Source organism: Streptacidiphilus sp. MAP5-3, assembly GCF_041262505.1.
In the GTDB taxonomy this organism is placed as follows: Bacteria; Actinomycetota; Actinomycetes; order Streptomycetales; family Streptomycetaceae; genus Streptacidiphilus.
The window spans coordinates 575,752-633,422 of sequence record NZ_JBGCCL010000001.1 but is presented as its reverse complement, the minus strand read 5'-3'; the positions used below and the strand labels follow the sequence as shown (position 1 = coordinate 633,422).

Below are 57,671 nucleotides of genomic sequence, written 5' to 3'. Positions count from 1 at the left end.
CAGGGCCCGCACGTCGAGCTGCTCGGCCAGCTTGGTGCGCGCCTCGTCGCGGCTGGCACCGATGGTCAACGCGCGGAAGTCCGGCGGCAGCTCGAGCTCGACTTCGATGTCGACGGTGTCGGTCATGGGTGTCTTTCCTCGTCGGGATAGGTGATGGTGTCCGGCGGCGGAGGCGGTGGCGGTGCAGGCGGCAGGTTCGGATCAGGGCGACGTGTCGAGCGGCTCCAGCCCCCGAACCGCTCGTGGAGTTGTTGCCTGTACACCTCCTCGTTGTAGATGAGGGAGCGTTCAACGTCTGGGGTGATCACCAACCGCGCGGCAGGGTGCCAGCCGGGCGGGTTGAATCCGAAGCCGCCGTTCAATTGCCAGGTCACAGGTGGCGGGTAGGTCGGATCCCCGGCCGGGTTGCGCATCCATTCGGCTCGGCGTCGTGCGCCCGGCTCGTCGATGCGCGTGTAGTCCACGTCGAGCCAGATGTCGCTACCGTAACGCTGACTCCAGTCGTCCTGGCGGACACGGATGTCACAGCCGTAGAGCCTGCAGATCCAGACTGCCAGGGCATAGTCATGGCGGTTACCCCGCCATGGGCGAGTGAAGCTCGGCGTCAGGCGCAGCAACTCAGTTGCGAGCTCTTCCAGATTCATGTCGTCCTTGGCCCGTCTGGACAGGCGATGGTGTCAGGGTGCGCTGGTGAGAGTGGACCGCTGGGTCGGAGCGAGGTGGGATGCCATCCGAGGGATGGCCCGTTGGATCCCTGCCGATATATGTCGCCACGGGTGTACTTACCGGCAGGCGGGCGGCAAACTCTTCGTGGGTGTCGACGTGCATCAGCCTGTGCCGTGCGCTGCGTGGTTTTTGGCGGGGCGGGCTCGCCAGGTTTCATCGAACCCACCAGCGGTGCAGGCCCTCTGGGCGGCCTGGCTCAGGATGAGCCTTGAAAGGGGTAGCCTGCTGAACCCGATTCTCATCTCCGAGCCCATCATCGCCGTCCTCCCGAACCCGCTGGGCGTTGTAGTGTACACAACGTGACCTTGCATCGGTTGGTGGAGGGAGCGCAAGCACCGGGGAAGCAAGGCAGGACTCGGCTTCGAGTCTGTGATGTGAGCATCAGCCACCTGATGTCCCGTCGGCCACGCAGTGTAGAGTCCCTTGCCAAGCTAGATCCGTGGGGACGGCGCCGGGACACCTGCCCGAACTGTGCCGTGCGACGCAGCTTTGCGCCGTAGAGCCACAGATGTTGACAGCAACGGGGGAACGTTGTGGTGGGTGCCCATGAGGGCTTTGCGAGCCGTGCTCAGTTGGAGAGCCCAATGGGCGGTCCTGGCGCAGGCGACGACACACATCTAGCGCTTCCTGGCGTGCAGTTGAGCGGTCTGACTGTGTGCGGATGATGCCGCATAGGCAGGGTTAGCCGAGGCGGACTGCGCATCCGTGAGGCTGCGCACGGATCTCGCGCGCACGAGGAGTCGGCCAGACGGTTGTCCCAGTGTCAATTGTCCTGGAGCCCTTTGCCAAGGGCTTCTCGGCACTCAGAGGCCGTGAATGCAGTCCGTACGAATCGACCACAACTTGGGGAGAACGTGCAGCATCTGATCGAGCAGTTGTCGCGAACACAAGGACGCCTGGCCCAGCTGATGGATGTGACCAAACGGGCCAGCGAAGTATCAGTTGGCTCCTTCGAGGCAGAGGACCAGTCGGGATCAATACGCATCCGCCTGGCAGAGGATGGCCTCCCAGAGAGCATTCGGCTCCTGCCGGGCTGGCGCAACAAATGTGGCGCTACGAGGCTTTCCGCTGCCGTCATCGCGGCTGCACAAGAAGCGACAGGAAAGCGTATGACCGCATGGGGGCAGGCACTCGATGCCGAGGGTGTCACGGCCATGATGTCAGACCTTGAAGGGCTAGGGGACGACCGAGCTGCTAGTACGGATTGGCGTGACGTCTACCTCAAGAATGTGCAGATCGCTTCGGATCCGCCGCGCGAACTATCGGTGATAGCCGAGGACGTGCTGTCCCTTCTAGATAGTTTTGACCAAACAGGTCAGGGTGATTCTATCGCTGGAAGCGCACCTGATAGGGGACCGCAAAGGAGCGTGTCCATAATCTTGACCGAGCATGCCATGCAAAGCTGCACAATTGATCCCCGGTGGGCAGAACACGAAGATGACTATCGGATCGAGGCCGCCATCCGTTCGGCGCTTCAAGAGGCGCGACAGGATTCGGTTATGCGAGGGGCGGGGTTTCGCGATAGGAGCACTGCATTGGTGACAGAATTGATGGCTCAGATGGCTAATGGGCTGAGCATGGTTCAACGGGCTTCGAGCGGCGGGGGGATTCACTGATGAGTTCCTCAGGCTACTCCGTCACCGCGGATGCCCTCCTCCGGGCTGCCAATGAGTGGGACGGTGAGGGAGAAAGGCTCTCGAGCATCAGTGCCGAAGTTCGAACTCTTGCCATGGGCGGTATAACTGCCGGAATATTCCTTCCTATCACCTCTGGGCTGGATGCGGTGGTAGGGGCTGTGCAGGCTCGCGCAATGCAGGGTTGCGAGGAAATGCAGAACATTGCGAAAGCTCTGCGTACTTCGGCGCACGGCTACGAAGCGCACGAGGCGTCGACGGCGCAGTCGTTCCGAATGCTTCACTCCTGATCAGGGAAATGGAGAATTGAAATGTTCAATGCCTCTCAGTTTGACGAAGTTGTCCAGAGGGTAAATCAAAAAACCCCAGAGGTTGCTCGAAAGGCATCAAAGATTGATGAGGAAGTGTGTCGGATCCTCAATGATTTGCTCCTCCCTCCAGAGGTTGCGAGTATTATCATTTATGCAAAGAATGAGATAATTAAGCTTGCTGAAGAATTTTTGCATATCATGCACGAGGTCATCGAAGGCATTGGGGCTCCCATTAAAATGTGGCAGAACTCCTATAGCTGGGAAACGCTACGCGGAGTAGCGAGTGGCACTGCAGTCGATGTGAATGCGCTGGGTTCGATTGGCAACTGGTCGGGGGGTGCGGCATCGGCCTACAGCACTGCGGTCGGCCCTCAGGCGGGTGCGGCAGCTCAGCTGGCTAGTATTGCTGATTCGGTGTCCAGCTCCCTCACGACGTCTGCCGAAGCTGGTGCTGCCTTCTACCTTGCCGTTGCGGCTAGCCTCGTTCAATTCATCTCGGCAGAGGCCTCAGCTGTTGCTGGGGCCGCTACAGTCGTTGGTACTGCTCCTGGATTGTTGGCAGGCCTGGGTGGAGGCGCCGGGGCGTTGGCCCTCCTTCTTGGTGCTGTCTCCTTGATCGTCAGTTTCATTGCGACGATGGCCACTCAAATGTCGACGCTGCACGGCCTGGCGGTGGATAGTACCGCTTTCCCGTTCGGCCGCTGGCCAGTGGCAGCAAATATCTGAATCTTGCGCCTTGGCGAGGCTGTGATAATTACATTCTTTTGTTGCATCCTGGAGTTCGTCACATGTCAGACCGCACACGACTGACCTTTGCTGCCGCCCTAAGGGGCGTCGTAATCATCCTTCTTCTCTCTGGTGGGGCGCTGGCCTTGCACCAGTGGCCGCCGACGATCTTCCTAGTGGCCATGGTCGCTGTTGTCCCGATTGTGGGTGGTTTCGCCGGCTGCACGTGGTGGTGGTACGGCGATTCTCCGAAGGCCGTTGCTCTGCGCGAGCAGGCCGTGGCGAAGAGGGCTGCGCGCGGCGGACGCTAGTCGCTGTCAACGGAGACTCTCGCGGCGCAGAACCGAGTGCCAATTGCTGACACTAGGTATGGCAAACGCGGTCTCCTTGGTGACCAGTTCAGATTCGCCGCCGGTGGCCAGTCGGTTGGGAACTCGGGCCGTCGTGCCCCCGTTGGTGATCGTATCGCGGTCTGTCTCACGCGCACTCCGACTGACAGACTCTTGGGCCGTGCTGCGCTGTTGGATCGGAGGTAAGTCAGGTCTCGACGCTGCTCGGTCTTGCAGTGGACGGCACTGCCTTTCTATTTGGTCGCTGGCCGGTGGCAGTAAAGATCTGAATTTCGTGTACATATGGATATTTCAGGCCCTGATTTCTTTTTGCTAGACCAGCGTCTTGGAGTTCGCGACATGTCAGACCGTGGAAGACTGACCTTTGCCGCTGCCTGGAGGGGCGTCGTCATCGTAGGCGTCCCCACCGTGTTTGCGTTGGCACTGCGTCAATGGCCCCCTACCGTCTTCAAAGTAGCCGGAGTGGCTGTGGTCTTGGTCTCGGGTGGTCTTGCCAGCTACACCTGGTGGTGGCTCGGCGAATCTCCCAAGGCTGTCTCGAGGCGGGCGAAGGCCGACGCCAAAAAGGCTGCGCGTGTGGGGCGGTAGTTTCTCACTTGGAAATGCGTGGTGACCCGTTAATTGGCGGCGGGTGTTCGGTGCCGGAGCCGTTCGAGGCGACGGTTAGAGATCACCAGGTATCTGGCTGCGGCTCGCAGCACCGTGTTTCGGGCGATGAGCAGCTTTACACGTGCAGCGACGAGAACAGGCGATGCAATCTCTCGACGTCGGTCGGCACTGCGCGCCGCGCACTGCGAACGGCCTCGCTACGGTTGGATCGGCGCATGGACGTGACCGCCGCGACCGCGGCCTCGCTGATCACGACGTTCGACTACGTGTGGGAGCGCTTGACCCGGAGGCTCGTTGGTCTGACGGATGACGACTACTTCTGGGAGCCCGTCGACGGATGCTGGTCGCTGCGCGAGGTCCAGCGCGACGGTGAGGACGGGCGGAGGCGGAGGCGGCGGGCCCGCGCCGGAGCCGGTGCCGGTGCCGGTGACGACCATCGCGTGGCGGCTCGGGTACCTGGGTGGGATGGCGGTCGGCGGGTTCGCCATGCGGCGCTTCGGGGACGGGACGCTGACCACCCGGCACATCAGGTACCCGTCCCGCGCCGCCGACGTGCAGACCTTCCTCGACCAGCACTACCGCGCTTGGTACACCGGGCTCGACGGGCTCGGCCCCAGCGGGTGGGCGGACCCGCCGGGACCGAGCTGGGGATCGTTCGCCAGGGCGAACACCTTCGGCCTGGCGATGCACGCCCTGGACGAGGTCATCCACCACGCCGCCAAAGTCGGCGTCCTCAGGGACCTCTACGCCAACCGGGCCTCACTGTACGGCTGACGCCGTTCCTCCAGAGCAGGGCTACAGCAGCGCGACCCCGCCGAGCACGCCCAGGACGAGCAGGACGAGACCGGGCCCGAACGCCTTCGCCGTCTGCTCCATGCGCGGCAGCTTGACGAGCAGGATCGCTCCCGGCACGAGGAAGACGAGCGACGCGAGGAACAGCAGCACGGAGGCGAACCCGTGCATCGTCGCCGGATGGTTCGGGTTGATCGTGCCCGTGGCGAGCGTCATTACCTGCTGGTGCATCTCTACTTACCGCCCACGGTGAGCTTCGGATCCTGGCCTTCCAGGTTCTGCATGTCGGACTCGATGCCTGAACCGCCGGTGTAGATGGCCGTGTTGAGGCCGGTGCTGAAGCCGTCCTTGAACGCGGCGTCCGCCAGCTTGCCCCGGTCGCTGAGGTTCTCGCCGCCGAGACTGCCGTGGTCCTCCATCGCGCCGAAGATCTTGTCGTTGGCCGCGTTGCCGAGCGCGCCGGTCGCCGCGTTGGTGGCGGCGTCCGCGGCGATCGTGTTGAAGTTGGAGCCGTTGGCCACGTCCATGGTGACGCCACCGACGATGTTGCCGACGGCGCCGTTCACGGTGGTCCCCATGAGGCCGTTGCCGCTGAGCATCTGCCCGATGCGGCCGGTCATCCCGGCACCTTCGGCGATGCCGGCGCCGCGCGCGGTGAACACGGCGGAGCCCGCCGCGTCCCAGGCGCCGCTGGTCGCGTCCGATCCCCACTTGACCTTCTGACCGGTCAGCGCCTGGCTTGCTATCTGGCTGCCGGTGTCGGCGGCGAAGTTCGTGACGAAGCTCTCCAAGCCCGTCTTCATGAAGTTCGCACTGAACTTGGCCACCGTGCCGAGGACCTTGGCCAGCGTCGCCGCGGTCTCCTCGCTCAGTTCGAAGAAGTCCTCCAGCAGCTTGGCGACCTTCTCCGCCGCTGTGGTGAAGAGCTTCACCAGGTCGATGACCTTGGCCACCACCGCCGTGTTGGCGACAAGGTCGGCGATGCCCGCCGTGAAGATGGAGAGGATGGCGCCTCCGACCTCCATCTCGGCGATCTGGACGCAGATGTCGATGATCGACTCGTTGATGCTGTCGATCTCCTGCGCGTAGGCGCGCAGCCCGTCGGCGATCTTGTGGAAGTTGTTCGCCATGTCGTCGATCGACGAGGCCTGGGACTGCCAATGCTGCTCGAACGCCATGCGGGCAGGGCCGGACCAGTCTTGCTGGTCGGTGTCGGCGACGTTGCGGCTGATGGCGGACGTCATGGAGGTGAGGTACTCGCCCATGCTGTCCCAGCCGCTCGCGATGGTGCGGAGCATGGCACCGTCGCCACCGGGGAGCTCGACGCCGCACGCCTGGAGGATTTCCAGGACCTTGCCGTCGATCCAGCTGTTGACGCTCATGCCGGCCCGCCCGTGCCGGTACCCGCGCCAGCGTCCGTACCCACGGAGCGTATGTTCGTGGCGATCTGGCGCTCCGCCTCCGTGTAGACGCACGCGTTGGAGCCCGAGCGCCTTGACCGTGCTGTTGAGCAGCGAGACGTACTTCTGGAGCGCCCCGTCGCGGATGCCGAGCAGCCCGAAGGCCTGCCGGATGGACTCGGCGCTGCCCGCGAAGGACTGGCTCTGCCCGGAGAGCGCGGCCGCCTCGCCGTCGTACATCCCGGCGAGGCCCAGGAGAGCCTCCGGATTCACCTCGTACTGCTGCTGGATGAGCAACTGCGTCTCCCCGTTCTCATTCCCCACGTTCCGCGGTCCGCGGATACCGGCGCGGTTGAGTGCGGAACACGGTGACGGGGAAGTATGACGACCCATCCGCCGCCCCAAAGGCGGCCGACGCCACCGGCTCTGCCCTCGGAAGGGCGTAACTCCTGGGGCCGTGGGCGCCGGCACCGTAGGGACCCGCCATGGCGTGGAGCACCTGTTTGGCTCCCACCGGGTGCCGTCGAGGAGACCCGCGACGGGAGGCCCTCTACGGGAGGGGACTCGGAACGGAGCGACGCTTCTCCGCGCTCCGAGGCAGGTTGAGCGTCCGGATGAGCTGGTCGTCGCTGTTGTGCAGGGATGCCGCCACCTCATGGGTGATGATCAGACGCGCGTTCGGGTCCCAGCCGGGCGGGCAGAAGCCGAAGCCGCCGTTGTGGTGCCAGGCGACGGGTGGCGGGTAGGCGGGGTCGGCGGCGGGGCTGCGCATCCATTCGGCGCGACGGCGGGCGTCGGGACGGTCGTCGCGCGTGAAGACCAACTCGTAGCCGATCACGCTGCTCTCGCGAAGCCCCATGCCCATCACGGGGTTGAAGGTCCCGCTGTAGACGTACCCGTAGAGGTGCCCGAGCCAGACGGCATGCGAGAAGGGCAGAGGCGCCTCGGAGATCCGGGCCCTGTAGCTGACCCGTGGTGCCAAGGCGAGCATGTGCAGGGCCAATTGCTGATGAGTCTGCGCCAGCGGGCTCGCGCTGCTCCCCGGCGTCAGAGCAAGGCCGAGCGCGTTCACCGCCCCCGGGGCGAGGTCGAGCGGTTTGATCAGCTGGACGCCCAACCCGTAGGCCCCGGAGAGGAATCCAGCAGCCAGCAGGAGTGCGAAGAGCGGGCTGCCGTGCGGAGTTGAGAAGTTGGAAAAGCAGAGCGGGATGGTGGCGGCGGCGGGAACCATGATGACCAGCACGGCAGCCCGCCTGACCCGCGGCGAGCACCGTCGGCGCAGCAGCAGGACGACGATGCCGAGCGCCACACCGGCCATTGCCAGCACGAGAGTTCCCGCGATCTGTTCGCCCAGCGGGACGGACGTGAGGTAGAGGACGCCCTGCGGGTACACCCGCTTCTCCGCTGCCTGCGCGCCCGTCTGCTCGTAGAGCAGGGCAGCGGCGAAGCCGAGCCCCGAGACGACGCCCCAGCTCAGCGCGGCAGTCGTATTGCAGATACGTGGGTTCCGCGTTGGTGCCACAGCAATCCCCCGTGATTGACGTGATGTACACCTGTCACTGCTGGCACTCTAGCGTGGAGGATGTGGGGGCTGTCTCAGGTGGTGGCGCTGCGGCGGGCCAGCACGTGCGCGTCGAGGAAACCACGCTCGGAGGCTGGATCGTGGACCAGTCGCTGCGTGCGAACGGGACGAGTCCGGCCCAGGACAGCAGTTCTTTCGGCGAGGTGTGGATCACCGAGTAGTGCGCGAGCGCGCCGTCCTCGATCGGCAGCGCCTTCATCCGCGCCTCGTCGAACCGCAGCGCGGGATGCGCCCTGCGGGCGTGGTTCTGGTGCCCCGTCATAGATGCGGAGGTCAGCAGATGCGAACCCTCGGTCATGCGTGAACGTTCGATGGCCTGGGAGTGCCATTTGCATCTCATTCTGGTGAGAGTCTGGAAAGGAGCCGGGGGATTATCGATATCTGACCTGCAATTGAGCTCCGTTCATCCGAAACCCCGATCACGGAGGTGCCTATCGGGTTGCTGTGCAGAGCGCAGAATGGGCTGTGCGCCGGAACGGTCGGCGCAACTGTGGCCCCTTTCTGGCGGAAGTGAACCTGCATGCCTGACACGACCACCGAGGCACCGGAACTCGCGCAGTTGGCCAACCGCCAACGCCGACCCGTCGGGGTCGAGAGAGTCGGCGGCTCCGGCAGGCTCGGCATGCTCGGCAGGTTCGGGTCGGCGCTCGACCGGCCGGAGGCTCGGCGGCGGCTCTTCTGGGCGGCCATGGTCCTGGCGGTCTACCTCGCCGAGGTCGTTTTCCGGCTGTACCTGGTCAGGGACCAGACGGCGCCGAGCGTGCACCCGGACGAGGAGGCGTACCTGGTCGTCGCCCGCGTGCTGGCGGGCGGGACGGTGACCGCCAGTCCGGCGGGGGTGGTGGTCCCGGGCGGCTATCCCCTGCTCATCACGCCCGCGCTGGCGGTTGCGGGCGGCCCGGTGGCCGCCTACCGGCTGGTGCTGGTCATCAACGCCGTGGTCAGCGCGCTGATCGTGCCGCTCGCCTACGCGGCGCTGCGGCGGATCGGGCGGGAGCGGATCGGACGCCGGTCGGCGCTGGTCGTCGCGGGGACGGTCGGACTGCTCCCGCCGGTGGTCTTCTACTCGCAGTTCGCGATGACCGAGTCGGTCCTGCCGTCGGTCGTGCTGGCCTGGCTGCTGTGCCTGCACGGGTTGTTGACGGGGGGTCAGACCCAACCACGTGCACGGTGCGGCGTGGGCTTCGGGCTCGCGGCGGGCTATGCGATGTCGGTGCACGACCGCGGCGTGGTGCTGGTGGTGGTCAGCATCGGGGTGCTCCTGGTGGCCCTGGTCCGCCGCTGGGTGCCGTGGCTGGCCGCGCTTGCCGCCGGTGCCGCGCTTGCCGTCGGGGTGTTGGGGGCCGAGGTGCTCGCCGCCTACCTGCAGCAACGGTTCTCCGACGCCTCTCCTGCGACCGTGGGCCAGTTCGCGCTGAACGGCCTGCTGAACACCTCGCTGCTGGGCCGGAGCACCGGCCGGGTGCTGGGCCAGATCTGGTACCTCGTCACCTCGACCTGGGGGATCGGCGGCCTGGGCGCCGTGGTGTGCGCGGCCGTGGCAGCGCGCCGCCGGGCAACCCCGGCCGACCGTGCGGTCAGCGCGGTCCTGCTGACCACCGTGGTCCTGGTGGCAGGCGCGGCTGCCACCGCCCTGCCCGAGGACCACCGGCTCGACGACAACGTCTACGCCCGGTACCTCTCGATCTTCGCCCCGGCGCTGTTCGTGGTCGGTATGGCGGCCCTGTACCGTCTCGGGCGCAAGGCGCTGCTCCGGTACGCGGCGGCAACTCTCGCGCTGATCGGGGTGTGCGGTGGAGGCGTGTTCCTGCTGGCTGCGACGCGGCTGCGCCACGACTTGTTCGTGCTGTGGGGCCTGCCGGACTCCTCCTTCCTCGCCGGCGACGACCACGCGTTCCACCTGGCACGGACGACAATCGCCGCAGTCGTGGTGTTCGCTCTCTGTGTGGCGGGCACCTGCCTGCTCGGACGCCGCCGAGGGCTCCGCAGCGCCGTGGTCCTCCTGGTCGGCTTCGCGCTGGTCGCGACCACGGTGATCACCGCGGAGGTCTCCGAGCCGCAGCAGGCGCCGCGCTGGTTGACCACGGGATTTCTCCGCGCGGCGGCCCTGCGCAGCGGCGACCGGGTCGCCATGAGCTACAGCCTGCCGTGGGTTCTGAAGTGTGAGCAGCCGTTCGAGCTCTACCAGGAGCGAATGTGGATCGTCGACTTCGCCCGGGCCCCGGTCCCGCCGACGGCGGACGTCGCCGTGCTGCCGACCCGACGTGGCGCCCCTGCGACGGCGAGCTGGTCCCGCGCACCCCACGGCTGGCATGTCGCCAAGGCGAACCCGGCCCAGGGATTCGTGGTCTGGCGTCGCTGACGCAGACGCTGATGTTCGATCACAAAGTATGCAGAAAACAGTGATTGGTGTCCGTGCGGGGTGGTAGCGTCATTAGTCCACCAACCGAATAGATGACCCCGGCGGTGCGGCTAACACCCCGGGGTCCGGCACAAGGAGCAGGAACTCCCGTGCACGTACATCGTACCCGCTGGAACAGCGGCTATACCGTCCTTCCCAACAGCCTGTTGCAGGACCGCAGGATGTCGTACAACGCCAAGGGCCTGTTGGTCGACATGCTCTCGCGCCCCGACCGGTGGCGTGAGGACGGTCGGCAGATGGCCGACAACAGCCCGACGGGCCGAGGCTCGGTCGCGCGGGGGCTGCGCGAGCTGACGCACGTGGGGTACTACCGCGTCGACAAGGTCCGGCAGCCGGACGGGACGATCATCAGCGAGTCGCACGTCTTCGACCGGCCGCAGATGTCATCGCTGCCGGGGCCGGGTGGCGGCAAGACATTGAGCGGCAAGAAGCCCGGCGGCAAGAACCCTGGTGGCAACGGCAGGAAGCCGGATGCCAGAACGTCGGGATCCGGTGAACCACTCACCGGCGGCGCTGACGTCCTTTCAAAGAACCGGGAGACAAAGTACGGAGAGAAAGAACCACCCTCCCTCCCGGTTCCCGCTGACGCTGGGTCCGAGGCCGACGCCGACGCCGACGCCGACGCCGACGCCGACGCGGACGCGGACGCGGACGGCGTGCCCGCCTCGCCAGGCGTGGAGGACACCTCGCCGGAGACCCGCGAGGCCGTGGCGACGCTGTTCCGCGTCCTGTGCCCGGAGCCGCGCCTGCGCCTCGGCGAGCCCGAGGCCCTGGCCCTCGCGCCCCTGGTCGCCGAGTGGTTGGCGCTCGGCGCGACCGAACGCGACCTGGCCGCCGCGCTGCTGCAGGATCTGCCCACGCCGATCTACGCCCCGGTCGCGCTGCTGCGGAACCGTCTCACCCGCAAGCGCCCGCCCGGGCCCTGCTTCGCCGCCCCGGCGCAACGGCGGCCACCCGAGTGCGGCAAATGCGCCGTCCCGATCCCGCGACCAGGCATCTGCCGCGCTTGCGCGGGCCTGGTCCCGCGCACACCCGTCGGCGGCATCGACGTCGCCATCGGCCCGTCCGTCACCGCCCGCGGCATCGCCCGCGTCCGCGCTGCCCTGCGCGGGGGTAGGCCCGCCGTCGTGTCCGGCACCTGCGCGTACGGCAGGGGTGCGTTCATGTCCACGCGAGTGCACGGATCACCGCCCGGCCTCCCAGCCGCCGCCGTCACACCGTGACCGGCGATCCGGGCGACCGTCAGCGCCCTTCCCTTCGTCGGCGCTCGGCTTCGTGGCGGGCTGGCCACCGCCCCCGGCTTGGTGTCGACATACGGCAACTCAACCATAAGGATGAATACTTGACGTGTCATCACCATCGGGGTGCGGGGCCTTGCCTGTCGCTCGTCCCCATTGCTCCCCTAGCCTCTAGGTCCATCGGAGGAGACGGAAAGTGCCTGTTCGTCGCATGATCGGCGCCCTCGCGGCGGCGCTCGCCACGACGCTGCTCGCTGCCGTCGGGGCGTGGGCGGCCGAGCCTCCGAGCGCTTTCGGGATCGGGTCCACGTCCGGGATCGTCGACCGGGCCGGTCAGGCCGACAACGAAGTCTGGTTCGCCGCCCAGGACCCGAACAGCCGCGCGAAGCTGTTCCTGAGCTACAACACCACCCCGGCACTGGGATCGCCGGTTCCCGCGATCGCCGTCGTCGGGTCGGTTCCCCCGGCTGACCAGGCCCTGCAGGGTTCCAACGGCTGGTTCGAGGAGCCCGTTCCGGTACCGCTGGGCTACGCGGTCTCGGACAACCCGCCGTCTATCACCTCCCCGGAGGGATCGGCCGTCTACGATCCGGCTCGCCGCGCCTACCACATCACACTGAACGTAAGCCTCGGTGTGGTCGCGGACCTGTGGTTCTCCGGCCCCGTCGGCGGCTTGGCCGATCCGACGATCTGGGACGGGCAGACCTCGTTCTGGAACCAGTCGATCGGCACCGGAACGGTCAACGGCTGGATCATCTTCCCCGGCGAGACGACCAGGACCACCGTGACGAACTGGGGCGCGGAGCAGGAGACGGAGTCCGGCAGCTTCGAACTCGGCGCTCCGCCGATCGTGCCGGCCCCGCACAACGGCTACTACTACGCCCAATCGGTCAACGCCGACGGCTCCGCCACGACCTTCTACGTCTTCCCGGAACTCGACGGATCGATCCGCGGGATCCTCACGAGGACCACCGCGAGCGGCCAGGTCCTCGAGTGCGAGCCCAGCGGCCCCGGCCAGGCGACGGCGTCGGACTGGTACACCGACCCGGGCGGGGTCAGCTACCCGCTCTCGCTCTCTGCCCACTGCGACGACATCCGCACCGGCCAGGAGCTGAACGGGAGTTGGACCACCACGCCAAGCCAGAGCAACGCCTACTACGTCGACGTGCTCCTCGGCGGCTTCGCAGCGGTCCAAAGCGTCGCTTCCTCACCCGGCGCGAAGGCTGCCTGGATCCAGCACGTCGCCGACGACGGCCACTTCGGGCCGAACTTCAGCTGATCCCGAGGGCCTGAGAGCTTCTCAATATCGATTGGTTTCTCCGGCCGCGGGAGCGCGGGTCCTCAGGGACTCGCAACTTCCTGGTCGGTGGCAGATGGGCATGGTGCTGCTCTGTCGTCAATTGGACGGCTGGTCGACATAAAAGATCTTGACCACTTGCCTCAACTTCATGACACCGCTGTTTCGTCCAGGTACGGTCGGGCCTTCGGAATGGCGACGTGACGAAGTGGCGGGGGCCTCATGGGGGACTTGGATCGTGCGCTCAATCCCTGGATGTTCGACAAGTCCGGGAACATGACACCGGCAGCTCAGCAGCAGTTTCCGGACCTCAACGGAACTCCAGCGGCGATCACCACCAGTTCCGGTGCATCCGGTGTCGTTCAGATGGACACCGCTGTCCTCGCGTCGTGCGGGAACAAGGCGCAGGCTCTCAGCAGCCGTGTGACTGTCGAGCTCGGGGCTCCTCAACTCGATGTCACCGATGCCGTGACTGCCCTCATGGGTTTCTCCTCCAGTGCTGCGCTCAACACGGGGTGGAGCGTCTGGCAGCAGCAGTACCAGAACCTGGCGTCGACCCTCGGCACCATCGGCCAGAACCTCATCGACAACGCGAACGGCACGGCCGAGACGGATCAGCACATCGCCGCCCACATGCGGCTCCAGTAATCGGGGGATGCGCCATGGTGACCTACGACCAACTCGCGAACCTGAGGCTGGACACGGTGGACGCCGTCGCCTCCTCCTTCGAGAAGATGACCCGCACGTGGGATCTCGACTCGAGCTACGAGAGCGACGTGATCCGGCCCCTCACCGGTGCCGGCTGGCAGGGTCCCGCTGCGGACGCCGCCGCAGGCACACTGACGCAGACGCGCACCCAGATCGTCGACGCCTTCGACGAGGCCAGCTCCTTGGCTCGCGCGCTACGTGACCTGCATGACCAACTGGCGTCGGCGCAGAAGAGCCTTCAGCAGGCGGTCACCGACGCCCAGGCGCAGGGCCTGACCGTCGACGACAACGGCGGTGTGCACTGGCCGCCGCCTTCGACGCCGGCTGAGCGCCACGACCCGGGCTACGCCAGCAGCTACTCGGAGATAGCCAGCCCCATCGCCGACCGCATCGCGGCTGCGGTGAAGGCGGCGAGCGATGCCGACGACGAAGTCGCCTCCGCACTCGCCGCGGACACCGGCTCCTCGACGACGTCGTTCAACGCCAAGCCGGTCGGCGGCATCGCGGAGGAGGAAGCCCAGCAGGCTGCGGCTCTGGCCGCGCAGGGCAACAACCTCACCGATGCCCAGCTCGCCCAGCTGGACGCGCTGTTGAAGGCGAACGCCAACGACCCGCGCTTCACCACCGCGTTCTATCAGGACCTCGGCCCCAAGGAGTCGCTCCTCTTCTACGGTCAGCTCGCCTGGGGCAGCGCGGGCAACGGAGCGGCCAACGATCCTGGCCGTGTGGCGGTGCTGAAAGACCTAGAGGCCCAACTCGGCACGTCACTGGCCACGGCCACGAACACGGGCAACTGGCCACACCTGACCGACACATGGGAGGCGCAGCTGCGCCAGGTCGGCGGGCAACAACTGCAGCTGGACACGAACGACCCGAACGACCCACAGGGCAAGGTCTACGGCTACCAGATCCTGAGCAATTACCTGCGGACCGGCAAGTATGACGAGCACTTTCTGCTGCCGGTGGCCCAGGACATCACCAACATGTCCGAGAAGAACTCGAGCATTTGGGTCAACGAGTCGTTGCAGGGAACCAATGACAGACTCAACTTCCTTGACTCCACTGCTGGTTACAACCCGATGACCGGAGTTCTCCTGGGCTTGGGACGCAGCCCGCAGGCGTCGACGGACTACTTCAATACCCAGGGGAACCTGGCCTACCTCACGAACCCCACCGACAACAACGTCATGCTCTTCACAGATTCGACGGCTCCCGGGCCGGACGCTGCCAAGGCCGCGCATGCGGACCAGATCAACGCAATGGGAGACGCACTGCAGTCGGCCACCACCGGCATGGCCTTCGACGCTCCCAGTGGCACGCCGATCCCGCAGCACTCGCCCGGCATGGCCGAAGTTGCCACCAACGTCATGAACACGTTCGGGGGAAAGCCGTCGTTACTCAGTGGCGACCACGGGACGGCGTACTTCTCGCAGCTGAACAACAGCGTCAGCCACATCACCGCCTCCTACATCGGAGATGTGGATCACGCCATGAATCCATCCGTCGCCAGCGCGCCGGCGTTCGGCACTGCGGCTAACGTAAACGGGGCGAACGCAATTCAACTGCTTCATGCTCTGGGTCGGGATCCAAACGCCTACGGTGTCGTGCTCCAGGCGCAGAACGCTTATACCGGTGCCCAGATCCAGAGCTACGTTCAGCAGCATCCGAACGACCCGCACTTGGACGGTGAGGTGAGGAATCTTGCTCAAGGCGGGGCGTTTACCAACGGCATTCTGGCCCAGTCCAGGGTCCAGGAAATCCAGCAGAACAGCGCCGCGAGCGACGCCCAGTACAATGCGGCGATCTCCCGAAATACAGGAATCGCCAACACTGTGTGGTCCATGACCGGTGGTGCGCTTGTCGGGAAGATCCCTGTGGTCGGGGGATACGTCAACAGTGGCGTATCGGATTACATCAACGCGGTGGGTAGTAGCTATCAGGTGGACAACAGTGCGCAAGCAATCACGCAGGGCACGGACGCTTACCACGATGCCTCGGTCGCTACTCAGAACGCTGCATCGCTGGCAGTCACGCAGTGGTACAAGGGCCCGGATGGAACTGAAATCGCTCAGTCGGCGGGAGGCGGAGCGCAGTCCGGCTTCTCGGCCGGTGACGGCACGGGCACGACGACGCAGGGTCAGTGAGGCTGAATATGAAGCGGACCCGGGCAGGGGCCATCGCCGCAATCGTGGTCGTGGCTGCTGGGGCGGTCGTCGGGCTGTGGTGGAAGCCGTGGCAGTCGGGGGCGCTCACGCTGCCGAAGAGCGGTTGCTGGGGAATCCTCGACCAGAACGACATTCGCCCGGCGGTCGGACCGGACGGGACGGCCACCACTGTGAGTCTCGGCGCCCTGGCGCCGAATTCGAACTCTCCGGGCGGGGGGTACTTCGGCCTTAATTCCTGTTACTTCAAGTGGAATGGAAGGGACGTGGCCTCTGCCGGCCTAGGGGCCGCCAATAGTAGTGCCCTCAGTGAGGCTGCGATTTCTTCCACGCCCGTAACGTTGGCCCAGGGGATTGTTCTGGTTGCTGATTCCTCTTCAGTGGATCTCTACTTCCGCTGCGTCGGAATCCCCAACGGTTCGACGTACGGTGACCTGCAGGTCACGATCATGAACGGCGGCGTCGACTCGAATGGTTCTACGTCCGAGACCACGCGAAACGGGTTCGCGAACATCGCGCTCAAGCTGGCGAAGGTCGCGGCGACAAAGGTCCCCTGCAGTAATCACTTGGACTTCCCGGCCTCGGTCCCCGAGCTGAAGCCTGAACCACAGTACTGAGGTTAGCGACTCAGGAGTCGTGAAATTGGAGATGGTGGGGGATGGAGAAGTCCCGACTATGGGGCGCCGCCGTGGTTTCGGTCGTGGCCGCGGGTGGCCTTGCGGGCTGTGGTGGAGGCTGCGGGCCACGGTGACCTTGCGACAGAATGCCTGGCGGGACGTCCTTGATCGACTGACCCGCGACTGCTGGCCGGAGCGGACGGGCGTGTCCCTGGCGGGACATCCGGCGCCCGGGTGGCCGCCGGGCTGACGTAGTAGCCGACGGACTCCAACTCTCATGGCTACAACAGCAAACGCGGACTCTTGCGTTCCGCGGAAGGCCTGCTTCGGTTGGTTCCAAGACTGTGGCATAAGTGTGATGCGAACCCGCTGACCCTCCGTACGGATGTCAGAGACGATGAGTAAAGTTATCGGCAGTTGTCAGAGCCACATGGAAGGGGGACACCGTGGCTGGAGGTATGACGAGCGCTCAGGCCTCGGCTGAGTTGGAGACACTCGGAAACTTCCGCTCCAGGGTCGATCAAGTACTTCAGGACCTTGAGGCTGGCAAGGGGTCGGCGAAGAGCATCTCGGCCCAGATCATGGGTGCAGACCATCTCGGCACGGGATTCGGCGAAGCGGACGCGCTGACCGCCCGTTACCACGAGACGTACAACAAGTTGACGCAGCTCTCGCAGACGCTGAGCAACATGATCGACGCCATAGTCATCAGTGTCCAGTGCGCTCAGGAGGGCTACCAGAACGTGGAAGCCACGCAGATTGCACTGCTGTGGAAGATCCACGACCAGGCAAGCGCTGCGGCACAGCCGCCGGCTGTCACGCAGACCGGTAGCAACACGGGCACGACCGGTACAACCGGCAACACCGGCGGGGCACACCATGGGCTCTGACGCAGCAGTCCCAGGCGCAGAGGGGAGCGCTCATCATGCGGATTGAGGATCCAGGTGGCGGCTGGAGCGCGACCACGAACTTCGAGACCATGTCGCACCAGCAGCTGTACGACATGGTCGCGAATTCGAATCCGAGCAGCGTGCAGTCGATCGGCGACACGCTCAGCACCGCCAGCACGCAGGTGCAGTCTGTGGCCGACGACCTCAACACCCATCTCTCGAAGCTGGAGTGGAGCGGCGCAGCGGCGGAGTCATTCCAGACCTGGGCGCGTCAGATCGTCCAGGCGGCGGACGACCTCTCCGTCTTCCACAACAACGCGGGCCTGGCCGTTCAGACGGCCGGATCCACGCTGTCCTCCGTCAAGGCCGCGATGCCGCCCGTCCCGCAGAAGGAGATGGAGCTGATCGCGGCCTACAAGCGGCAGCAGTTGATAACTGCGAACCCTGGCCAGCTGCCCACGGTCGTCGGTGGCCGAGTCCAACCACCGGCCGCGGTCAGCACGACACCGCAATTCGGTGGCGGCATCACCCAGGCTCAGGCGTACGCTGCCCAGACTGCCGTGGACCAGGCGCATCAGGAAGCCATCACGCAGATGGAGCGCCTTGGCGGCGCGTACGTCGGCGCGACGCAGACGATGGACCTCAACGCGGAGCCGGTCTTCCCGCCGCCGCCAGCGAATGTGATGCCGCCTCAGGGAGGCGGAATTACCGGAGGCAGCACGTATGTCCAGGGGCCGAACGGAGGCGGGACGACCACCACGAGGCGAGTCACTGGGACTGGCTCCGTGACTGGGACGAGTTCTGTCACCGGCTCCACGAACAACGGCAACAACGGTGGCGGCATGGTCGCCCGTCAGCCAACAGCGCCCGGACGCGGCCCCGGTAGCACCCTCCAGGGGGTGAATCCGCCCACCACAGGAACCGGAACCGGGACCGTTCACACGCCCGGTGGCGGACCCACGGGCGGTGCCGGGGGCGGTGGTACGTCCGGTGGTGGCGGTGGTGTCATCGCGCCGCCGCCCGGATCGGGCGGAACCGGGCGGCTCGGTGGCGGCTCTGGGACAGGGCGTTCCGGCTCACCCGGCGGCCTTGGCGATGGCAGTGGGCGCGTTGGTGCCGGAGGAGAGGGCGGAGGCTCGGGCGGTGAGTCCGGGATCAGCGGTGGCCTGAAGGGCGACAGTGGGATCTCCGGGGGCATGGCTGAGTCCGGGCTCGGGTCCGGAGGCGTGGGTGGCGGAATCGGCGGACGTGGCCTAGGTGGCTCCGTTAGTGGTTCGGTTGGCGCCTCGTCCGAGTCGGCTGTCGCCGGAGACGGCGTCAGCGGATCGACCACGGCGCAAGCCGGGTACGCGTCCGAAGGGAGCGGTTCCGCTGCAGGCGGGGCTGCGGGTGAGTCGTCGACGTCCGGCGGAATGATGGGCGGCGGCGGAATGGGTGGTCTGGCCAACGCGGCGGGCCGTGGACGTAAGCGCGGAAGCCGGGCAGGCTATCTTGCCGAGGATGAGGAGACCTGGAATGCGGCTAAGGGGCAGTCGAACCCGGCCGTGATCGAGTAGTCCTCCAACCGATCGCTCGGCGAAAGGGAACAAGTCGATGGCACGGGGTTGGGTCGCTGCGCTGGCTGCAGCCAGCGCGTTGGCACTTGGGCTGAGCACAGCGGCCCAACCAGCGTTTGCTACGAGCATCAAGGCCGAGGAGTGGTGGCTCGGCCCCATGCAGGCCGCCACCATGTGGCAGGAGACCACGGGTTCTGGAATCACCGTCGCGCTGATCGACAGTGGCGTGCAGGCCGACCTTCCCGACCTCGTGGGCCAGGTTCTTCCGGGGAAGAACTTCTCGGCGTTGCCGGGTGGTGCTGACACGGACGTGGATAAGGATGGCCACGGGACCCAGATGGCTTCGCTCATCGCCGGGACAGCGAAGAACGGCGGTGGCCAAGGCGCGCAAGGGCTGGCCCCCGGGGTCAAGATCCTGCCTCTTCGCGTTGTAGGCCAAGGAACTAATGAAGCGACCTTCTCGGCGGACTACTCGGCGCAGCTCGCCGCTGCGATCAACTATGCGGCCGACTCCAACGCGCAGATCATCAACCTTTCCCAGGGGCAGCCAGTGGACGCTCCTGCCGTCAAGGCTGCGGTCGCCTACGCCGAGTCGAAGGGGAAGCTGCTAGTTGTCGGCGTGGGCAACGACGGCGCTGCCGGCGACCCGGTCGACTACCCGGCCGGATACTCCGGGGTGCTTGGTGTAGCTGCGATCAATGAGCAAGCGCAGGTGACGAAAGAGTCGGAGTACGGCCCGCAGGTTGCGATCACAGCACCGGGCTGGGACATGTACGACGCCTGTCCTGGCCCTACTGGCTACTGCGAGTCTCACGGGACCAGTGATGCCACGGCGATCACCTCTGGATCCGCTGCACTCGTCTGGTCCGCGCATCCCACCTGGACTGCCGATCAGGTCATGCGCGTGCTGATCAACACCGCTGATGGCAACGGGAAGCGGGATCCGCACTTCGGGTACGGCGTCGTCCGTCCCCGCATCGCGCTGACGAACCCCGGTGACCCCGGCCCGGCGGATGTGAACCCGCTGATCCCCGCGTCCGCGTCCGGCTCGCCGTCGGCCAAGCCGTCGGCGCCTGCGTCCGGCAAGGCCAGCGCTCCGCCCGTCGCGTCCGGCGGGAGCAGCAGCGGAGGCAGCAACACCGGCCTGTACATCGGCGTCGGCGCCGCCGTGGTCGTCCTCGGCGGTGGCGGTGCCGCGTTCGCGCTGATGCGGCGTAGGAAGAAGGGCGACCGGAACGGGCCGCCGCCTCCGGGTGCCGGACCGGCCGGTGGCTCGGGGCAGTACGGGTATCCGGCGCCGGGCTACCAGCCGCAGGGCAACCCACAGGGTCAGGGCCCGGTCGGCTACCCGAACCAGGGCGGGCCGGGCGCGCAGAGCCCCAACGCGCCGTACGGAAACCTGCCGGACCCCTACGGAAACAACCCGCCGCAGTGACACTCCATCACTGATCGCCGGGGTGAGCGAGCCCACCCTGTCCGCAGCCATGTGACGTGGCCAAGGACATGGTGGGCTCGATGCTGAGGTCCGCCGACGCCTGTGGTCGCTGTGACGCTGTGTGCATGCATGGCGACCCGCTCGCGCGGATTTCCTATCAGGGCCTCTGACCAGGTATGGTCTTCCTCGTTCGCCCCTATAGCTCAGTCGGTAGAGCGTCTCCATGGTAAGGAGAAGGTCTGCGGTTCGATTCCGCATGGGGGCTCTGCAAAGAAGGCCCGTGTCCGTATCGTGGACACGGGCCTTCGGCGTTCCCGCAGCGGGCGCGGAGGGTTGTGGGGGCTGGGGGCAAAACGTCCGGCGATCCCCCGAACGAGCGCGAACGAGCGCGAATGAGCGCGAACGGGCGCGAACGAGCGCGGGCGTGTGGCGCTTCGTAGGCGGAATGCGTTGTGATGGTGCGTCACAAGACGTGCCTGGGGGAGGCGGAGGCGCTGTGGGTGTTCGGCTGGTGGTCGTCGACGACCACAGGTTGCTGGCCGAGGCGCTCGCGGCTGCGCTGCAACTGCGCGGGCATCGCGTGCTGGCCGTGGGGACTCCGACCGGCGTGGCCGCCGACCTGGTGGTCAACCGCAGGCCGGAGGCCTGCCTGCTCGGCGTCTCGCAGCCGGAGGATCCGGCCGCGTTCGACGTCGTGCGGCGGATCAGGCAGGAGCGGCCCGAGGTGGCCGTGGTGGTGATGGGCACAGCGGACCACCTGGCCGGCGTGGCCTCCGCCTTCGCCGCGGGCGCGGCGGGATATGTGCGCCAGGACGAGCGGATCGACGTCGTGGAGCGGGCGTTGAGTCGCGTTCGCGCGGGGGAGGCGGCCGTGTCGCCGGAGCTGCTTCGCGCTTCCTTCGACCAACTGCTGCGCCCCGCCGTCGAGTCGGACGACGAGGCGGTCCGGCTGCTGCGACTGCTGACCCGGCGCGAGGCCGAGGTGCTGGCGCGGATCGCCGAGGGGCAGGACACGCAGCAGATCGCCGACAGCATGCAGATCGCGCCCAGCACGGCCCGCACGCACGTGCAGCGCGTCCTGGTGAAGCTGGGTGCGCGGACGCGCCTGGAGGCCGCTGCGGTGGCCGCGCGGACGGGGCTGCTGGAGCGGGTCGGCCGCGCCACGCGTTGAGCGTGCGGACCCTGCACGCCTGCTGAGCGAATCCGGTGCACCCGCTGAGCGGACCTACCCCGCACGCCCGCTGAGCGGGTGACGCGGTCGACCGTAACCGAACAGATCCGAACAAGCTCCCTGCTCACGTGACCCATCCGTGGTATCTGCTGTTCGCTGGTGCGACTCGGCTCGCCATCTCCTGTTGACTACTGCTGAGTTATGTTTGATTATGTTGCGACCGACTCACCAAGAGCGAAGCAGGCGCAGTGGGGAGAACCCGGCAGTGAAGAAGACCAGCACGCGACTGGCCGACGGCCGTGAGTTGATCTACTACGACTCCCGCGACGACGTGTCCCGCACCGCGCGGGACCGGCGTCCGCTGCCGAGCACCGAGACGCTGTCCGAGCTGCGCTACGACCCCGTCCTCGACGAGTGGGTGGTGATCGCCGCGCACCGACAGGGGCGGACGTACCACCCGCCGGCGGACGAGTGTCCGCTCTGTCCGTCCCGCGACGGGCGGTTGAGCGAGATCCCGGAGGCGGACTACGAGGTCGTCGTCTTCGAGAACCGCTTCCCCTCGCTGGCCGCGCACCCGCACCCCGAGGAGGTGCAGGCGCCCGCGCCCCAGACGATCCGGCCCGGCGCGGGCCGGTGCGAGGTGGTCTGCTTCACCTCCGACCACGACGCCTCCTTCGCCGACCTGACGCCCGCCCAGGTCGGCACGGTCCTGGAGGCGTGGACCGACCGCACCGCTGAGCTCTCCGCGCTGCCCGGCGTCGAGCAGATCTTCTGCTTCGAGAACCGCGGCGCCGAGATCGGCGTCACGCTGGCGCACCCGCACGGGCAGATCTACGCGTACCCGTTCGTCACCCCGCGCACGGAGCGGATGATCGCCGCCGCTGCCGCGCACCGCCGCCGGACCGGGCGCAACGTCTTCGAGGACCAACTCGCCGCCGAGCGGGCCGACGGGCGGCGCGTCGTCCTGTCCGGCGAGCACTGGACGGCCTTCGTGCCGTTCGCGGCGCACTGGCCCTATGAGGTTCATCTGTATCCCAACCGGCGCGTGGCCGATCTGCGCGCCCTGAATGACGCCGAGCGCGCCGAGTTCGCGACGCTCTACCTCGACCTGCTGAACCGCTTCGATCTCCTCTTCGCAGCTGAAGAGCCCGTCCCTGGGCGGGAGTCGCCCCGCCGCGCCGACCGCCGCGCGAACCGCACCCCGTACATCGCCGCCTGGCACCAGGCACCCGTCCGGCACACGCCCGGGAACGGCAGTGAGCTCGCCCTCCATATGGAGCTGTTCACCATTCGTCGTACGGTGGGGAAGCTCAAGTTCCTGGCCGGGTCGGAATCCGGCATGGACGTGTTCATCAACGACGTCGCGCCGGAGGATGCCGCGCGACGCCTGCGGGAGGTCAAGCGATGAGTCAGTACCTGGTCACCGGCGGCGCCGGCTATGTCGGCGGTGTGGTCGCGGCCCACCTGCTGGAGGCCGGCCACCAGGTGGTGGTGCTGGACGATCTGTCCACCGGCTTCCGGGAGTCCGTCCCGGTGGGGGCCGAGTTCGTCCACGGTCGGATCCAGGACGCGGGTGAGGTGCTGGAGGGCGGGTCGTTCGACGGCGTGCTGCACTTCGCGGCCAGCTCGCAGGTCGGCGAGTCGGTGGCCGACCCGGAGAAGTACTGGCGCAACAACGTCGCGGGTTCGCTCGAACTGCTGGCGTCGATGCGCAAGACCGGCGTGCGCCGCCTGGTCTTCTCCTCGACCGCCGCCGTCTACGGCGAGCCGAAGACCACCCCGATCGAGGAGACCGCGCCGACCGCGCCGACCAACCCGTACGGCGCGACCAAGCTGGCCATGGACCACATGATCACCAGCGAGGCCAACGCCCACGGGCTGGCCGCCGTCTCGCTGCGCTACTTCAACGTGGCCGGCGCGTACGGCGCGCAGGGCGAGCGCCACGACCCCGAGTCGCACCTGATCCCGCTGGTCATCCAGGCCGCGCTGGGCAAGCGCCCGCACATCTCCGTCTACGGCGAGGACTACCCGACGCCGGACGGCACCTGCATCCGCGACTACATCCACGTCGCCGACTTGGCCGAGGCGCACCTGCTGGCGGTGGGCGCGGCGCGTCCGGGCGAGCACCTGATCTGCAACCTCGGCAACGGCGAGGGCTTCTCAGTCCGCGAGGTCATCGAGGCGGTCCGCCGGGTGACGGGCCGTGAGATCCCGGCGGTCATGGCCGAGCGCCGTCCGGGCGACCCGGCCGTGCTGGTCGCCTCCGCGGCGCGCGCCCACGACGCGTTGGGCTGGCGTCCGCGCCGCGCCGACCTGGACGGGATCGTCCGCGACGCATGGAACTTCGCGCTCTCGCTCGCCTCCGAAAAGGACGAAAGGACCAGGTGAAGCAGTGACCCGACCGGACCAGGCCACAGGCAGCGCCACCACGGAGCTACCGGACGCCGTCATGTACGCGGACGCCTTCGCGGCCCTCTACGGCCGCAGGCCCGAGGGCGTGTGGCAGGCGCCGGGGCGCGTGAACCTGATCGGCGAGCACACCGACTACAACGACGGCTTCGTGCTGCCGATGGCGCTTCCCAGCGCCGCGCGGATCGCGGTGGCGCGGCGCGACGACGGCCTGGTCCGGGTCCACAGTGCGCAGGGCGACGGCGGTGTGGGCGGTGCGGGTGGTGTGACGGAGTTCACGCTCGCCTCGCTCCGGCCGGGATCCGTCGCGGGGTGGGCCGCATACCCGGCCGGTGCGCTGTGGGTGCTGCGTGAGGAGGGGCACCCGCTGCCCGGCCTCGACCTGCACCTCGACAGCGACGTGCCGTTCGGTGCGGGGCTGTCCTCGTCCGCCGCGTTGCAGTGCGCGGTGCTGCTGGCCTGCGACGACCTGCTCGGTCTCGGCATCCCGCGCCCGACGCTGGCCCGGCTGGCACAGCGCGCCGAGAACGACTACGTGGGCGCGCCGGTGGGCGTGATGGACCAGACGGCGTCACTGTGCTGCACGGCGGGCGCCGCGCTCTTCCTGGACACCCGGGACATGACGCAGCGTCAGGTGCCGCTCGATCTGCTGGCGGCCGGGCTGCGGTTGCTGATCGTCGACACCCGCGTCGAGCACGGCCACGCGGACGGCGCCTACAGGCACCGCCGCGAGGGCTGCGAGCGCTCGGCCGCGCTGCTCGGTGTCCGCGCCCTGCGCGACGTCGACGCCGACAAGCTGGACGAGGCGTTGGCCATGCTGCCGGACGAGGAACTGCGCCGCCTGACCCGCCACGTCGTCACCGAGAACGCCCGGGTGCTACGCGCGGCCGAGTTGCTGGCGGCGGGCGACTTCGCCGCGCTCGGACGGATTCTGACGGAGGGTCACGCATCGCAGCGGGACGACTTCGCCATCTCCTGCCCGCAGTCCGACGCGGCGGTCGAGTTGGCCCTGGCTGGGGGCGCGCTCGGCGCGCGGCAGACCGGCGGCGGCTTCGGCGGCTGCGTGATCGTGCTGACCGAGCCGGACCGGATCGGAGTGATCGCGTCCGCGATCAAGGCCCACTACGCTGCCCAGGGCTGGAACGCTCCGGCCTGCTTCACGGCGACGCCCGCGGCCGGCGCGCGCCGCCTGCTCTGAAGGTTGCTTTGAAGGCTGCTCGGAAGGCTGCTCCGGAGGCTGCATCGCCGCCGACTGCGCAGCCTGCTCCGCATGCTGTTGTCCGAGTACGGACACATAAGCACCTCTTATGAGGTCATAAAGCCAGACCGACTACTGTGACAGTCGGACGCGGGTGAGGCTCGCCTTACCCGCGTTTTGCTGCGTGCTGCCCGCCCGTGCTCGCGCCCGTCCGAGGAAGGACCTCGCTGCCATGACACGCCCTCTCCGGGTCGCCATCGTCGGATCCGGCCCTGCCGGTATCTACGCCGCCGACGCGCTGCTCAAGTCCGACGCCGCGCAGGACCCCGGTGTGTCCATCGACATCTTCGAGCGGATGCCCGCGCCCTTCGGCCTGATCCGCTACGGCGTCGCGCCCGACCACCCCCGGATCAAGGGCATCATCAACGCGCTGCACCAGGTCCTCGACAAGCCGCAGATCCGTCTCTTCGGCAACGTCGACTACCCGACCGACCTCACCCTCGACGACCTGCACCAGTTCTACGACGCGGTCGTCTTCGCGACCGGCGCCAACGCCGACCGCGCGCTCGACATCCCGGGCGTCGACCTCGACGGCTCCTACGGCGCGGCCGACTTCGTCTTCTGGTACGACGGTCACCCCGACGTCCCGCGCACCTGGCCGCTGACGGCCCGCAAGGTCGCCGTCCTCGGCGTCGGCAACGTGGCGCTCGACGTGGCCCGGATCCTCGCCAAGACGGGGGACGAGCTGCTGCCCACCGAGATCCCGGACAACGTCCACCAGGGCCTCAAGCAGAACGAGGCCGTCGAGGTCCACGTCTTCGGCCGACGCGGCCCGGCCCAGGCCAAGTTCAGCCCGATGGAGCTGCGCGAGCTGGACCACTCGCCGAACATCGAGGTCATCGTCGACCCCGAGGACATCGACTACGACGAGGGTTCGATCGCCACCCGCCGGGCCAACAAGCAGGCGGACATGGTGGCCTCGACGCTCGAGAAGTGGGCGATCCGCGACGTCGGCGACCGCCCGCACCGGCTGCACCTGCACCTCTTCGAGTCCCCGGTGGAGATCCTCGGCGAGGACGGCCAGGTCGTCGGCCTCCGCACGGAGCGCACGGAGCTGGACGGCACCGGAAACGTCCGCGGCACGGGCGTCCACCGCGACTGGGACGTGCAGGCCGTCTACCGGGCGGTCGGCTACTACTCGGAGGAGCTGCCCAAGCTCCCCTTCGACGTCGAGTCCGGGACGGTCCCGCACGAGGCGGGCCGCGTCGAGCCCGCGACGTACGTCACCGGCTGGATCAAGCGCGGCCCGGTCGGTCTGATCGGCCACACCAAGGGCGACGCGAACGAGACCGTCGCCTCCCTTCTGGCCGACCACGCGGCGGGCCTCCTCCCGGCCCCGACGCAGCCGGAGCCGGAGGCGGTCGAGCGGTTCCTCGCGGAGCGGGGTGTTCGCTACACGACGCGCGACGGGTGGTACCGCCTCGACGCGCACGAGCGTGCTCTTGGCGAGCCGCAGGGACGCGAGCGGGTGAAGGTCGTCTCGCGCGACGAGATGCTTGACGCGTCAGGGGCGTAGCTGAACCCTGTGCAGCCGGGGAAGTTGCACTTTGCCCAGGGGCGCGGGGCTCTGCTGGTCTGCGCCTCCGCCGCGTGGGCGCGAGTAACCACTGATGACCGGATGGCCCTGTACGTTCGGGGCTCCACCTCGCAGCGTGGCTTGGCGCGCCCACGCTGGGGGTCCCCCCGTCGAAGGCAGGGGGAGGAGCCGCACATCAGCAGAGCCCCGCGCCCCTGGGGTGTTCCCGCTTGCCTCCCCGAAGGTTCCGTTCGGGTGAACGGTTGACATGAAAGGGTCCGGGCGCGGCGCGCGAGCCTACGCTGGTTGGTGTAGGGGGCTGGTGCTGCGTTGGGGGGAGTGGGGGCGTGGGGCGGATCAGGGTGTTGGTGGCCGACGGTCACCGGATATTCGCGGAGGCGCTGGCGACGGCGCTTGCCGCCGAGCCCGATGTGGAGGTCGCGGCGGCTGGGAGCGCAGGCGCCGCAGAGCGGGCGTTGGAGCGGGCCGCCGGGGAGTCCCGCGCGTTCCAGGTGATGCTGGTCGACGCGGACCTCGGCGCGGGCGCCTCCGCTCCGCACGTGCCCGCGCAGCGGCGCCCGCTGGGCGCGTCCGCGCCTGCCGTGCCCGCCGTGCCTGCCGCACCATCACAGCCTCCGCCTCCGCCTCCGCCCGGCCCCGCCGGCGTCTCGCCGGACCGCCAGGCCGACGGGATCGCGCTGATCACGCGCGCCCGCGCCGTGCATCCGGAGCTGCGCGTGATCGTGCTCGCCACCGTCGACGACCCGCACCGCGCAGTCCGCGCGCTGCAGGCGGGCGCGGGCGGCTGGGTTGCCAAGGAGAGCTCGCTCGGGCGGCTGATGGCCGTGGTGCGCGGGGTGATGCGGGACGAGACGCATCTGCCGCCGGGCCTGCTCACCGGGGTGATACGCGAGCTCACCGCCGCCCGCCGGGACCGGACCGAGAGCGAGCGGCTGGTGGAGATGCTCACGCCGCGCGAGAAACAGGTGCTGCGCTGCATGGTGGCGGGGCTGGGACGGCAGGCCGTCGCGGACCGGCTCTTCCTCTCCCCGCACACGGTGCGGACGCACATGCAGAACGTCCTCGGCAAGCTCGGGGTCCACTCCACGCTGGCCGCCGTCGCGCTGGCCCGCCGCGCCGGGGTCGGCCCGGTCGACCTGCCTCAGTGAGGCACGTGCTCCAGTCCGTCGAGCCCTTCCAGCGCGTCCAGCGCCGCGCCCGTGCGCAGCGCCTGGCGGCGCAGCAGCTCGGCGCCGACGGAGAAGGTGAGCGCGGTGAGGATGGCGACCAGGTGCTCCTGCCCGGCCAGGTTGGGCACCAGCAAGGCCTCCACCAGCATCGCGCCGCCCACCAGGCAGCCGGTCACAACGGTGCGGTAGCGCCAGGCGATGCAGATCGCGAGTGCGACGACGGCGACGGAGGGGCCGGTGTCGCGGCCGAACTCCGCCGCGTAGGAGAGGCCGAAGAAGCGACCGTGGCCCATCTCGATGCCCTGCCGCGCGTACATGGTCGCGGCCAGGGTGGACGCGTAGGCGATGCCGAGCGTGCGCAGGCGGCCGAAGGTGAGTTCGGCGATGCCGAAGACGAAGAAGACCTGCGCCGCCGCGCCCCAGACCGGCAGGTCGGGCGCGGGGACGAAGAGCGAGAGGGGAGTCCGGGCGAGTTCGACGCGGAGGGGGAGCGAAGCGCGGACGACGCCCAGCCGTTCGACGATCCCCGCGCCGGAGGACGTCCGCTGCCAGAGCTGGAAGAGCACGATGGCCAGGGTCGCGGCCAGGGTCATCGGGATCGCGGGGAAGCCGTTGCGGCGTACCCCGTCCCGTATCGCCCGGGCCAGCGCGCCAAACTCCCGCTCGACGGCGGTGCGTATCGAAGGTATCGAAGGCATGCGCACGTCCTCCGACGGAATATCTGGTTCGTCCGTAGTCGTCCACAGAATTCGTACGTATTCCACGTTAAGCCTGAAATAAGTGCAGCCTGTGGGTCAGAGGGTCGAAACCAGGATCATTCGGATGAAGGAGTTTCGGACGTCGCTTCCGGAAGCTCGGCGGGGAGCGGCGGCGGAGCGTGCCGCCGCTTGAAGAGCGCGGGCAGGCTCGGCGCGGTGATGAACCCCTCGGCCCGCGCCGAGGCGATGCCGATCCGCGGTAGGTCGCTGGTGCGCTCGAAGAGCAGGTAGCGCGGCTCCCAGATGGGCCGGTACTTGGCGTTCGCCCGATAGAGGGACTCGATCTGCCACCAGCGCGAGAAGAAGATCAGCACCTCCCGCCAGAGCCGCAGCACCGGCCCGGCACCCAGGCGTCCGCCGCGCTCGAAGACCGCCCGGAACATGGCGAAGTTGAGCGAGATCCGCTGCACGCCCAGCTTCTCGGCCTGCTGGATCAGTTCGATGACCATGAACTCCATCAGGCCGTTGTCGGACTCGCGGTCGCGGCGCATCAGGTCCAGCGACAGGCCTTCGCGTCCCCAGGGGACGAAGCTGAGCAGCGCCCGCAGCTCCTCCTCGCCGTCGTGGCACTCGAGCATCATGCATTGGCCGTCGTCCGGGTCGCCGAGACGGCCGAGCGCCATGGAGAAGCCGCGCTCGGTCTCTCCGTCGCGCCAATGGTCGGCGAGGCTGAGCAGCGAGTCCATCTCCTGCTCGGGGATGTCGCCGTGCCGCCGGATCCGGACGGTGTACCCGGCACGCCCGACGCGCTTGTGTGCCTGCCGGACGCCGCGCATGGCGCGGCCGTCCAGGCTGAAGTCCTCGACCTCGACGATCGCCTCGTCGCCCAGCTCCAGCGCGTTGAGCCCGTGGCGGGCGTACACGGTGCCGCCCTCCTCACTGGCGCCCATCACGGCCGGTGTCCAGGCGTGCAGTTCGGCCTGCGCCAGCCACTGGTCGATGGCCCCGGGCCACGCCTCGACGTCCCCGATCGGGTCGCCCGAGGCGAGCGAGACGCCCCCGACGACGCGGAAGGCGACGGCGGCCTTGCCGGTGGGGGAGAAGACCACGCTCTTGTCCCGGCGCAGCGCGAAGTAGCCGAGCGAGTCGCGTTCGCCGTTCCGGTCGAGCAGCTCGCGCAGTCGGGCCTCGTCCTCGGGGCAGAGGTACTCCTTGCCCTTCGGGGCGCGGAAGAGCGCGTAGAGGACCAGCAGGAAGAGGATCACGCTCAGCACGTTGATGGCGATGTCGACCCAGTGCGGGATCCGCACGCCCGCGTGCCCGGAGCCGGCCGGGGCCAGCGTGTAGACGCGCATGATCGCGTAGTCCATCCGGTCCCAGAAGGTGGAACCGGCGGCGGTGTTGGTGATGGTGACGAGCGCGGTGCCGATCAGGATGCCGACCGCCCCGCCGATGATCAGCGTGCCGAGTGCGAGCAGCGGGTTGGACCGGTCGCCCTTGGCGTGGAACTCACGCCGCCCGACGACCAGGGCGAGCAGGAAGACCAGGCTGATCCCGGTGGAGACCCAGTTGAAGCTGTGGCCGCGGACGTCGGAGTCGACCGCCATCAGCAGGATGACCAGGACGATGTACGCGCCGGAGAGGATCAGGTTGAAGATCCAGGCGGCCCGCTTGCCGCGCCGCATCATGATCGCCAGGAACCAGGCCAGCGCGGCCGAGGTGAAGCCGGCGGTCAGCAGGTAGGGCGTGAACAGGTCCCCGGTGTTGTGCTCGGTGACCTGCCGTCGGAACGGGGCGGAGATGGCGCCGAGCAGGTTGAGCGCGGCGGCGATGCGCAGATACCAGACAGCCACCCAGGCGGCTCGCCGTTGCCAGGCCTCGCGGTTCTTGCTGGGGGTCTTGTCGCGGGTCGTTTCGCTGGTCTGGGGAGGGTTCTCGGTAGGCACGTACGCATCCATCCCGTTCTGGGCGAATCCTCATGATTACACACCAGAACGGGACGAATAGGCGAGCTTTAGTGTGTGCCTGGGCCGCTCGGCTCAGTGGTGCTGGTCCTGGCGGAACACGTCGCGGAACACGTCCCGGAAGACGCCCGCGATCACCGCGTGACCGGTCGGGGTGGCGTGGATGTCGTGGTAGGGCGTGCACTCCCAGGTCCACTCACAGATCCGGGCCACGTTCAGCGGGACCTGGCCGACGCCGGGCAGGGTCGCCTGGTCGGTGAAGTCGAGCGTGGAGAACGCGGTGGCCACGTCCGCGACGTGGAATCCGCCGAGCTTCAGGCCGACCTCGATCGCGCCGTTGAGCGCCACGCCCAGCGTGGCCGAGAGCCGCGCGGCCTGCTGCCCGGACGGGCCGGTCAGCCAGACGGCCAGGAACGGGTCGTAGTAGTTCATCCCCGCGTACTGCGGCCGTCCGCCGCCCGCGGCGTGCAGTGCCGCGGTGATCTCCGGCACCTGCACCGCCACCGTGGCGATGCCCTTGGCGGCGCAGGCGAGGTCGATCGAGCCGCCGCTGAGGCAGCCGTCGACGTCGTTGGCGCCGATGTCCAGGGTGACGTAGCGGACGTGCCCGCGATGGGCGCGCAGGAACTGGACGGCGGCGTCGAGCTGGGACTTCGCGCCGGGGTAGCTGCAGATGCCGCCGTCGATCATCGTCTCGGTGGTCTCGCCGCTGCAGCCGAGCTTGACGTGGACCAGGTCCGGGTCGTGTTGCTTGAGCTGTGCGTAGAGCTGGTCGGTGTAGGAGACGTCGGTGTTGTGGCCGACGTTCGGCTGGTACCCGGCGGCGAGGGAGTCGCCGAGCGAGACGTAGTAGTCGGGTGCACCGTGGTGGTCGGCGGCCGCCGGCTGGGTCGTGAGGCCCAGGGTCGTGGTGTGCGTCGCGGCTGCGGCCGGGCCGGCCAGGCTGAAGGCCAGTAGTGCGGCGCCGGTCACGGCGCCGAGGGTGCGCGCGAGGCGCGGGAGCCTGCTGCGTGCGGTCATCGGGCGGTCCCCCCTTCCGGAGGCCGCCGTTTGCGGTCCCCGGCAACGGAGTAGACAACCCGTCGGTAACGCCTGGCAATACCTGTGCAGACGGCAGTTGACGAGGCGGAAGTTGAAGCACCGTCAGAACCCGGAGGGCTCGGCCCAGTCCGGGGCGGTCCGGCTCAGACCGGTTCAGCCCAGGTCGGCCCGGGTCAGTCCGGGTCGTTGTCGAACGGTGCGACCAGCTGGCGCAGCAGCGAGGCCAGCTCCTTGCGCTGGCCGTCGGGCAGTTCGGCGAGGATCTGCCGCTCGTGGTCGAGCAGCCCGGACAACGCGGCGTCAGCCCGCTCCTGCCCGGCCTGGGTCAGCCGGACCAGGACGCCGCGGCGGTCGTCGGGATCGGGCAGCCGCTGGACCAGGCCCTTGCCGGCCAGGCGGTCGATCCGGTTGGTCATCGTGCCCGAGGTGACCAGCGTCTGCGTCAGCAGCTGGCCGGGGGAGAGCTGGTAGGGCGTGCCCGCCCGGCGCAGTGCGGTGAGCACGTCGAACTCCCACGGCTCCAGCGCGTGCTCGGCGAAGGCGGTGCGGCGGGCGCGGTCGAGGTGGCGGGCGAGCCTGCTGATCCGGCTCAGCACCTCCAGTGGCTCCACGTCGAGGTCGGGGCGCTCGCGACGCCATGCTGCGACCAGCCGATCGACCTCGTCCTCCATGGTGATCAGTGTAGTCGGATATCTATCGACATGAAGTCTCTTGACATCAAGAATTTCTGGACGGCATGCTAGAAGTATCTTGACGTCAAGATAAATGAAGTGGAGGGACGACCGATGAACGCCGTCTCGTGGGACCCGAAGCAGTACCTCCGGCACGCCGACCTGCGCAGTCGACCGTTCTTCGAACTCGTCGACCGGGTGCCCGGCACCCCGCGACGCGTCGTCGACCTCGGCTGCGGCCCGGGCAACGTGACGATCAGCCTGACCGAGCGGTGGCCGGACGCGACCCTCGTCGGCGTCGACAGCTCACCCGAGATGATCGAGCAGGCCCGCCGCGACCACGCCGAGAGCGGCGTCGCGTTCCGGGTCGGCGACATCGTCACCTACGACCCGGCCGAGGACGAGCCCGACCTGATCCTCTCCAATGCCGCGCTGCAGTGGGTGCCCGGACATCTGAAGCTCTTCCCGGGCTGGATCGAGGCGCTGCCGCAGGGCGGGGTGCTGGCCTTCCAGGTCCCGGGCAACTTCGACCAGCCCTCGCACGCGCTCCTCACCGAGCTGCGCAACAGCCCGCGCTGGCGCGACACGGTCGGCGGCCCGCACCGGGCGGCGATCCCCGAGCCCGCCCAGTACCTGGCGACGCTGTCGGGGCTGGGCTGCGCGGTGGACGCGTGGGAGACCACGTACCACCAGGTCCTCCACGGGGAGCAGCCGGTCCTCGACTGGATGCTCGGCACCGGCCTGCGGCCCACCCTCGACCTCCTCCCCGACCCGCAGCAGCGCGAGGCGTTCCTCGCGGAGTACGCGGCACTGCTCGACGCGGCGTACCCGCGTCAGGACTTCGGCACCGTTCTGCCCTTCCGCCGCGTGTTCGCGGTGGCCGTGAAGATGTAGAAGATGTAAGGGAAAAGACCATGATCGTCGCACTCGACCATGTCCAGCTGGCCGCGCCTCCCGGCACGGAGGACACGCTGCGGGCCTTCTACATCGGCGTCCTCGGCCTGACCGAGATCCCCAAGCCGCCGGTGCTGGCTGCCCGCGGTGGGGCGTGGTTCGCCACGGGGGACGGCTCGGTCCAGATCCACGTGGGGGTCGAGGACCCCTTCGTCCCGGCGAAGAAGGCGCATCCTGCTGTGCGCGTGCGGGGGATCCGTGGGTTCGCGGAGGAGATCGCCGCGAAGGGCGCGGAGGTCGTCTGGGACGACAACCTCCCGGGCCATGACCGCTTCTACAGCTTCGACCCGGTCGGCAACCGGATCGAGTTCCTCGAACCGTTCAGCTGAAGCAAGCGGGACGTTGCACCACCCCAGGGGCGCGAGAAACCACCCTGCGCGGATGGCCCTGTTCAGTGAGGACCATCCGCCCGCGGTGGCTTGTCGCGCAGTTCCCCGCGCCCCTGATGGTGCAACGTCCGTCAGGACTTGCGGCGGCCGACGAGCTGTGGCCTCCGCTCCATCCCCTCCAGGCCGTGCCAGGCCAGGTTGACCAGGTGGGCGACGACCTCCGCCTTCTTCGGCTTGCGGACGTCGAGCCACCACTGGCCCGTCAGGGCCACCATGCCGACGAGCATCTGCGCGTACATCGGCGCCAGCTTCGGGTCGTAGCCGCGCGACTTGAACTCCAGGCCCAGGATGTCCTCGACCTGGTTCGCGATGTCGCCGATCAGCGACGCGAACGTCCCCGTCGACTGCGTCACCGGCGAGTCGCGGGTCAGGATCCGGAAGCCGTCCGTCGAGGTCTCGATGTAGTCGAGCAGGGCGAAGGCCGCCTCCTCGCAGAGTTCGCGCGGGTGACCGCCCGTCAGCGAGCCGGTGACCATGTCCAGCAGGAGCTGCATCTCACGGTCGACCACGACCGCGTACAGGCCCTCCTTGCCACCGAAGTGCTCGTAGACGACCGGCTTGGAGACGCCCGCCTTCGCCGCGATCTCCTCCACCGAGGTCGCGTCGTAGCCGCGCTCCGCGAAGAGCGTGCGGCCGATGTCGAGCAGTTGCTCGCGGCGCTCCTTGCCGCTCATCCGCACGCGGGTGGCCCGGCGTGTGGTGCGTGCACTGTTTCCCGCTGCCCCCCGCTTGGACGAGGGCGCGTCGGTCACCGGATCCCTGTCGCCACTGCTCTCGTTCACAGGACCATCATGCCGCGCGCCGCGCCGCCAACCGATCCCGGCTGGGCCAGCGGACGTCGTGGGCCCAGCCGAACTGCTCGAACCAGCGGATCAATCGGGCCGAGGAGTCCACCTGACCGCGGAGCACGCCGTGGCGCGCGGAGGTGGGGTCCGCGTGGTGCAGGTTGTGCCAGGACTCGCCGCAGGAGAGGACGGCCAGCCACCAGACGTTGCCGCTGCGGTCGCGCGAGCGGAACGGCCGGTTGCCCATCGCGTGGCAGATGGAGTTGATCGACCAGGTGACGTGGTGCAGCAGCGCGATCCGGACCAGCGAACCCCAGAAGAACGCCGTCAGCGCCCCCTGCCAGGACCACGACCACAGGCCGCCGACCAGTGGCGGCAGCAGCAGCGAGACCAGCGTGAAGAGGAAGAACTGCCGCGAGATCCAGGTGATGTCCCGGTCCTGGACCAGGTCCGGCGCGTACTGCTGCTGCGGCGTCTGCTCCTCGTCGAAGAGCCAGCCCATGTGCGCCCACCACAGGCCGCGCAGCAGCGCGGGGACGGACTCGCCGTAGCGCCAGGGGGAGTGCGGGTCGCCCTCGCGGTCGGAGAACTTGTGGTGCCGACGGTGGTCGGCGACCCAGCGCACCACCGGACCCTCGACGGCCAGGCTGCCGGCGACGGCCATGGCGATCCGCAGCACCCGGCCGGTCTTGAACGAGCCGTGGGTGAAGTAGCGGTGGAATCCGACGGTGACGCCGTGGCAGGCGGTGAAGTACATCGCCACCGCGATCACGATGTCGTGCCAGCCGATGCCCCAGCCCCAGGCGACCGGGACCGCGGCGAGCACGGCGAGGAACGGGACGACGATGAAGAGCCCCAGCGCGATCCGCTGCGCCACGCTCTGCTTCTCACCGCCCCTGGTCCCCGGTACGGGCTCACGGGTGCCGGGAACACTGGCGGACGCGTCAGCGGACGCGGCAATGGTCCGGGCGGTGCCGCTGCTTTCGGCGGTGCTGCTGGTCGGGATGGTCACAGGTCGCCCCTCGGCCTACGGAACCGTAACTTACGGCATCGTAGGTTCTCTTCCCGTCCCTGAGGAAGTACACCCCGCCCGGGCGTGGCGGGAGGGTGAATTCGCGAGGCCAGGCGGTTGGGCCCGTCGATGGACGACGCGGTGTCGCGCTATACCGTCGCGTGGAGGGCCGGTGGTACGGCATAGTAGTAGCGGCCGTCCGGCGGTGAGCCGCGGACGGGCGATCCGCCGTAGTGTAATTGGCAACACGCTGTCTTTTGGTGTCAGTATTCAAGGTTCGAGTCCTTGCGGCGGAGCACGGTCTCTCACAGCCTCCGAAGGCTCTCCCTCGTGACGGCTGGCTATCCTCACAGTGTTCGGGCGCGTTTGTGCGGATCCCTAGGTCGGGTGTTCGGCGAGCCCGGCGGACCCTCACCGTTCCCCTGCAGAGGAGCCTGCTTCCATGTCTCCCACCGCCGTGATCGTCCTCGCCGCCGGCGAGGGCACCCGGATGAAGTCGGCCGTGCTGCCCAAGGTGTTGCATCCGCTCAGCGGGCGCACGCTCGTCGGCCACGCCGTGGCCGCGGGGCGGGAGCTGACGCCGGAGCACCTGGTCGTGGTCATCGGCCACATGCGCGACAAGGTCGCCGCGCACCTCGCCGAGGTGGACCCGGGCGTGCGCACCGTCGTCCAGGAGGAGCAGAAGGGCACCGGCAACGCCGTCCGCGTGGCGCTGGAGGCGCTCGCCGCCGACGGCATCGCCCTGGACGGCACGGTCGTGGTCACCACCGGCGACACCCCGCTGCTCACCGGTGCCACCCTCCAGGCGCTCGCCGCCACCCACGCCGCCGACGGCAACGCCGTGACGGTGCTCACGGCCGAGGTCCCCGACGCGACCGGCTACGGCCGGATCCTGCGCGGCGCGGACGGTTCGGTCCAGGCGATCGTCGAGCACAAGGACGCCACTGCCGAGCAGCGCGCCGTCGCCGAGATCAACTCGGGCGTCTTCGCCTTCGACGGCAAGCTGCTGGTCCAGGGCCTGGCCGAGGTGCGCACGGACAACAGCCAGGGTGAGGAGTACCTCACCGACGTGCTCGGCATCCTGCGTGAGGCGGGCCACTGCGTCGGAGCGGTCGTCGCCGCCGACTACCGCGACATCCTCGGCATCAACGACCGGGTGCAGCTGGCCGAGGCCCGCCGCATCATGAACGACCGTCTGCTCGAGACCGCCATGCGCTCCGGCGTGACTGTGGTCGACCCGGCCACCACCTGGGTGGACGTGCAGGTCTCCTACGACCGCGACGCGGTGATCCACCCGAACACGCAACTGCACGGCACCACGGTCGTCGGCGAGGGCGCCGAGATCGGTCCGAACTGCACACTTCGGGACACCGAGGTCGGCGCGGGCGCGGTTGTGAGCAACGCCACAGCCAACGGTGCGGTGATCGGCGCGGGCGCGAGCGTCGGCCCCTACGCCTACCTGCGTCCGGGCACCGTCCTTGGCACCAAGGCCAAGGTCGGCACCTACGTCGAGACGAAGAACGCCGAGCTCGGCGACGGCGCCAAGGTGCCGCACCTCAGCTATGTGGGCGACGCCACGATCGGCGAGGGCAGCAACATCGGCGCGGCCTCGGTCTTCGTCAACTACGACGGCGTCAACAAGCACCGCTCGACCATCGGTGCGCACTGCCGGACCGGCTCCGACAACATGTTCGTGGCCCCGGTGACGGTCGGGGACGGCGCCTACACGGCGGCCGGCTCGGTCATCTACCAGGACGTCCCCGCAGGGGCGTTGGGCGTCGCGCGGGCGCAGCAGCGCAACATCGAGGGCTGGGTCGGGCGCAAGCGTCCCGGCACGGTCTCGGCGGAGGCCGCCGCTGCGGCCAAGGAGCGCGCGGACGCCGCCGAGGCCGACGACAGGGCCTAGGCGTGCGCCGCCCGGAGCGGGCGGCAACCGGCGCGGACGGGGGCGCTCGGAGCACGTCGGGTGCCCCCGGCGCCACCATCCGGACCTGCCCGGACCACTCCTTCGCCGGACCCGAGGGCGACGGCGATGCCCACGGACGCGTAACCTTGTGGACATCCACACGCAGCAGGCCCGCAGCAGGCCAGACGTCCGCCTGCGGCGAACCAGCAACAAGGAGACGGTTGCAGTGACCGGGATCAAATCGTCCGGCTCGCGGAAGATGATGCTCTTCTCCGGCCGTGCCCACCCCGCCCTCGCGCGGGAGGTGGCCGAGCAGCTGGGTGTCGAGTTGGTCCCCACCAAGGCGCTGGACTTCGCGAACGGCGAGATCTACGTCCGTTACGAGGAGTCGGTCCGCGGTGCGCACGCCTTCGTGCTGCAGAGCCACACCGCGCCGATCAACCAGTGGATCATGGAGCAGCTGATCATGATCGACGCTCTCAAGCGGGCGTCAGTCAAGACCATCACCGTGATCATGCCGTTCTACGGGTACGCCCGTCAGGACAAGAAGCACCTCGGTCGTGAGCCCATCTCCGCCCGCCTGATAGCCGATCTGCTGAAGACGGCCGGCGCCGACCGGCTGATCTCCGTGGACCTGCACACCGCGCAGATCCAGGGCTTCTTCGACGGCCCGGTCGACCACCTCTTCGCGCTGCCGATACTGGCCGACTACGTCGGCTCCAAGGTGGACCGCGACAAGCTCACCGTGGTCTCCCCGGACGCCGGTCGCGTGCGCGTCGCCGACCAGTGGTCGGACCGCCTGGGTGCGCCGCTGGCCATCATCCACAAGCGCCGCGACCCGAACGTCGCCAACAAGGTCATGTCCGCCGAGGTCGTCGGTGACGTCAAGGGCCGCGTCTGCGTCCTGGTCGACGACATGATCGACACCGGCGGCACCATCGTCGCGGCGGCGGACGCCCTGTTCGACCAGGGCGCGGAGGACGTCATCGTCGCCGCCACCCACGGCGTGCTCTCCGGTCCGGCCGCGGACCGCCTGAAGAACTCGCGCGCCAGCGAGTTCGTCTTCACCAACACCCTGCCGACCCCGGGCGAGCTGGCCCAGGAGATCGACAAGGTCACCACGCTCTCCATCGCCCCGCTGATCGCCCGCGCCATCCGCGAGGTCTTCGACGACGGCTCGGTGACCAGCCTCTTCGACAACGCCTGAGCGTTGCCGGGGTGACTGCTCGGGTGTGACTGCCCGGGTGTGACTGCGTGATCGTTTTGGCTCCTTCGCCGGGCCTGGGTAGACTCTGAATCCTGCCCGGCGAGGGAGCCTTTTGCATGCCTGTGCATGCGTGAGCTCCGTTATCGACGCGCTTCTTGTTCCAAGATGTGTGAGATGGCCGCCGAGCGCTCGCCCGTTTCACGCACTTCAAGGAGCGCTTCATGTCTGAGATCCGCCTTGCCGCCGAGCCCCGTAACGACTTCGGCAAGGGTGCCGCCCGCCGCGCCCGTCGCGCCGGCCTGGTCCCCGCCGTCGTCTACGGCCACGGCCACGCCCCGGTCCACCTGAACCTGCCGGGCCACGACCTGATGCTGGCGCTGAAGACCTCGAACGCGCTCATCTCCCTGCCGATCGACGGCAAGCAGGAGTTCGTGCTGCCGAAGGCCGTCCAGCGTGACGCCATCAAGCGCACCATCAAGCACGTCGACCTGCTGCTGGTCAAGCGTGGCGAGAAGGTCACCGTCGAGGTTCCGGTCCACACCGAGGGCGAGCTGGCCCCGGGCGGCAACCTGCTTGAGCACGTCCTGAACACGCTGCCGATCGAGGCCGAGGCCACCCACCTCCCCGAGTCGGTCACCGTCTCCGTCGAGGGCCTGGAGGCCGGCGCCTCCGTCCTCGCCCAGGACATCGTGCTCCCGAAGGGCTCCTCCCTGGCGGTCGACGGCGAGACCGTCGTCCTGCAGATCATCGGTGCCCAGGCCGAGGCCCCCGCTGAGGAGGCCGAGGAGGGCGCCGAGGGCGAGGCGGCCGCCGAGGCCTGAGCCTCGACGCAGCTGTAGTTCCTCCGACACTGCCCCGGTCGTCCGCGCTGATGGCCGGGGCAGTGCCGCATCCTGGCACTGAACCGACACTGACACGCGTTCACATCCCGACAGGAGTCTTCGCAGATGAGCGAGCAGGGTCCCTGGCTGGTGGTCGGCCTCGGCAACCCCGGTGGGCAGTACGAGGGCAACCGGCACAACATCGGCTTCATGGTCGCCGACCTGCTCGCCGAGCGCGTCGGCGGGAAGTTCAAGACGCACAAGAGCCGTGCGCAGGTCGTCGAGGGCCGATTGGCGGGTCAGCGGGTGGTGCTGGCCAAGCCGATGTCCTTCATGAACCTCTCCGGCGGCCCGGTGGTCGCGCTCCGCGACTTCTACAAGTCGGGCGTGGACCGGCTGATCGTGATCCACGACGAACTGGACGTCGACTACGCCACCCTGCGCCTCAAGCGAGGCGGCGGCGACAACGGCCACAACGGCCTCAAGTCCATCACCAAGTCCCTGGGTCCGGACTACCTCCGCGTCCGCGCCGGCATCGGCCGCCCGCCGGGCCGGATGGACGTCGCCGACTTTGTCCTGCGCGACTTCTCGTCGACGGAGCGCAAGGAACTCCCGTGGTTCGTGGACCGTGCCGCGGACGCGGTCGAGTCGCTGGTCCAGGAAGGCCTGGAGCGGGCCCAGTCCGTCTACAACGGCTGAACGCGCTCCTCTTTTGGCGGACCTTCAGTTACCCGACGTGGACGTAGGTCCCGGGACCGTAGGCGTCGACGTACCACGGGCTGCTACCCGTGAACCAGGCGACCTCCCAGGTCCCGCCGGTCTCGGCGCGGCCGTAGAGGTTGAAGTAGCCGGCGCTGTTCGTCCAGCCGGAGCCCTCGTAGGTCCACGTCGTGCTGCGGTAGGGCCGGAAGTACAGGTAGACCGGGGTGGACCGCATCGCGCCCCAGGCGCCGTAGCCCTGGTCCCACAGGCCGCCGCTGAAGCGGAGCACCTGGCCCTTGTTCGCCCACGTGGTGTTGGGCTTGGCACCGGTGATCAGGGTGCCGAACCGGAACGTGTGGATCACGCCGCTGTAGGCGGCCGGGTATCCGGGCGCCCCGGGGTACCAGAGCCTCCAGTACCCGTGCGGGTTGTTCACCCACGCCTTGATCTGCGCGGAGTAGACCGGCCCGTTGATCGGGATGTAGCCGAGGTTGGTCCACCCGGTCCGGCCGTCGTTCGACTGCAGGACGTAGATCTTGTTGCCGGGCACCGCCGTGGTGGTGCTCCCGACGTAGTACGAGAAGGTCAGGTCGGAGTACTCGTCGATGCTCGGGTTGCTGAGCTGCAGGGAGACCTGCTGCTCGACGTTCTGCACGGCGAAGGCCGCCGAGGACGCCGTCGCGAACCCGTCGAGTCCCGCACCACCGGCGGCCGGCGTGGCGAAGTGCCAGGTGGTCGCGGCGGCCGGAACCGTCATCGGGATCGAGAAGCGCCCGTCGGCCCCCGAGGTCGCGGAGATCTGGCCGCCCCAGGGGGTGGTGCCGTCCGTCCAGGTGATCGGGGTGTCGGGCAGCGGGTGCCAGGTCCCGTCCACGGCCTGGATCTGCACGGTGCCGGTGACGTTGACGCTGCTGCCGTTGATCAGGCCGCTCGCGGACGTCCGGTCGAGCACGATCCGGGTGGCGGACGCGGGGTCGGTCGTCACCACGGCGGAGGGGCCGTCGAAGGTCACCCAGTACGGGTCGGACGACACGGTGAAGGTGTCGCTGCCGATCGGGCCCGGGTGGGCGACGAGGGTGAAGTTCCCGGTGTTCCAGTCGGGGAAGCCGGTCACCTCGCCCTTGGACCAGGTGAGGTAGACGCCGAAGGAGCCGGTGGTGTCGTGGAACGGGGTCCCGGTGTCGCCCTTGGCGGGGTCGAACAGGGTGGCGTTGCCCGTCACCGTCAACGCCTCGTTGCCCAGACCGAGGTGGGTCGGGGCGAAGGTGACGTTGTGGAAGTCCGGCGACGGCACGTAGGACATGCCACGGCTCGCGGTCGCGGTGCCCTGCAGTCCGTCCTGGTCGGTCGCGGTGACCGAGACGTCGTAGACGCCGCGCGCCAGGGCCAGGTCGCCCGTCGACTGCCAGTCGCCGTTCTGTGCCGTTCCGCTGATCAGCGAGAACGTGGTGACCGTGGCCGGCCCGACGGTGCCGGGCGAGCCGTTGCCCTGAACAGGCGTGAAGGTCGCGCTGACCTGGGTGACGTCACTGGGTGCGGAGATCGCCAGTCCCAGTTCGGCACCGGTGGCCGTGCGGACCGTGGTGATGCCGCTGACAGTCGGGGCAGCGGCGGTCGGTGACGGAGTGTCGCTCGGCGAAGCCGTCGGCGTGGCCGAGGCGCTGTCCGTCGGGGACGGGGTCGAGCTGTCCGTCGGCGTCGGAGTCGGCGTGGCCGAGTCCGTGGGAGCCGGGGTGGCTGACGAGGTGTCGGCCGGAGTCGGGCTCGCGGAGGTGTCGGCCATCGCTTGGGCCGGAACCGCGAGGGTCGCCGCCAGCAGCGCTGCTGCGGCGACGGGAAGGGTGGAGCGGAGTCTCACGCTGAGAGTCCCCCTGATGGAAAAAGGAACCCATGTCGGCCGTCTGTGGGCCACCTGGGTGGTGTGCGTGTGAGCCTAGTGATCACCCCGTGAAATGCCGCGGCCGTTGTCCCGTTTTGGTGGGGACAACGGCCGCAGCTGAACGTTGAATCGTTATCTGTCGCGCAGCACCTGGCCCGGCGTCAGCCGGTGTTGCGCAGGCCCGCCGCGACGCCGTTGACGGTCAGCAGCAGCGCGCGCGAGCGGAGCGGGTCCTCGGCGACGCCGTTGGCGTCGTCCTCGCGCTGACGGCGCAGCAGGGCGACCTGGAGGTACGAGATCGGGTCCAGGTAGGCGTCGCGGATGGCGAAGGTCTGCTTCAGCACCGGGCTGTGCTCCAGCAGTTCGGACTCGCCGGTGACCCGCAGCACCTCCTTCAGGGTCAGCGCGTGCTCGGCCTCGATCTGCCCGAAGACGTGCTGCAGCTCCTCCGGCACCAACTGCTCGACGTAGTGGCGGGCGATCCGCAGGTCCGTCTTGGCCAGCGTCATCGCGACGTTGGAGAGGAAGTTGCGGAAGAAGTGCCACTCGGCGTGCATCTCGTCGAGGATGTCGCCGAGTCCCGCCTCTCGGGCCGCCGCGAGGCCCGAGCCGACGCCGTACCAGCCCGGCACGATCTGCCGGGACTGCGTCCAGCCGAAGACCCACGGGATCGCCCGCAGACCGTCCAGGCCCGCGCCGGAGTCGGGGCGGCGCGACGGTCGCGAGCCCAGGTGCAGCGACGCGAGCTGGTCGACCGGGGTCGAGGCGAAGAAGTAGGCGGGCAGGTCCGGGTCCTCGACCAGGCGCCGGTAGGCGGAGTGCGCGCCGTCCGAGACCGTGTCCATGGTGGCGTCCCAGCGGGCCAGCGCCTCGTCCGACTGGCGCGGGGAGGTGTGCAGCGCGGAGGCCTCCAGCGTCGCGGAGACCGTCAACTCCAGGTTCTCCCGGGCCAGGGAGGGGATCAGGTACTTGTCGGAGATCACCTCGCCCTGCTCGGTGACCTTGATCTCACCCTCCAGCGTCCCGTAGGGCTGGGCCAGGATCGCCTCGTGCGAGGGGCCGCCGCCGCGGCCGACGGTGCCGCCGCGGCCGTGGAAGAGCCGCAGCCGGACGCCGTAGCGGTGCGCGACGTCGCGCAGCCGGCGCTGGGCGCGGTGGATCTCCCACTGCGAGGTGGTGATGCCGCCGAACTTGGACGAGTCCGAGTAGCCCAGCATGACCTCCTGCACGTCCCCGCGGAGCGAGACCAGCAGGCGGTAGGAGGGGTCGCGCAGCATCTCGTCGAGGATGGTGTCCGCGGCGCGCAGCTCGTCGGTGGTCTCCAGCAGCGGCACGATGCCGATCTTGGCGACACCGGCGTGCAGGTCGATCAGCCCGGCCTCGCGGGCCAGCACCGCCGCCGCGAAGACGTCGTCCGCGCCCTGGCACATGGAGATGATGTAGCTCTCCACGACCTCCGGCCCGAAGCGCTCGAACGCGTCGCGGACGGTCTGGAAGACGCCCAGCGTCTTGGCGCCCGCCGCGTCCAGCGGGGCCGGGGTCGGCGCCAGCGGGCGGCGCGACTTGAGCTCCTTGGCGAGCAGCCGCTGCCGGTACTCGCGCGGCATGTCGGTGTAGCGCCAGGCCTCCTCGCCGAGCCGGTCGAAGAGCTGGCCCAGCGCGTGGTGGTGCGCCTCGGCGTGCTCGCGCACGTCCATCGTCGCCAGCTGCAGACCGAACGCGGCGATGGTGCGGATGGCGCGACTGATCCGGCCGTCCGCGATCAACTCGCCCTTGTGGGCCCGCAGCGAGGCCTGGATCAGCTCCAGGTCGGCCAGCAGCTCGCTGGTGCCGAGGTAGTCGCAGCCCGGCACGTGCGGGGTGCCGGCGGCCAGCCGGTCCTTGGTGTTGATCAGCTTCTGGCGCACGCAGGTGGCCTTGAGCCGGTAGGGCTCCTCGGCGTTCATCCGCTTGTAGCGCGGGCTGATCTCGGGCAGCCGCTCGAGGTCGGCGGCCAGGCTCTGCAGCAGCTCCTCGCTGGCACCGGAGAGCCGGACCGAGGACGAGAGGGTGGCGCGCAGCTCGTCGACCACGTCGAGCGCGTCGTTGATGCCGTACTCGTGCTGGAGCAGCAGCACGTCGCGCGTCACCGCCGGGGTGACGTTCGGGTTGCCGTCGCGGTCGCCGCCGATCCAGGTGCCGAAGGTGAGCGGACGCACGCCCTCAGGGAGGGTGACGCCGACCCGGGCCAGCTCCTCGTTCAGCTCCTCCAGCACGTCGGGGACCGCGCGCTTGTAGAGCTCGTCCAGGTAGTAGACGGCGTTGCGGGCCTCGTCGGTCGGCTCGGGACGGGCGATGCGCAGCTCGTCCGTCTGCCACAGCAGGTCGATCACCTCGGCCAGCCGCCGGTCGGCCTGGCGACGGCCGGTGGGACGCGAGGGGGTGTCCTCCTGCTCCAGCAGCTCTGCCAGCCGGCGCAGCTTCTGCAGCACGCTGCGGCGGGCGGCCTCGGTCGGGTGCGCGGTGAAGACCGGGCGGACGTTGAGGTGCGCGAGCGCCGCGTTCAGGTGCTCCGGGTCCGCGTCGACGAGCTTGTCGACGGCCTGGGCGAGGAGCGAGCCGTTGTCCGCGCGGTTGGCGTTGAGCTCGCGACCGCGGTGCACCTGTTCGGTGACGTTGGCCAGGTGGAAGTAGGTGGAGAAGGCCCGCACCAGCTTGCTCGCGGTGGTCAGGTCGGTCTGCTCCAGCAGCCGCGCGGCGGCGGCGCCGTCGGTGCGGGTCAGGAGCCGGACCCGCTCGACCAGGTCGAGCAGCTCGGGCCCGTCCTGCCGGACCAGGGTCTCGCCGAGCAGCTCACCCAGACGCCGGATGTCGGCGCGCAGAGCGCTGTTGTCGGGCTCGGTCGACCGGACGGTCGGTGGGACGGCGGGGACGGTTGCCTCGCGTGCGTCGCTCACGCTGGTACTCCCTTGCGGGGTGGAGTGGGGACGACAAGGACGTGCGCGGACCACGTTGTCCGCCCCTGTTGCGTGCTGCTGATCCTTCTGATCTTTCGCGGTCCAGCATAGGTTGCGGGGCGTGACCGTCCATGACCATGCCGCCATGCGGACACTCCGCGTGGGACAGGGTGCCGCGTTCACGGGTACGTGGCGGGCACGGGGCGCGTATGGGGCGGGTACGGGAGTGTGCGGCGGACCGTCGGCTCCTCTTGTCTACGCTTGACGCCATGAGGGTGGGAGCGTGGCAGCGACGACGGAGCATGTGGCTGGATCTGGCGTTGGCCGCCGCCGCAGCGCTGGAGTGTGCCGCTTCGGCGTACACCTTCACCGCCCACCAGGGGCTGGGCCCCGCCGCGCGTGTCGCGGTGGCGGTGTACGCGCTGATCGCCGGTGCCACGCTGGTGGTCCGGCGGCGTTGGCCGCTGGTCCCGGTCGCGGCGGCGCTGTCGACGATCCCGCTGTCGGCGGGCTACCTGCTGCTGATGATCGGCCTCTACACGCTCGGCGCGTACCGCCCGGAGGGCGCGGCGGGACGTTTCGCCGAACGCCGCGCCATGAGCGCGCTCTGCGCGGTGGCCATCTGCGAGACGGTCCTCGTCTCGACCCTCACCCTGGGCACGCAGCACCAGGACGCGCTGCACCAGGGCGTGCCGGAGTGGGTGCTGATCCTCTTCTCGGCGCTGGCGGCCATCGCGATCACCGTCCCGCCCACCATGCTCGGCCTCTACACGGGGGCGAAGCGCCGACTCTGGGTCGCCCTGACCGAACGTGCCGAGGGCCTGGAGACGGAGCTGGGCCTGCTCGCCGACCAGGCCCGTGAACGCGCCCTCCGCGCCCGCGTCGAGGAGCGGACCCGGATCGCCCGCGACATGCACGACGTCGTCGCCCACCGGGTGAGCCTGATGGTGGTGCACGCGGGCGCGCTCGAACGGGTGGTCCACAAGGACCCGGAGAAGGCGGCGGCCAGCGCCAAGCTGATGGGCGACATCGGCCGCCAGGCGCTGGACGAACTCCGCCAGATCCTGGGCGTGCTGCGCACGGTCGAGCCGGACGCCGACGCCGACGACGATGCCGCCGAGGCCGTCGCCGACGCTGGTCAGGCGGCGTCGACCGCAGGTGCGTCGGCCGCCTCGTCGTCGGCCTCGGCCTCGCGTTCAGGTTCGGCGTACGTGCCGATGGGGTTGGCGGACCTGCCCAAGCTGGTGGACGAGTCGCGCGCGGCGGGCCTCGGGGTGCGGTTCACCCTGGGCGGCGCCCGCCGCGCGCTTACCTCCGAGGCGGAGCAGACCGCGTACCGCGTGGTCCAGGAGGCGCTGACCAACGTGCTGAAGCACGCACCCGGCGCGGACGTCGAGGTCGTGGTGGCGTATGTGCCCGGCGGCGTCGCCCTGGCGGTCTCCAACACCTGCCCCTCGCCCGAGCAGGCGGGGGAGGAGCGGGACGCGGCAGTCCTGCCCGGCGGCGGCAACGGCCTGGTCGGCATGCGGGAGCGGGTCACCGCGCTGGGCGGTGCGTTCACCGCGGGCCCCACGGCGGAGGGCGGCTTCCGCGTGGAGGCACGGCTGCTGGCCGCGCGGTAGCTAGGCTGTCCCTGCGCTTGTCCTAGGAGGTAGCCCGTGCGGATCGTGCTCGACCCGGCGTCCGGTGTTCCGCCGTACGAACAGATCCGCGCGCGGGTCGCCGAGGCGGCGGCGAGCGGTGAGGCACCGGTCGGCATGCGGCTGCCGACGGTCCGCGGGCTGGCCGAGGAGCTGGGTCTCGCGGTCAACACCGTGGCCAAGGCCTACCGCGAGCTCGAAACGGCGGGCGTGGTCGAGACCCGTGGCCGCGCCGGCACGGTCATCACTGCGGCGGGCCATGCGGCGCACGGCGAGATCGCCAAGTCCGCGGCGGCGTACGCACGGCGAGCCAAAGCGCTCGGCCTCTCCGCGCCGGAGGCGCGGACGCTCGTGGAGACGGCGCTCCGCGAGATCTACGGCGCTTAGCTCTTCTTGTCACGAGCGCGTTGCACCGTTAGGGGCGCGGGGCTCTGCCCACCGGCAGTCAGAGCGCGTCGGTCAGAAAGCGCAGGCGCTCCGCGCGCAAGCCGGAGATCAGGGTGGTCAGAGCCTGGTCCATGGAGTGGCCGAGGAACCACTCGCCCGTGTGGTCCAGGCTGTAGACGCGTCCCGCCGCGTCCAGCGCGAGCAGGGCCTGGCCGTCGCGTTCCTCGCCCAGGGGGCAGACCGGCAGTTCCAGGGCGCGTCCCAGGTCCGCCAGGGTGCGTGGCTGGTGCAGCCCGCGGAGGGGGTCGATGACGAAGGACGTACGGGCGACCTGCGCGCCCGCGCCCTCCAGGCCCACGGTGACGTCGCCGAACTCCGCCCACGCCTCGACCGCGGCCGGGAAGACCGTGTGACGGTGGCCCTCCGGCGACGCGTAACCGTCGAGCGCCTGCGCCCACTCCGCCGCGCGGTCCAAGCGCTTGCGGCCGGGGAACCAGCCGGACTTGGTCAGTACCGACGCGACCTCCGCCGGGAACCGAGCCTCCATGTCCTTCTCCTCTTCTCCCCGATATCTCCCCCGATTTCCCCTCTCCCGCGCCTGCTCAGCGCCGCTTGAGCCTGCCTCCGGACTTCTCCTGCAACGAGATCGTCCTCACCCCGAAGTGTTCCAGCAGCGGCGTGCACGACCGGCACGGCGGCTGGTGGGTGCCGTGGGCGGGGTCGCCCTCCTCGCGGATCCGGACCGTCGTCATCTTCGCGCCGCGCAGCGCCTTGCGTGCCTCGCCCTCACCGAAGACCTTGCGGGCCGCGCGTCCCGAACGGTCCGCCTCGGCCTGGTCGAGGAACTGCGACAGCAGCACCGCCTCCGGGCAGCGTCCGGTGAACCGCTCCAGCGCCTCCACCGGCAGCCCGTCCAGGAACCCGCCGACCAGCGGGTGCAGCCGCGGCGGATCCCCCTTCTCGCTCACATGCGTATACGTATCACCCTGCACCGACAACGCCGCCGCGACGATGGGCATGAGGCTGTCCCGGCGGTGCCGCAGCAGCGGCGCCGGGGAAGGTCTGCGTTGGTTACCCAGCGCTTCCATGATCGCGTTCTGCCCTTCCCCCGTGTGAACCCCCGTGAACCCAGCGATGATCAGAGTGCCAAATACCCTGGAGGGTCACGAAATCGGGGGTCTGTTCAAGCTCGGATCCCGGTCGTCACGGGTGCTGTGACGACCGGGGAGATCCGCCAGGCGCGCCCAACCCCTAGGCTTGGCTCCCGGCAGCCAGTTCCAGCAGGGGGCAATCTCCATGACGACAGGTCGACCGAACGCGGCCTACGCCAGGCAGGTCGTGCACTTTCCCGATCCATTGCGGGCGCAGCGCTATCCCTCGGGGGTGAAGGTCGACGCAGGGGGTTACCCCGACCTCGGTCCCTACGCGCGCGCCGCCGCCGAGGTCGCCGACCCGCCCGCGGGCTTCGGCGTCGACGAGCTGCGGCTGACCGACTACGTGTCGGCCAACGCCGCGTTGCGCGCCCAGGGCCATGAGCTCTGGGCGGACGTCGACAGCCCGGTCGGCACGCCCGTCGGCTGGACGTGGCACCACTCGGTGACCGCGGCCACGCCCGGCAGTCGCCGACTGGAGCTCGTCCCGGTCGAGGTGAAGGCACTGCTGCGGCACCACGCCGGGTTGGCCACCTCCGGTGCGGACCACGCCAAGCGCGGCACGCGCCCGCTGCAGGAGCGGCGCCCGGTCCACTTCGAGCTGCCGTCGCCTGCGGCCGAGGCGGCCGAGGGCGCTGACGGCGGCACAGGCGCCGACGGGCAGTCGGAGCCGCAGGTCGCCGAGGCGACTCCGGCCGAGGTCGAGCAGCGGATCCAGGGGGTCGAGGAGTCCCTCGGCTACACCCTCCCGGGCCCGTACCGGACCTTCCTCAAGGCGGCCGGCGGCCGGGCCCCCAAGGGGCTCGGCCTGGACACCGAGCTGGGCGTCCTGGTCGACCAGCCCTTCTTCACGTTCCGCGACGAGCGCTCGCTGGACGACCTCGCGTACGTCAACAAGTGTCTGCGCGACCACATCACCAAGGACTACCTGGGCATCGCCTACGTCCAGGGCGGCCTGCTGGCGCTCAAGGTGCGCGGCGACCGGATCGGCACGGTCGGGTTCCTCCCCTACGACGACGCCCGCGACGACGGCGACGCCGGGCTGACGCCGCAGCAGCGCGTCGACCGCCTGCTGCTGCCGTGCGGCGAGGACTTCGACGCGTTCCTGCTGCGCCTGGCGGGCAGCCCGCCCGAGCTGCAGACGGTCGCGGAACTGATGGTGGACGGCGGCTTCGCCCGCGCCGTTCCGGTGGAGGGATGACGTCGACGTGGTGACGTACGCGGAGGCGCAGGAGCGCGCCGAGGAGTGGATCAACGGCGGCGTGCCCGGATACCGGCGCCGCGAGGTGCGGGTGCGCGAGTTCGACCTGGGCTTCGTGGCCTGGGCCGTCGACCGCACCGACGGGCCGTCGTCGGACGGTGGCGCGGCCCGGATGGTGATCGCCCGGGACACCGGCACGACCACGCTCTGGCCCGGCCTGCCGATCAACGAGGTGGTCAAGCGCTACGAGGAGGCCTACGGCCGCCCGGTCGGCGCGACGCCCACCCAGAACCCGGCCCCGCCGGACATGGACTTGATGGAGGCGACGTCCTTCCTGCTCAGCCCGCCGCAGTGGCTGGAGGAGGCGGCCGCCAAGGCCCGTGAGGCGGAGGCCGCCAGCCTCCAGGTCGCCCCTCCGGTCTCGACGGGCCCGCCCGCCGAGGTGCCGACGATGCTCTCGGCACCCCCCGCTGTGCACTCCCTGCCCGAGCCCGACGCGGCGCCGTCCGCGCCGCCTGCTCCGCCGGTGCCGTCTGCGGCCAGCCTCCCGGGACCTTCTGCGCCGCCTCCGCCGTTCGGCGCTGACGGATCGTCGGGTCCGTCGCAGGGCGGCTTCCCCGGTGCGCCGATGGGTGGCCCGGGTATGCCTCCGCCTCCGCCGGGTGCGCCGATGGGTGGGCCGGGTATGCCGCCGCCTCCGCCGGGTGGTCCGGGCGGTTCCGGTGGGTATGGATTCCCGGGTGGTCCGGGTGCGGGTCCGGATGCTGACGGGATTGCGTACGCGCCGACGATGTTGTCGGGTCCGGCGTTGCAGGCACCGGCTGGTGGGCCGCCGATTCCGCCGCCTCCGCCGGGCGCGCCCATGGGTGGCCCCGGCATGCCTCCGCCTCCGCCTGGTGCGCCGATGGGTGGTCCGGGGATGCCCCCGCCTCCGCCTGGAGCGCCCATGGGCGGCCCAGGTATGCCGCCGCCTCCGCCCGGGGGTATGGACGACGCCGGGATCGCGTTCGCGCCGACGATGCTGTCCGGCCCCGCCGTCGTGCCCGGGGCGCCCCCGGCCGGTGGCCCCGGTATGCCTCCGCCCCCGCCGCCCGGTGCGCCGATGGGCGGGCCCGGTATGCCGCCTCCGCCCCCCGGAGCCTCCATGGGCGGCCAGCCCATGCCCGGACTGCCCGGTGCTCCCGGCATGCCAGGCGCCCCCGGCGCGCCGAGCGGTGCGTCGGCCGTCGGGCCCGGCTACATGGCCGTGCTTCGCTACCGCGGGCCGGACGGCTCCGAGCAGCAGGTCATCCAGCGTTCCGCGCTCGGTCTGCCGCACCCGGAGTGGCAGATCCTGCAGGAGGTCCGTCGGCTCAACGTGCCGCCGGAGCAGGTGCTGGAGCTGCACACCGAGCTGGAGTGCTGCGACCTGCCGGCCGGTTACTGCGCGCGGATGGTCAAGGAGGCCTGGCCCAACGTCCGGATCACGCACACCGCCCCCTACGGGCGGGACGCTGCGGCCCGGCGCTCCGGCGTCGAGCACCTGCTGGACCACCTGAGGGAGCTGCACACGCATGCCGCCGGACCGGAGCCGGTCGCACCCTCGCGCGCGCCGCTGCCTCCGGCCGGTGCGCCGACCCCGCCACCGCCCCCGCAGATGCTGGCGCAGGAGGTCCAGGCGGCCTTCGGCGACCAGAACCTGTTCCGCTACGAGGCGCAGGCGGTCGCCCGTCCGGGCCTGCCCGAGGTCGTCTCCGGGACGCTGACCTGGGTCGGCCTGCCGCGTGACTTCGGTCCCTTCTTCTGGGCGCAGGCCGAGCCGGGGCGCCCGGTGCCGACGCTGGCCGAGCTCGCTGCGGAGCGGGGTCTGACGGCCGGGCCGGACGCGGCGACCTACCTGGTCCTGGGCAACGACTACGGCCGCCAGCTGTGCGTGCAGTACGGCACCAACGCGGTCGTCGCGGTGGACCTGGGGTCGCCGGGTCAGCCCGCCGGCCCCGAGGCGAGCCAGCCGCGCTTCGTCAACAGCGGCGTGCCCGAGTTCGTCCGAAGCCTGGCCGTGCTCGGTCGACTCTGGCGGTTCCGCTACGGGCTGACGCAGGAGCAGGCCGGGCACTGGACCACGGACTTCCAGAACGAGCTGGCCACCATCGACCCGGCGGCGCTCTCGTCGCCGGAGAACTGGTGGGCCGTGGTGCTGGAGCAGTTCTGGGACGGGCTGCTGTAGCACGCTGCAGCCGTCGCCGGCTGTCCGCAGCTGACGGGGGTCGGCCCGGTGGCCGACCTCCGTTGCTGTGTCGGTACCGTCTGAAGAAGAATTAATCTGCTCAAAATAGGACGACGACCGATCAGGCCCGGCCAGCGGAGGAACGGAAGCAGAGTATGAGCGAACCGACGACTCCCAACGCCACAGAGTTCACCCTGACGCGCCGGGGCTACGACGTCGATCAGGTGGAGCAGGCTCTCGTCCGGTTGACGGCCGCCCGCGACGAGGCCTGGCAAGGCCTTTCGTCGCTCGGCGACCGGATGCGGGGCCTGGAGCGCCAGCTGATGGACATGCGCGAGGCCCAGGGCGTGGCCGACGCCACCGTCCCGGACTTCGAGGTGCTCAGCCCGCGCGCCGCCGGCCTGCTGGTCACCGCGGAGGAGGAGGCCGAGGCGGTCCGCGCCGGAGCGGTCCAGGAGGCCGCCCGGATCGACGCCGAGGCCCGCACGGCCTCGCGGCGCGAGGCCACTGCCGCCGGGCAGTACGCGGAGCAGCTCCGCGCGGCGTCCGACGAGTCCCACCGCCGCGAGCTCGACCGCGCCCGCTCCCGCGCGGAGGCGGAGCGCGCCGAGGCCGACCGCGAGGGCCGTGCGGTGCGCGAGGACGCCGCAGCGTACGCGGGCGACGTCCGCTCGCGGGCGGAAAACCACACGGAGGACGCGCAGACCTGGCTGACCGGCCAGCAGCGTGCCGCGGCACAGGAGTTCGCCGCACACGACGTCAAGGTAGTGGCCTGGGAGGCCGAGATCACCGCGGTCGGCGACCGCAAGCTCAACGAGAGCGAGCGCCACCACAAGGCGATGGAGGCCAAGGCGGCGGAGATGGACGCCGACGCGGCGACCCAGGCCGAGCGCCTGCTGGAGGCCGCGCGCCGCGAGGCCGCGCGCATCGCCGAGGGCTCGGACCGCGAGCAGCGGGCGTTCGAGGAACGCCGCGACCAGATCCAGGGTCAGCTCGACCACATCCGCCAGACGCTCATCGCCCTGACGGGAACGGTCGCGGGCGGCGAGGCCGAGGCCGACGAGGCGGACGAGGCGGACGTCGAGGCCGAGGCGGAGGACGCGGGCACCCCGCAGGTCGACAGCGAGTCGGACACCTCGGAGCTCCCGACCATCCCCGAGGCTGTGGATAACCCGAACGAGGGACACCACTGAGGGCTCCGGTCCACCAGACTGGCGGCATGTACCGAGTCACCTACACGGTCGAGGCCCAGGCGACCCGCGACGCGCTCTCACACGAGCGGCAGCAGTTGCTCGATCAGGGTCTCGCAGTGCTGGCGAAGGATCCCTACCACGAGGCCACGACGCATGTCGGGATCAATGAAGCGGACCGGAAGGCGCAGGTCGCGCCCGGGATAATGATCGAGTACCTGATCGCGCACGCGCTCATGGTGGTGGCCGTGATCGAGGTGTTCGACGACTCTCTGATCGCGCATGTCTGACCGCCACGCGTTGTTCGAGTCGGCGGCGTACGCTGGAAACCCCCGGGCCGCCGCGCTGTCCGGGTGTTCGCGTTGCCTTCGGCTGAGAGAAGTAGATGAGCCTGACCGGCCTGCTCGACATCGTCGCCTCGGACTCGGCGCTCGCCGAGGCCGCTGAAGCCGCACTCGCCGGGGATCGCCGGCACCTGGACCTCGTCGGCCCCCCGGCCGCCCGCCCGTTCGCCGTGGCCGCGCTGGCGCGTGCGCTCGCGGACGCCGCCAAGGGGGGCCGGGGCCGTCCCGTCCTCGCCGTCACCGCCACCGGGCGCGAGGCCGAGGACCTGGCCGCGGCGCTCGGCTCGCTGCTGCCGCCGGACTCCGTCGCCGAGTTCCCGGCCTGGGAGACGCTGCCGCACGAGCGGCTCTCGCCGCGCTCGGACACGGTCGGCCGCCGGATCGCCGTGCTGCGCCGGATCGCGCACCCGGCGGTGGACGACCCCGCGGCCGGTCCGCTGCAGGTGGTCGTCGCGCCGGTGCGCAGCGTGCTGCAGCCGCAGGTCAAGGGGCTGGCCGAGCTGGAGCCGGTCAGTCTGAAGCAGCGTCAGGAGGTCGACCTCGACGACCTCGTCCAGCGCCTCGCCGCCGCCGCGTACCAGCGCGTCGAGCTGGTGGAGAAGCGCGGTGAGTTCGCCGTGCGCGGCGGGATCCTGGACGTCTTCCCGCCGACCGAGGAGCACCCGCTCCGCGTCGAGTTCTGGGGCGACGAGGTCGAGGAGATCCGTTACTTCAAGGTCGCCGACCAGCGCTCGCTGGAGATCGCGCCGCACGGACTGTGGGCTCCGCCCTGCCGTGAGCTGCTGCTGACCGACGAGGTCCGCGCCCGCGCGGCGGAGCTGGCGGAGGAGCACCCGGAGCTCAGCGAGATCCTGGACAAGATCGCCCAGGGCATCGCCGTCGAGGGCATGGAGTCGCTGGCGCCGGTCCTGGTCGACGACATGGAACTGCTGATGGACGTGCTGCCGCAGGGCAGCGTCGCCGTCGTCTGCGACCCGGAGCGGGTGCGGACCCGGGCCGCCGACCTGGTGGCCACCAGCGCCGAGTTCCTGCAGGCCTCCTGGGTGGCCGCCGCCTCGGGCGGCAAGGCGCCGCTGGACGTCGGCGCGGCCTCGCTCTGGTCGATCGCGGACATCCGCGAGCACGCCGCCGAGATCAGCCTGCCCTGGTGGTCGGTCAGCCCCTTTGCCGCCGATGAGGCGGAGGCGACCGGGCCGGACGTGCTGCACCTGGGCATGCACCCGGTCGAGGCCTACCGCGGGGACACCGCCCGCGCCATCGCCGACTGCAAGGGCCGCCTGGCCGAGGGCTGGCGCGTGGTCCTGGTGACCGAGGGCCAGGGCCCGGCCGCGCGTATCGCCGAGATGCTCGGCAGCGAGGGCATCGGCGCCCGGCTGACGCCGGACCTGACCACCGAGCCCGCCACCGACGTGATCCAGGTGGCCTGCGGCGCGCTCGAGCACGGCCTGGTGCACGAGGGCCTCAAGCTCTGCGTGATCACCGAGACCGACCTGTCCGGCCAGAAGTCCTCCACCAAGGACATGCGCCGGATGCCCTCGCGCCGCCGCAACGCGATCGACCCGCTCGCGCTCAAGGCGGGCGACTTCGTGGTCCACGAGGCGCACGGCGTCGGCCGCTACATCGAGATGGTGCAGCGCACCGTCCAGGGCGCGACCCGTGAGTACCTGGTACTGGAGTACGCCCCCGCCAAGCGTGGCCAGCCGGGCGACCGGCTCTTCGTGCCGACCGACCAGCTGGAGCAGGTCACCAAGTACGTCGGCGGCGAGGCCCCGACGCTGCACCGGCTCGGCGGCGCGGACTGGACCAAGACCAAGGCACGGGCCAAGAAGGCGGTCAAGGAGATCGCCGCCGACCTGATCAAGCTCTACTCCGCGCGCATGGCCTCGCCGGGCCACGCCTTCGGCACGGACACCCCGTGGCAGCGCGAGCTGGAGGACGCCTTCCCCTACGCGGAGACGCCCGACCAGCTCTCCACCATCGCCGAGGTCAAGGAGGACATGGAGAAGACGGTCCCGATGGACCGGCTGATCTGCGGCGACGTGGGTTACGGCAAGACCGAGATCGCGGTGCGCGCGGCGTTCAAGGCGGTGCAGGACGGCAAGCAGGTGGCCGTGCTGGTGCCGACGACGCTGCTGGTGCAGCAGCACTTCTCCACCTTCTCCGAGCGGTACGCCAACTTCCCGGTCGTGGTGAAGGCGCTGTCCCGGTTCCAGACCGACAGCGAGGCCAAGGCCGTGCTGGAGGGGCTGCGCGAGGGCAGCGTGGACGTGGTCATCGGCACCCACCGTCTCTTCTCCGCAGAGACCCGGTTCAAGGACCTGGGCCTGGTCATCGTTGACGAGGAGCAGCGCTTCGGCGTCGAGCACAAGGAGCAGCTGAAGAAGCTCCGGGCCAACGTCGACGTGCTGACGATGTCCGCAACGCCGATCCCGCGCACGCTGGAGATGGCCGTCACGGGTATCCGCGAGATGTCGACGATCACCACCCCGCCGGAGGAGCGCCACCCGGTGCTGACCTTCGTCGGCCCCTACGAGGAGAAGCAGATCGCCGCCGCCATCCGGCGTGAACTGCTGCGCGAGGGCCAGGTCTTCTACATCCACAACCGGGTCGAGTCGATCGACAAGGCGGCTGCCCGCTTGAAGGAGCTGGTCCCCGAGGCGCGGGTCGCCACGGCCCACGGCCAGATGGGGGAGCAGCTGCTGGAGAAGGTCGTCGTCGACTTCTGGGAGAAGGAGTTCGACGTCCTCGTCTCCACCACCATCGTCGAGTCCGGCATTGATATCTCCAACGCCAACACACTGATCGTGGAGCGCGGCGACACCTTCGGCCTGAGCCAGCTGCACCAGCTGCGCGGGCGCGTCGGCCGTGGCCGCGAGCGCGGCTACGCCTACATGCTCTACCCGCCGGAGAAGCCGCTGACCGAGACCGCCCACGAGCGGCTCGCCACCATCGCCCAGCACACCGAGATGGGCGCGGGCATGTATGTGGCGATGAAGGACCTGGAGATCCGCGGCGCGGGCAACCTGCTGGGAGGCGAGCAGTCCGGGCATATCGCCGGGGTCGGCTTCGACCTCTACATGCGGATGGTCGGCGAGGCCGTGGCCGAGTTCCGCGACCAGCTGGCCAACGGCGGCGAGGCCCCGGAGGAGGCGCCGCTCGAGGTCAAGATCGAGCTGCCGGTCGACGCCCACGTCCCGCACGACTACGCGCCGGGTGAGCGGCTGCGGCTCCAGGCCTACCGGTCGATCGCGGCGGTCAACTCCGAGGAGGACATCGCCCAGGTCCGGGCCGAGCTGACGGACCGTTACGGCAAGCTTCCCGAGCCGGTGGAGAACCTGCTGCTGGTGGCGGGCCTGCGGCTGTTCGCCCGGCGGTGCGGTATCTCCGACATCACGCTGCAGGGGCAGTTCATCCGCTTCGGCCCGATCGAGCTGCGTGAGTCGCAGGAGCTGCGGCTCACCCGGCTCTACCCGCGCAGCCAGGTCAAGGCGGCGACCAAGCTGGTGCTGGTCCCGCGTCCGAGCACGGCGCGGATCGGCGGCAAGCCGGTCGTCGGCCGCGAGCTGCTGACCTGGTGCGCGGAGTTCCTCTCCACGATGTTCGAGGAGCTCGCCGCCAAGCGGTGAGGCCGGCGGCGGGCGCGGCACCAGCCGCGACGCGCACGTACGCGACGCCTCGGGCGGGCATCACGCCCGGTCGAGGCGTCGTCGCGTGCCCGGTCCCGCTACGCTCGAAACATGCTCCTCGGACTCTGCATGGCCCTGCTCGCCGCCCTCTGTTTCGGCACCGCGATGGTGCTCCAGGCGCTGGGCGCGCAGAAGCACTCGCCTGCGGACCCGGACTCCGGCCTGCTCGGCACGGTCAAGGCGATGGTCAACCTGCCGTTCGCCGCCGGTCTGCTGCTGGACCTGTTCGGCTTCTGCGCCCAGTTGGTCGCGCTCCGCTCGCTGCCGCTCTACGTCGTCCAGGCGGCGCTGGCGGGCGCGCTCGCGGTGACGGCGGTGCTGGGCGCGGCCATGCTGCGCCTGCGGCTGGGACGCGCCGAGTGGATGGGCGTGGCCGGGGTCTGCGTCGGCCTCGCCGTGCTCGGCGCGACCGCGGGCAAGGAGGGCACCAAGCATCCCGGCAGCGCGCTGCACTGGATCCTGCTCGCCTCGATCCTGGTCATCGCCGTCGCCGGTGCGGCCGTCTGGCGCGTGCGCGAACCGGCCCGCGCGGCCGTGATGGGCGCGCTCTGCGGCCTGGGCTTCGGCGTCGTCGGCATCTCCGTCCGACTGCTGCCCTCCTTCCACGGCATGGACCTGACCCCGCTGTTCAAGGATCCGGCGACGTACGCGCTGCTGGCGGGCGGCGCGGTGGCGTTCGTCTTCATGACCGAGGGCGTCCGCGGCGGCAAGGTCACCACGGCCACGGCCGCGATGGTCCTCGGCGAGACGGCCCTGCCGGCGCTGCTCGGCGTGATCCTCCTCGGCGACCGCACCCGCCCGGGGCTGGTCTGGCTCGCCGTCCTCGGCTTCGCCGTAGCCGTGGCGGGCGCCCTGGCCCTGGCCCGCTTCGGCGAGGTCGCCCCACCGGAGGGGGACGCCGA

48 protein-coding genes, 2 tRNA genes and 1 pseudogene (2 of these 51 only partly in view) are annotated in these 57,671 nt (G+C 69.6%); 35 read left to right on the top strand and 16 right to left on the bottom strand.

Going from position 1 to position 57,671, the window contains the following annotated elements:
- Both ABH928_RS02805 and ABH928_RS02800 read right to left on the bottom strand, forming a co-directional pair.
- On the bottom strand, positions 1 to 126 hold the beginning of the coding sequence (locus tag ABH928_RS02805; RefSeq protein ID WP_370061509.1) for a hypothetical protein. Its footprint begins 453 nt before the window's first position; the window shows 126 of its 579 coding nt (coding positions 1–126); the start codon lies at positions 124 to 126; its stop codon lies beyond the left edge, outside the window.
- A complete protein-coding gene (locus ABH928_RS02800; RefSeq protein WP_370061507.1) occupies positions 123 to 644 on the bottom strand; it encodes a hypothetical protein in 522 nt (173 codons plus the stop codon). The genes ABH928_RS02805 and ABH928_RS02800 overlap by 4 nt, the downstream gene beginning before the upstream one ends.
- A gap of 936 nt (positions 645 to 1,580) precedes the next feature.
- On the opposite strand from ABH928_RS02800, the gene ABH928_RS02795 reads away from it, so the two are divergent.
- The 4 genes from ABH928_RS02795 to ABH928_RS02780 all read left to right on the top strand — a co-directional run bounded on the left by ABH928_RS02795 (position 1,581) and on the right by ABH928_RS02780 (position 5,130).
- Positions 1,581 to 2,342, top strand: a complete 762-nt coding sequence (locus ABH928_RS02795; RefSeq protein WP_370061505.1) for a hypothetical protein — start codon at positions 1,581 to 1,583, stop codon at positions 2,340 to 2,342.
- The gene (locus ABH928_RS02790; protein WP_370061503.1) at positions 2,342 to 2,650 is read left to right on the top strand and encodes a type VII secretion target; all 309 of its coding nucleotides are present in this window, start codon (positions 2,342 to 2,344) and stop codon (positions 2,648 to 2,650) included. Before ABH928_RS02795 ends, ABH928_RS02790 begins: the two co-directional genes overlap by 1 nt.
- Before the next feature lie 21 nt (positions 2,651 to 2,671).
- Positions 2,672 to 3,397 (top strand): hypothetical protein, encoded by a 726-nt coding sequence (locus ABH928_RS02785; RefSeq protein ID WP_370061501.1) that lies wholly within the window; start codon positions 2,672 to 2,674, stop codon positions 3,395 to 3,397.
- Between the two features lie 1,385 nt (positions 3,398 to 4,782).
- A complete protein-coding gene (locus ABH928_RS02780) occupies positions 4,783 to 5,130 on the top strand; it encodes a hypothetical protein (protein ID WP_370061499.1) in 348 nt (115 codons plus the stop codon).
- A 21-nt stretch (positions 5,131 to 5,151) separates the two neighbouring features.
- On the opposite strand, the gene ABH928_RS02775 is transcribed toward ABH928_RS02780, so the two are convergent.
- The 4 genes and pseudogenes from ABH928_RS02775 to ABH928_RS02760 all read right to left on the bottom strand — a co-directional run.
- A complete protein-coding gene (locus ABH928_RS02775; RefSeq protein ID WP_370061497.1) occupies positions 5,152 to 5,379 on the bottom strand; it encodes a hypothetical protein in 228 nt (75 codons plus the stop codon).
- Between the two features lie 2 nt (positions 5,380 to 5,381).
- Entirely contained in the window at positions 5,382 to 6,872 is a 1,491-nt protein-coding gene (locus ABH928_RS02770; RefSeq protein WP_370061495.1) for a WXG100 family type VII secretion target, read from the bottom strand.
- Between the two features lie 226 nt (positions 6,873 to 7,098).
- The gene (locus ABH928_RS02765) at positions 7,099 to 8,070 is read right to left on the bottom strand and encodes a hypothetical protein (protein ID WP_370061493.1); all 972 of its coding nucleotides are present in this window, start codon (positions 8,068 to 8,070) and stop codon (positions 7,099 to 7,101) included.
- Positions 8,071 to 8,144: 74 nt separating this feature from the next.
- A pseudogene (locus ABH928_RS02760) lies at positions 8,145 to 8,450 on the bottom strand (SAM-dependent methyltransferase); the annotation flags it as partial.
- A 200-nt stretch (positions 8,451 to 8,650) separates the two neighbouring features.
- Between ABH928_RS02760 and ABH928_RS02755 the strand changes: the two are divergent.
- From ABH928_RS02755 to ABH928_RS02680, 16 genes are all read left to right on the top strand, one after another.
- Complete coding sequence (locus ABH928_RS02755; protein WP_370061491.1) at positions 8,651 to 10,492, top strand: hypothetical protein; 1,842 nt, start codon at positions 8,651 to 8,653, stop codon at positions 10,490 to 10,492.
- A gap of 149 nt (positions 10,493 to 10,641) precedes the next feature.
- On the top strand, positions 10,642 to 11,775 hold the full coding sequence (locus ABH928_RS02750) for a hypothetical protein (protein WP_370061489.1): 1,134 nt from the start codon (positions 10,642 to 10,644) through the stop codon (positions 11,773 to 11,775).
- A 211-nt stretch (positions 11,776 to 11,986) separates the two neighbouring features.
- A complete protein-coding gene (locus ABH928_RS02745; protein WP_370061487.1) occupies positions 11,987 to 13,069 on the top strand; it encodes a hypothetical protein in 1,083 nt (360 codons plus the stop codon).
- Between the two features lie 273 nt (positions 13,070 to 13,342).
- Positions 13,343 to 13,735, top strand: a complete 393-nt coding sequence (locus tag ABH928_RS02740) for a hypothetical protein (RefSeq protein WP_370061485.1) — start codon at positions 13,343 to 13,345, stop codon at positions 13,733 to 13,735.
- A 14-nt stretch (positions 13,736 to 13,749) separates the two neighbouring features.
- Positions 13,750 to 15,939, top strand: a complete 2,190-nt coding sequence (locus ABH928_RS02735) for a hypothetical protein (protein WP_370061483.1) — start codon at positions 13,750 to 13,752, stop codon at positions 15,937 to 15,939.
- Positions 15,940 to 15,947: 8 nt separating this feature from the next.
- Positions 15,948 to 16,574, top strand: coding sequence for a hypothetical protein (locus ABH928_RS02730; protein ID WP_370061481.1), 627 nt, complete (start codon positions 15,948 to 15,950; stop codon positions 16,572 to 16,574).
- A gap of 458 nt (positions 16,575 to 17,032) precedes the next feature.
- The gene (locus ABH928_RS02725; protein ID WP_370061479.1) at positions 17,033 to 17,464 is read left to right on the top strand and encodes a hypothetical protein; all 432 of its coding nucleotides are present in this window, start codon (positions 17,033 to 17,035) and stop codon (positions 17,462 to 17,464) included.
- A gap of 35 nt (positions 17,465 to 17,499) precedes the next feature.
- Positions 17,500 to 19,020, top strand: a complete 1,521-nt coding sequence (locus ABH928_RS02720; RefSeq protein ID WP_370061477.1) for a WXG100 family type VII secretion target — start codon at positions 17,500 to 17,502, stop codon at positions 19,018 to 19,020.
- A 37-nt stretch (positions 19,021 to 19,057) separates the two neighbouring features.
- Positions 19,058 to 20,455: a type VII secretion-associated serine protease mycosin gene (gene mycP / locus ABH928_RS02715; RefSeq protein ID WP_370061475.1), complete on the top strand. Its 1,398-nt coding sequence runs from the start codon at positions 19,058 to 19,060 to the stop codon at positions 20,453 to 20,455.
- 192 nt (positions 20,456 to 20,647) lie between these two features.
- Positions 20,648 to 20,720: transfer RNA gene (locus tag ABH928_RS02710), tRNA-Thr, on the top strand.
- A 231-nt stretch (positions 20,721 to 20,951) separates the two neighbouring features.
- On the top strand, positions 20,952 to 21,626 hold the full coding sequence (locus ABH928_RS02705; protein WP_370061473.1) for a LuxR C-terminal-related transcriptional regulator: 675 nt from the start codon (positions 20,952 to 20,954) through the stop codon (positions 21,624 to 21,626).
- A 265-nt stretch (positions 21,627 to 21,891) separates the two neighbouring features.
- On the top strand, positions 21,892 to 23,034 hold the full coding sequence (gene galT / locus ABH928_RS02700; RefSeq protein WP_370061471.1) for a galactose-1-phosphate uridylyltransferase: 1,143 nt from the start codon (positions 21,892 to 21,894) through the stop codon (positions 23,032 to 23,034).
- Positions 23,031 to 24,014: a UDP-glucose 4-epimerase GalE gene (gene galE, locus ABH928_RS02695; protein ID WP_370061469.1), complete on the top strand. Its 984-nt coding sequence runs from the start codon at positions 23,031 to 23,033 to the stop codon at positions 24,012 to 24,014. The genes galT and galE overlap by 4 nt, the downstream gene beginning before the upstream one ends.
- A gap of 61 nt (positions 24,015 to 24,075) precedes the next feature.
- The gene (galK, locus tag ABH928_RS02690; RefSeq protein ID WP_370061885.1) at positions 24,076 to 25,233 is read left to right on the top strand and encodes a galactokinase; all 1,158 of its coding nucleotides are present in this window, start codon (positions 24,076 to 24,078) and stop codon (positions 25,231 to 25,233) included.
- A gap of 232 nt (positions 25,234 to 25,465) precedes the next feature.
- On the top strand, positions 25,466 to 26,809 hold the full coding sequence (locus tag ABH928_RS02685) for an FAD-dependent oxidoreductase (RefSeq protein WP_370061467.1): 1,344 nt from the start codon (positions 25,466 to 25,468) through the stop codon (positions 26,807 to 26,809).
- Positions 26,810 to 27,156: 347 nt separating this feature from the next.
- A complete protein-coding gene (locus ABH928_RS02680; RefSeq protein WP_370061465.1) occupies positions 27,157 to 27,978 on the top strand; it encodes a LuxR C-terminal-related transcriptional regulator in 822 nt (273 codons plus the stop codon).
- On the opposite strand, the gene ABH928_RS02675 is transcribed toward ABH928_RS02680, so the two are convergent.
- From ABH928_RS02675 to ABH928_RS02660, 4 genes are all read right to left on the bottom strand, one after another.
- Positions 27,972 to 28,697 (bottom strand): hypothetical protein, encoded by a 726-nt coding sequence (locus ABH928_RS02675; RefSeq protein ID WP_370061463.1) that lies wholly within the window; start codon positions 28,695 to 28,697, stop codon positions 27,972 to 27,974. The genes ABH928_RS02680 and ABH928_RS02675 overlap by 7 nt on opposite strands.
- A gap of 116 nt (positions 28,698 to 28,813) precedes the next feature.
- A complete protein-coding gene (locus ABH928_RS02670; RefSeq protein ID WP_370061461.1) occupies positions 28,814 to 30,643 on the bottom strand; it encodes a phosphatidylglycerol lysyltransferase domain-containing protein in 1,830 nt (609 codons plus the stop codon).
- Positions 30,644 to 30,736: 93 nt separating this feature from the next.
- Positions 30,737 to 31,681, bottom strand: a complete 945-nt coding sequence (locus ABH928_RS02665; RefSeq protein ID WP_370061459.1) for an SGNH/GDSL hydrolase family protein — start codon at positions 31,679 to 31,681, stop codon at positions 30,737 to 30,739.
- A 194-nt stretch (positions 31,682 to 31,875) separates the two neighbouring features.
- Complete coding sequence (locus ABH928_RS02660) at positions 31,876 to 32,373, bottom strand: MarR family winged helix-turn-helix transcriptional regulator (RefSeq protein ID WP_370061457.1); 498 nt, start codon at positions 32,371 to 32,373, stop codon at positions 31,876 to 31,878.
- Positions 32,374 to 32,487: 114 nt separating this feature from the next.
- Between ABH928_RS02660 and ABH928_RS02655 the strand changes: the two genes are divergently transcribed.
- Together ABH928_RS02655 and ABH928_RS02650 are read left to right on the top strand one after the other, a co-directional pair.
- Positions 32,488 to 33,267 (top strand): trans-aconitate 2-methyltransferase, encoded by a 780-nt coding sequence (locus ABH928_RS02655; protein WP_370061455.1) that lies wholly within the window; start codon positions 32,488 to 32,490, stop codon positions 33,265 to 33,267.
- A 20-nt stretch (positions 33,268 to 33,287) separates the two neighbouring features.
- Positions 33,288 to 33,656: a glyoxalase gene (locus tag ABH928_RS02650; protein WP_370061453.1), complete on the top strand. Its 369-nt coding sequence runs from the start codon at positions 33,288 to 33,290 to the stop codon at positions 33,654 to 33,656.
- 131 nt (positions 33,657 to 33,787) lie between these two features.
- On the opposite strand, the gene ABH928_RS02645 is transcribed toward ABH928_RS02650, so the two are convergent.
- Together ABH928_RS02645 and ABH928_RS02640 are read right to left on the bottom strand one after the other, a co-directional pair.
- On the bottom strand, positions 33,788 to 34,468 hold the full coding sequence (locus ABH928_RS02645; protein WP_370061883.1) for a TetR family transcriptional regulator: 681 nt from the start codon (positions 34,466 to 34,468) through the stop codon (positions 33,788 to 33,790).
- Positions 34,469 to 34,505: 37 nt separating this feature from the next.
- Positions 34,506 to 35,507 (bottom strand): acyl-CoA desaturase, encoded by a 1,002-nt coding sequence (locus ABH928_RS02640; protein ID WP_370061881.1) that lies wholly within the window; start codon positions 35,505 to 35,507, stop codon positions 34,506 to 34,508.
- A gap of 230 nt (positions 35,508 to 35,737) precedes the next feature.
- On the opposite strand from ABH928_RS02640, the gene ABH928_RS02635 reads away from it, so the two are divergent.
- The 5 genes from ABH928_RS02635 (at position 35,738) to pth (ending at position 40,146) form a co-directional block, all read left to right on the top strand.
- Positions 35,738 to 35,809: transfer RNA gene (locus ABH928_RS02635), tRNA-Gln, on the top strand.
- Positions 35,810 to 35,955: 146 nt separating this feature from the next.
- Positions 35,956 to 37,419 (top strand): bifunctional UDP-N-acetylglucosamine diphosphorylase/glucosamine-1-phosphate N-acetyltransferase GlmU, encoded by a 1,464-nt coding sequence (gene glmU, locus ABH928_RS02630; protein ID WP_370061451.1) that lies wholly within the window; start codon positions 35,956 to 35,958, stop codon positions 37,417 to 37,419.
- Positions 37,420 to 37,645: 226 nt separating this feature from the next.
- Entirely contained in the window at positions 37,646 to 38,626 is a 981-nt protein-coding gene (locus ABH928_RS02625; protein WP_370061449.1) for a ribose-phosphate diphosphokinase, read from the top strand.
- Between the two features lie 221 nt (positions 38,627 to 38,847).
- On the top strand, positions 38,848 to 39,447 hold the full coding sequence (locus tag ABH928_RS02620) for a 50S ribosomal protein L25/general stress protein Ctc (RefSeq protein WP_370061447.1): 600 nt from the start codon (positions 38,848 to 38,850) through the stop codon (positions 39,445 to 39,447).
- A 126-nt stretch (positions 39,448 to 39,573) separates the two neighbouring features.
- On the top strand, positions 39,574 to 40,146 hold the full coding sequence (gene pth, locus ABH928_RS02615) for an aminoacyl-tRNA hydrolase (RefSeq protein ID WP_370061445.1): 573 nt from the start codon (positions 39,574 to 39,576) through the stop codon (positions 40,144 to 40,146).
- A 28-nt stretch (positions 40,147 to 40,174) separates the two neighbouring features.
- Here pth and ABH928_RS02610 read toward each other — a convergent pair whose 3' ends face one another.
- Positions 40,175 to 42,007: a hypothetical protein gene (locus ABH928_RS02610; protein ID WP_370061443.1), complete on the bottom strand. Its 1,833-nt coding sequence runs from the start codon at positions 42,005 to 42,007 to the stop codon at positions 40,175 to 40,177.
- 182 nt (positions 42,008 to 42,189) lie between these two features.
- Positions 42,190 to 44,889, bottom strand: a complete 2,700-nt coding sequence (gene ppc, locus ABH928_RS02605; protein ID WP_370061879.1) for a phosphoenolpyruvate carboxylase — start codon at positions 44,887 to 44,889, stop codon at positions 42,190 to 42,192.
- A 344-nt stretch (positions 44,890 to 45,233) separates the two neighbouring features.
- On the opposite strand from ppc, the gene ABH928_RS02600 reads away from it, so the two are divergent.
- Positions 45,234 to 46,586: a sensor histidine kinase gene (locus ABH928_RS02600; RefSeq protein WP_370061441.1), complete on the top strand. Its 1,353-nt coding sequence runs from the start codon at positions 45,234 to 45,236 to the stop codon at positions 46,584 to 46,586.
- 36 nt (positions 46,587 to 46,622) lie between these two features.
- Positions 46,623 to 46,991: a GntR family transcriptional regulator gene (locus ABH928_RS02595; RefSeq protein ID WP_370061439.1), complete on the top strand. Its 369-nt coding sequence runs from the start codon at positions 46,623 to 46,625 to the stop codon at positions 46,989 to 46,991.
- A 58-nt stretch (positions 46,992 to 47,049) separates the two neighbouring features.
- Here the strand turns inward: ABH928_RS02595 and ABH928_RS02590 are convergent, their stop codons facing one another.
- Together ABH928_RS02590 and ABH928_RS02585 are read right to left on the bottom strand one after the other, a co-directional pair.
- A complete protein-coding gene (locus ABH928_RS02590) occupies positions 47,050 to 47,538 on the bottom strand; it encodes an SUKH-3 domain-containing protein (RefSeq protein ID WP_370061437.1) in 489 nt (162 codons plus the stop codon).
- A 55-nt stretch (positions 47,539 to 47,593) separates the two neighbouring features.
- Entirely contained in the window at positions 47,594 to 48,079 is a 486-nt protein-coding gene (locus tag ABH928_RS02585) for a YwqJ-related putative deaminase (protein ID WP_370061435.1), read from the bottom strand.
- A 208-nt stretch (positions 48,080 to 48,287) separates the two neighbouring features.
- Here ABH928_RS02585 and ABH928_RS02580 point away from each other — a divergent pair, with 208 nt between their 5' ends.
- The 6 genes from ABH928_RS02580 to ABH928_RS02555 all read left to right on the top strand — a co-directional run.
- The gene (locus ABH928_RS02580) at positions 48,288 to 49,343 is read left to right on the top strand and encodes an SMI1/KNR4 family protein (protein ID WP_370061433.1); all 1,056 of its coding nucleotides are present in this window, start codon (positions 48,288 to 48,290) and stop codon (positions 49,341 to 49,343) included.
- Between the two features lie 7 nt (positions 49,344 to 49,350).
- Complete coding sequence (locus tag ABH928_RS02575; RefSeq protein ID WP_370061431.1) at positions 49,351 to 51,549, top strand: SUKH-4 family immunity protein; 2,199 nt, start codon at positions 49,351 to 49,353, stop codon at positions 51,547 to 51,549.
- A 155-nt stretch (positions 51,550 to 51,704) separates the two neighbouring features.
- Complete coding sequence (locus ABH928_RS02570) at positions 51,705 to 52,742, top strand: hypothetical protein (RefSeq protein WP_370061429.1); 1,038 nt, start codon at positions 51,705 to 51,707, stop codon at positions 52,740 to 52,742.
- 26 nt (positions 52,743 to 52,768) lie between these two features.
- On the top strand, positions 52,769 to 53,029 hold the full coding sequence (locus ABH928_RS02565; RefSeq protein WP_370061427.1) for a hypothetical protein: 261 nt from the start codon (positions 52,769 to 52,771) through the stop codon (positions 53,027 to 53,029).
- Between the two features lie 95 nt (positions 53,030 to 53,124).
- Complete coding sequence (gene mfd, locus ABH928_RS02560; protein ID WP_370061425.1) at positions 53,125 to 56,709, top strand: transcription-repair coupling factor; 3,585 nt, start codon at positions 53,125 to 53,127, stop codon at positions 56,707 to 56,709.
- Positions 56,710 to 56,820: 111 nt separating this feature from the next.
- Positions 56,821 to 57,671: the 5' portion of a hypothetical protein gene (locus ABH928_RS02555; RefSeq protein ID WP_370061423.1), read on the top strand. 109 nt of this gene lie beyond the right edge of the window; only the first 851 of its 960 coding nucleotides appear in the window; its start codon is at positions 56,821 to 56,823; the stop codon falls past the right edge of the window.

Coding starts and splice junctions, on each gene's coding strand:
- ABH928_RS02800 (WP_370061507.1), bottom strand. CDS start 644: ATGAATCTGGAAGAGCTCGCAACTGAGTTGCTGCGCCTGACGCCGAGC.
- ABH928_RS02790 (WP_370061503.1), top strand. CDS start 2,342: ATGAGTTCCTCAGGCTACTCCGTCACCGCGGATGCCCTCCTCCGGGCT.
- ABH928_RS02785 (WP_370061501.1), top strand. CDS start 2,672: ATGTTCAATGCCTCTCAGTTTGACGAAGTTGTCCAGAGGGTAAATCAA.
- ABH928_RS02775 (WP_370061497.1), bottom strand. CDS start 5,379: ATGCACCAGCAGGTAATGACGCTCGCCACGGGCACGATCAACCCGAAC.
- ABH928_RS02755 (WP_370061491.1), top strand. CDS start 8,651: ATGCCTGACACGACCACCGAGGCACCGGAACTCGCGCAGTTGGCCAAC.
- ABH928_RS02740 (WP_370061485.1), top strand. CDS start 13,343: ATGTTCGACAAGTCCGGGAACATGACACCGGCAGCTCAGCAGCAGTTT.
- ABH928_RS02735 (WP_370061483.1), top strand. CDS start 13,750: ATGGTGACCTACGACCAACTCGCGAACCTGAGGCTGGACACGGTGGAC.
- ABH928_RS02730 (WP_370061481.1), top strand. CDS start 15,948: ATGAAGCGGACCCGGGCAGGGGCCATCGCCGCAATCGTGGTCGTGGCT.
- ABH928_RS02725 (WP_370061479.1), top strand. CDS start 17,033: ATGACGAGCGCTCAGGCCTCGGCTGAGTTGGAGACACTCGGAAACTTC.
- ABH928_RS02720 (WP_370061477.1), top strand. CDS start 17,500: ATGCGGATTGAGGATCCAGGTGGCGGCTGGAGCGCGACCACGAACTTC.
- mycP (WP_370061475.1), top strand. CDS start 19,058: ATGGCACGGGGTTGGGTCGCTGCGCTGGCTGCAGCCAGCGCGTTGGCA.
- galE (WP_370061469.1), top strand. CDS start 23,031: ATGAGTCAGTACCTGGTCACCGGCGGCGCCGGCTATGTCGGCGGTGTG.
- galK (WP_370061885.1), top strand. CDS start 24,076: ATGTACGCGGACGCCTTCGCGGCCCTCTACGGCCGCAGGCCCGAGGGC.
- ABH928_RS02685 (WP_370061467.1), top strand. CDS start 25,466: ATGACACGCCCTCTCCGGGTCGCCATCGTCGGATCCGGCCCTGCCGGT.
- ABH928_RS02675 (WP_370061463.1), bottom strand. CDS start 28,697: ATGCCTTCGATACCTTCGATACGCACCGCCGTCGAGCGGGAGTTTGGC.
- ABH928_RS02665 (WP_370061459.1), bottom strand. CDS start 31,681: ATGACCGCACGCAGCAGGCTCCCGCGCCTCGCGCGCACCCTCGGCGCC.
- ABH928_RS02660 (WP_370061457.1), bottom strand. CDS start 32,373: ATGGAGGACGAGGTCGATCGGCTGGTCGCAGCATGGCGTCGCGAGCGC.
- ABH928_RS02655 (WP_370061455.1), top strand. CDS start 32,488: ATGAACGCCGTCTCGTGGGACCCGAAGCAGTACCTCCGGCACGCCGAC.
- ABH928_RS02650 (WP_370061453.1), top strand. CDS start 33,288: ATGATCGTCGCACTCGACCATGTCCAGCTGGCCGCGCCTCCCGGCACG.
- glmU (WP_370061451.1), top strand. CDS start 35,956: ATGTCTCCCACCGCCGTGATCGTCCTCGCCGCCGGCGAGGGCACCCGG.
- ABH928_RS02620 (WP_370061447.1), top strand. CDS start 38,848: ATGTCTGAGATCCGCCTTGCCGCCGAGCCCCGTAACGACTTCGGCAAG.
- pth (WP_370061445.1), top strand. CDS start 39,574: ATGAGCGAGCAGGGTCCCTGGCTGGTGGTCGGCCTCGGCAACCCCGGT.
- ABH928_RS02600 (WP_370061441.1), top strand. CDS start 45,234: ATGAGGGTGGGAGCGTGGCAGCGACGACGGAGCATGTGGCTGGATCTG.
- ABH928_RS02590 (WP_370061437.1), bottom strand. CDS start 47,538: ATGGAGGCTCGGTTCCCGGCGGAGGTCGCGTCGGTACTGACCAAGTCC.
- ABH928_RS02585 (WP_370061435.1), bottom strand. CDS start 48,079: ATGGAAGCGCTGGGTAACCAACGCAGACCTTCCCCGGCGCCGCTGCTG.
- ABH928_RS02580 (WP_370061433.1), top strand. CDS start 48,288: ATGACGACAGGTCGACCGAACGCGGCCTACGCCAGGCAGGTCGTGCAC.
- ABH928_RS02570 (WP_370061429.1), top strand. CDS start 51,705: ATGAGCGAACCGACGACTCCCAACGCCACAGAGTTCACCCTGACGCGC.
- ABH928_RS02565 (WP_370061427.1), top strand. CDS start 52,769: ATGTACCGAGTCACCTACACGGTCGAGGCCCAGGCGACCCGCGACGCG.
- mfd (WP_370061425.1), top strand. CDS start 53,125: ATGAGCCTGACCGGCCTGCTCGACATCGTCGCCTCGGACTCGGCGCTC.